Source organism: Bradyrhizobium australiense (assembly GCF_013114825.1).
Classification (GTDB): domain Bacteria; phylum Pseudomonadota; class Alphaproteobacteria; order Rhizobiales; family Xanthobacteraceae; genus Bradyrhizobium; species Bradyrhizobium australiense.
In genome coordinates this window covers 168,319-225,856 of the sequence record NZ_JAAVLX010000004.1, presented here as the reverse complement: position 1 = coordinate 225,856, position 57,538 = coordinate 168,319, and the positions used below count along the sequence as shown (strand labels likewise).

Here is a 57,538-nt window from a genome sequence, read left to right as displayed (position 1 = left end):
AGGAGACCGAGCGCACATGGCCGCTGCCGCCGCATTGCGGGCAGGGCTCGGTCGAGCTTTCCAGCACGCTGGCGCGGATGCGCTGGCGCGACATCTCCAAAAGACCGAAATGCGAGATGCGTCCGACCTGGATTCGCGCGCGGTCCTGCCGCAGGCAGTCGGAGAGCTTGCGCTCTACCGCCCGGTTGTTGCGCTTCTCATCCATGTCGATGAAGTCGATGACGATCAGGCCGGCGAGGTCACGCAGACGCAACTGCCGCGCCACTTCCTCCGCCGCCTCGAGATTGGTCTTGAGCGCGGTGTCCTCGATGTGATGTTCACGGGTCGAGCGGCCCGAATTGACGTCGATCGAGACAAGCGCCTCGGTCTGGTTGATGACGATGTAGCCGCCGGAACGTAGCTGCACGGTCGGCGAGAACATCGCGTCCAACTGGCTCTCGACGCCCATCCGCGAGAACAGCGGCTGGCCGTCGCGATATTGCTTCACCGCCCGCACGTTCGAGGGCATCAGCATCTTCATGAAGTCGCGCGCTTCCTGGTAGCCGGCCTCGCCGGCGACCTGGATCTCGTCGATTTCCTTGTTGTAAAGATCGCGCAGCGAGCGCTTGATCAGCGAGCCTTCCTCATAGACGAGGGTGGGGGCCTGCGACTTCAGCGTCATGTCGCGCACGGTTTCCCACATCCGGATCAGGTACTCGAAGTCGCGCTTGATTTCGGGCTTGGTCCGCGAGGCGCCGGCGGTGCGCAGGATGATCCCCATGCCCTCGGGCACGTCGAGGTCCTGCACCACTTCCTTCAGCCGCGAGCGATCCTGGGCCGAGGTGATCTTGCGGCTGATGCCGCCGCCGCGGGCAGTGTTGGGCATCAGGACGGCATAACGGCCGGCCAGGGAGAGGTAGGTCGTCAGCGCCGCGCCCTTGTTGCCGCGCTCTTCCTTGACGACCTGAACCAGCATCACCTGGCGGCGCTTGATGACTTCCTGAATCTTGTACTGGCGGCGCGGCCGGAACGGGCGCTCCGGAACTTCTTCCAGAACGTCATCGCCGCCGACGGATTCGACGACTTCCTCTTCGGCGTCCTCGCCATCGTCCTCATCGTCATGGCCGTCGTCGGCTTCCAGAGCCGCGGCGGGTTCATCGGGAGGGGGAGTATAATCACCGACGTGCTCGACGTGCGGCACGTCGTCGGCATGGGCGGCGTTTTCCTGCGCACGCTCTTCGTCATGAAGGTCGTCGTGGGCGTCCTCCGCCGGCATCTCGGCGGCCTCGACCGATGCAGGGGCAGGCGCATCGGATTGCTCTTCCGCGACCGGCGCCTCGCTCGCGGCATGGGCCTGTTCGTGTTCATCGTGATCATGCGCGGGGCGATCGCCATCATGCGTCCGCTCGTCACCATGCGTCTCACGGTCGTGCGCGTCATCTTCGTGCGGAGCAGCTTCGGCGCGACGTTCGGCGGCGTGCGCCGGCGCATCGCCGGCCTGCGCTGCCTCATGCTCGTGCAGATGTTCTTCACCACCGTTATAGGGCTGGGCGGCGTGCGAGGGATCCTCGTTGGCACCTTCGACCACGTCGCTCTGGACGCGGTCGCCATGGCCGCGGCGGCGTGCATTGCGGTGGCGCGAGCGGCGGCGATGGCTGGAGCGGTTCTCGCTCTCCTCCTCGGCCTCGCGATGGGCGCGCTCGTCGGCCTCGATCAGCGCCTGACGATCGGCGACCGGGATCTGGTAGTAATCCGGGTGGATTTCGCTGAAGGCCAGGAAACCATGGCGGTTGCCGCCATATTCGATGAACGCCGCTTGCAGCGACGGTTCTACGCGCGTGACCTTGGCGAGATAGATGTTACCGCGGAGCTGCTTGCGCTGGGCGGTCTCGAAATCAAATTCTTCGACGCGGTTGCCGCGGACCACAACGACCCGGGTCTCTTCCGGGTGGGTGGCGTCGATCAACATCTTGTTGGGCATTTTGGAACTCTTGACGGGGGCGGGCGCGGTGCATGGCGCGCGCAAATTGCGCGGCCCGGTGACGCGACGGTCCACCTGATTCGGGGGTGAGGGGAAGGCCAAAACGCACTTCTTGGCGCCGCGCCGAACGGGGGCCCACCAGAGCAATACGACGCGCGAAGCTTTCGCCTCGCGTCGGCGCGATCGTTCCGTGGATCTTGGTCGGCAACACAGTCTGGCGCATCAAGCGTCGGCCCGTCTGAACATGTTGGCGGAAAGGGATACCGCCTTATCTATCGCTGAAGGCCCGGTTCGGCGCCTAAGCGCCCGCCGGTCATCGCATATCGGACCGTTTGGGTCCGGATAATCAGTTTTGCCGTGTCTCAAACCGCCCCTGGAAAGAGTACCTGGGACCGGCCGCCGCTCGGGCTCGAAACCGCCGCTCCGTGTCAGCCGCGCGCGGCGCTGGCCGTGGAGGGATCGGGAAAGACGCAGGTTCCTCCGGGCTTCGGAGGTTCCGGCGCTGCACCGGGAGGCTGAACGCGACACAACCGGGAGTATTAGCCGTCAGCACCTCGTACATACGTGGATTGGGGGCTCCGTGCAAGGGAAGCGCAAGGGAACCCGCCGTCGAGCGTCGCAGCGCGGCAACACTACCCCTTTTTCACCGGTCAGGCGTTAAGGTCCAGTTAACCCTGTGGTTCTAATGCGGTAAGGGAAGGCTCCTCCGGAGGCACCGAATCGTTGGCGAGCCGCGCAAATCACCTTGTTTTGCTGGAATGCGGGCTATTGTGCACCGCAGCATGGCTGTGCGCCCAGATGATTAGCCCCTGCGCGGCCCAAGGAGTGGCTTCTCAACCGCCGGCTTCTGTCGCCGCCGTTCCTGGCCCGGCGGCCGTATCGAATTTCCCGATCGCCTCTGATGCCCGGTTGGCTGGCGATGCCAGGCAGACCCGTTTCATCCTCGATCTGGACAGGCCGGTTCAGTTTCGCGCCTTCGCGCTGGCGGACCCCTACCGCGTGGTGGTTGATCTTCCCCAGGTCAGTTTCACGCTTCCCGCCGGGGTCGGCATGGCGGGACGGGGGCTGGTCAAGGCGTTCCGCTACGGTCTCGTCATGCCGGGTGGATCACGGATCGTGTTCGACCTGACGGGGCCTGCCAAGATCGCCAAATCCTATGTACTGGAAGCGGCCAACGGCCAGCCGCCGCGGCTGGTGCTCGAATTCGAAGGGGTGGATCGCACTGCCTTTGTCCAGTCGCTGGCGCCGGAAAGCCGCCCCGAACTGCGGCCCGCGATCGCCGAGGCCAACGCCGCCCTCGCCGGGCTGGATTCGTCAACCGCGGCCCAGCCGCCGCAAGCGCCCGACAAGCGGCCGGTGATCGTGATCGATCCTGGTCATGGCGGCGTCGACAACGGCACTCAGGCCGGCGGCGGCGATTTCATGGAAAAGAACCTGGTGCTGAGTTTTGGCCTGGCGCTGCGCGACAGAATAGAAAAATCGGGCAAGTATCGCGTCGTCATGACCCGGACCGATGACAGCTTCATTCCGCTCGCCGACCGCGTGAAGATCGCACGCAACGAGGCCGCGGCGCTGTTCGTTTCGATCCATGCCGACGCCTTGCCACGTGGCGAGGGCGACGCCCAGGGTGCCACCATCTACACGCTTTCAGACAAGGCCTCCGATTCCGAGGCCCAACGGCTGGCAGATGCCGAAAACAAGTCTGATGCGATTGGCGGCGTCAATCTCACCGACGAGCCGACCGAAGTCGCCGACATCCTGATCGACCTCGTGCAGCGGGAGACCAAAACCTTTTCAAACCGGTTTGCGCGGATCCTGATGGGTGAAATGAAGAATACCGTGCGGATGCACAAGCATCCGTTGAAATCCGCTGGTTTCCGGGTCCTGAAGGCCCCGGACGTGCCGTCGGTGCTGGTCGAACTCGGTTATGTCTCGAACAAGGATGACCTTGAGCATCTGGTATCGGAAAACTGGCGGAACAGGACCGTCGGCTCGATGGCGCAGGCAATTGATGCTTTTCTGGCCAAACGGCTGGCAACTGCCGGACCGGCCAAGTGAAAAGTCCCGCGCGCGTGGCTTAAAGGTGGATTGAAAAGGGTGCCATCCGATAGACCAAGCCCTAGTTTGGCCACAGCGGCAACGGTATAGAAAACGGACGGCTGGTCTTCGGAATCGGTCATTATTGTCCGCCGGACCTTTTATTGTTCGACCGCGTAGCGGCAATCCGTCAAGGCGGGATTGCCGTGTCAGAATAGGCGCCGCGGATGACGGCGCACAGGGTTGGAACGGAACTTCGATAATGCGCTTGCTGGTCCGGTTTTTGGGTTTCCTGTTTGCCGCCGGCACCGTGGTGTTCCTGGTCGGCGTGGCCGGAGTCGCGGGCGCGATCTGGCATTTCTCCAAGGACTTGCCCGACTATTCGCAGCTTCAGGATTACGAGCCGCCAGTGATGACGCGCGTGCACGCGTCTGACGGCGCGCTGCTCGGCGAATATTCCAAGGAGCGCCGGCTCTATCTGCCGATCCAGGCGGTGCCAAAACTCGTGATCAACGCCTTCCTCGCGGCAGAGGACAAGAACTTCTACGAGCACGGCGGCATCGACTTCACCGGCATGGCGCGCGCAGCCGTGCTCTATGCGCAGAACTTCGGCTCCAACAGGCGTCCGCAGGGTGCATCGACGATCACTCAGCAGGTCGCGAAGAACTTCCTCCTGACCAACGAGGTCTCCTTCACCCGCAAGATCAAGGAAGCCTTGCTGGCGATGCGCATCGAGCGCGCCTATTCCAAGGACCGCATCCTCGAGCTCTATCTCAACGAAATCTATCTCGGTCTCGGCGCCTACGGCATCGCCGCGGCATCGCTGGTCTATTTCGACAAATCGGTGAACGAACTCACGATCGCGGAAGCCTCCTATCTGGCGGCGCTGCCGAAGGCGCCTGCAGCCCTGCATCCGGTGCGTAACCGCGATCGCGCCGTGGAGCGGCGCAATTACGTGGTCGATCGTCTGCTGGAAAACGGCTGGATCAAGCAGGCCGACGCCGACAAGGCCCGCAAGGAACAGCTCAACGTCACCAGCCGCGGTAACGGCGCGCATATCTTCGCCGGTGAATATTTTGCCGAGGAAGTCCGTCGCGATATTTTCGAGCGCTACGGCGAAAAGAAACTGTACGAAGGCGGCCTGTCGGTCCGCGCCACGCTCGACCCGAAAATGCAGGTGATGGCGCGCAAGACCATGGTCGCCGGTCTGGTCCGGTATGACGAGGCCCAGGGCTGGCGTGGGCCTGTGAGCAAGCTCGACATTTCGGGCGACTGGGGCGTTAAACTCGCCGACGTCAAGTCACTCGGCGACATATCGCCCTGGCGGATGGCCGTGGTGCTGGAAACATCCGACCAGTCGGCACGGATCGGTTTCCAGCCGGGCCGCGAACTCGGCGGCGCCGTCAGCAAGCAGCGGCAGACCGGCATCATCACGCTCGATGGCGTGCGCTGGGCGAAGGCTGCATCCGGGCCCGCCAAGGGCAGGACGCCGAGCTCCGTGGCACAGGTGCTGTCGCCGGGCGACGTGATCTATGCCGATCCGCTGTTCGACAAGGAAGGCAAGCCGGTCGAGGGCCAGTACCGGCTGCGCCAGTTGCCGGAAGTTTCCGGCGCGTTGGTCGCGATGGATCCGTGGACCGGCCGCGTGCTCGCGATGGTCGGCGGCTTCTCGTTCGACCAGAGCCAGTTCAACCGCGCGACCCAGGCCTACCGGCAGCCGGGCTCGTCGTTCAAACCGCTGGTCTATTCGGCGGCAATGGACAATGGCTATACGCCATCGACCGTCGTGGTCGACGCGCCCATTGAAATCGATCAGGGGCAAGGCGCTGGCGTGTGGCGACCGGAAAACTATTCGTCCGGCAAATACGGCGGACCGACCACGCTGCGTAATGCGCTTCGGCAATCGCTGAATACGGTGACGGTGCGGCTCGCGCAGGACATCGGCATGCCCTTGATCGGCGAATATGCGCGGCGGTTTGGCGTCTACGACGAACTGCCGAATTACCTGTCCTATGCGCTCGGCGCCGGCGAGACCACGGTCATGCGGATGGTGACGGCCTATTCGATGTTCGCCAATGGCGGCCGGCGCGTGAAGCCGACGCTGATCGACCGCATCCAGGACCGCTATGGCCACACCATCTTCAAGCATGACTCGCGCGAATGCCGCGGCTGCGACGCGTCCGGCGGCTGGAAAAACCAGGCCGAGCCGCAACTGGTGGACCGCCGTGAGCAGGTGCTGGACCCGATGACGGCCTACCAGATCACCTCGATGATGGAATATGTCGTGCAGGCCGGCACCGCGACGGTGGTCAAGGAAGTCGGCAAGCCGATCGCAGGCAAGACCGGCACCACCAATGATGAAAAGGACGCGTGGTTCATCGGCTTCTCGCCGGACCTCGTGGTCGGCATCTATGTCGGCTTCGACAAGCCGCGCAATCTCGGCCGCGGCATGACCGGCGGTCATCTCGCCGCGCCGATCGCCAAAGACTTCCTGAAGCTCGCGCTCGCCGACAAGCCGGCGATCCCGTTCAAGGTGCCTGCGGGCATCAAGCTGGTTCGCGTCGATGCCAAGAGCGGCATGCGCGCCGGTCCGGGCGAGGGCGGCCGCACCATCTTGGAAGCGTTCAAGCCGGGCACCGCGCCGCCGGATAATTACTCGGTCATCGGCGTAGCCGACATGGATGGCCGGGCGCCGCAGGGATATTCGCAAGGCTATCAGCCCGATGCGGGCAACATCATGCGGCCCGGCACCGGCGGACTTTACTAATCTGACAACCAGAACAATCTTAAGCTGCGTCTTGGATATCCGTTGATGTCGACCCGGCGGGTCCGAACGGTATTGCGGAAGAGCGAGATGCCCAATTTCGACCATTCGATCAGGGCATCAGAGAATCACATCAGACAGCGCGCCCTCGCCTAGAGGGTTTTCGCACCAGGACGAACGTCGGGAATTACGACGCAAGAGTTGGAATGGACCTTTGATCGTGCGCTTTCTGTTGCGGTTTTCCGGTTTCTTGTTCGCCGCCGGAAGCGTTGTGTTCCTGGTAGGCGTGGCTGGCGTCGCAGCCGCGATCTGGCATTTCTCGAGAGATCTGCCCGACTATTCGCAGCTTCAGGATTACGAGCCGCCCGTGATGACGCGCGTGCACGCGTCTGACGGCGCGCTGCTCGGCGAATATTCCAAGGAGCGCCGGCTCTATCTGCCGATTCAGGCGATGCCAAAACTCGTCACCAACGCCTTCCTCGCAGCGGAAGACAAGAACTTCTACGAGCACGGCGGCATCGACTTCACCGGCATGGCGCGCGCAGCCGTGCTGTATGCGCAGAATTTCGGCTCCAACAGGCGTCCGCAGGGCGCGTCGACGATCACCCAGCAGGTCGCGAAGAACTTCCTCCTGACCAACGAGGTCTCCTTCACCCGCAAGATCAAGGAAGCCTTGCTGGCGATGCGCATCGAGCGCGCCTATTCCAAGGACCGCATCCTCGAGCTCTATCTCAACGAAATCTATCTCGGTCTCGGCGCCTACGGCATCGCCGCGGCATCGCTGGTCTATTTCGACAAATCGGTGAACGAGCTAACGGTTGCGGAGGCTGCGTATCTTGCAGCGCTTCCGAAGGCACCGGGAACGCTGCATCCGGTGCGCAACCGCGACCGTTCAATCGAGCGGCGCAACTACGTGATCGACCGTCTGCTTGAAAACGGCTGGATCAAGCAGGCCGACGCCGACAAGGCCCGCAAGGAACCGCTGGTCGTGGCCAGCCGGTCCAACGCCGCGCACATCTTCGCCGGCGAATATTTCGCCGAGGAAGTCCGGCGCGACATCTTCGAGCGCTATGGCGAAAAGAAACTCTATGAAGGCGGCCTGTCGGTCCGCACCACGCTCGATCCGAAGCTGCAGGTGATGGCGCGCAAAACGATGGCCGCCGGTCTCGTGAACTTTGACGAGGCCCAGGGTTGGCGTGGGCCGGTGAGCAAGCTCGACATTTCCGGCGACTGGGGCGTGAAACTCGCCGACGTCAGGTCGCTCGGTGACATCTCGCCCTGGCGAATGGCCGTGGTGCTGGAAACATCCGACCAGTCGGCGCGGATCGGTTTCCAGCCCGGGCGCGAACTGGGGGGCGCCATCTCCAAGGACCGGCAAACCGGCCTCATCACACTGGACGGTGTAAAATGGGCGAGAGCGGCCTCCGGTTCGGCGCGCGGCAAGACTCAGGCCTCGGTCTCGCAAATTTTGTCGCCGGGTGACGTGATCTACGCCGATCCGCTGATCAAGGACGGCAACCCGGTCGAAGGCCAGTACCGTTTGCGGCAATTGCCTGAAGTGTCCGGCGCCATGGTCGCGATGGATCCGTGGACCGGCCGCGTGCTCGCGATGGTGGGCGGCTTCTCGTTCGACCAAAGCCAGTTCAATCGCGCGACCCAGGCTTATCGACAGCCGGGATCGACATTCAAGCCGCTGGTCTATTCGGCGGCGATGGACAATGGCTACACCCCGTCGACCATCATGATCGACGGGCCGATCGAAATCGATCAGGGGCAGGGTGCTGGCGTGTGGCGGCCGGAGAACTTTTCGGTGGGCAGTTACCGTGGCCCGATTACCTTGCGTGAAGCCCTCAAATGGTCGGTCAACACCGTGACGGTGCGGTTGGCGCAGGATGTCGGGATGCCCTTGATCGGCGAATATGCCAAACGCTTCGGCGTCTACGATGAATTGCCAAACTATCTTTCCTATGCGCTCGGCGCCGGTGAAACCACTGTGATGCGGATGGTCACGGCCTATTCGATGTTCGCCAACGGCGGCCGGCGGGTGAAGCCGACCCTGATCGACCGCATCCAGGACCGCTACGGACGTACGATTTTCAAGCATGATGCGCGTGAGTGTCGCGGCTGCGACGCGCCCGGCGGCTGGAAAAATCAGCCTGAGCCGCAACTAGTGGATCGCCGCGAACTCGTGCTCGATCCGATGACGGCTTACCAGATCACCTCGATGATGGAAGGGGTCGTGCAGGGCGGCACAGCTGCGGTGCTGCGAGAGGTGGGCAAGCCGATCGCCGGCAAAACCGGCACCACCTCTGACGGAAAAGATGTCTGGTTCATCGGCTTTTCGCCGGATCTCGTCGTCGGTCTTTACCTTGGCTATGACAAGCCCCGCAGTCTGGGCAGAGCCGCGCAAGGCGGCCATACCGCCGCTCCGATCGTCAGAGATTTCATGAAGCTCGCGCTCGCTGACAAGCCGGCGACCCCGTTCAAGATTCCCCCCGGAATCAGGCTGGTGCGCGTCGATGCCAAGAGCGGGATGCGACCCAACCCGGGCGAGGGCGGCCGCACCATCCTGGAAGCGTTCAAGCCGGGCACCGCGCCGCCAGATAATTACGCCGTCGTCGGCGTGGCCGACGATGGACGGGTGCCGCTGCAGCCGGGAATCCCGCCTGACGCGACCAATGTCATGCGTCCCGGCGGGCTCTATTAGCCCGCAGATATCAACAAAACCCGAGTTCATCGGCCTGAGCCGATTGCGCTTTGCGGCGTACGCCGCTACATCCGGCCCGTTGAACATCGATCCAGTAGCGGTTCCATCCGCGGACAGAAGAGACCATGCGCGCCGAAGTCGAACGCCTCGTAGAAGAGATCAAGCAGTCAGTCGGGCTGCTGAGGAGGCATCTTTGACGTCGAGAAATCGACGGCACGACTGGCCGAGCTGAACAAGCTCGCCGAAGACCCCAATCTCTGGAACGATCCCCAGAAGGCCCAGAAGCTGATGCAGGAGCGCACCTCGCTGGTGGATGCGCTCGAGGGCATCGGCAAGGTCGAGCGCGAGCTCGACGACAATGTCGAGATGATCGCGCTTGGCGAAGCGGAGAACGACGAAGGCGTGGTCGTCGAGGCCGAGAACGCGCTGAAGGCCCTGAAGAAGGAGGTCGCGCGCCGCGAGCTGGAGGCGCTGCTGTCGGGCGAGGCCGACCGCTTCGATTCCTATCTCGAAGTGCACGCCGGCGCCGGCGGCACCGAAAGCCAGGACTGGGCCGCGATGCTCTTGCGCATGTATACGCGCTGGGCAGAGAACCACGGTTTCAAGATCGAATATCTGGAAGAAACGCTTGGCGAAGAGGCCGGCCTCAAATCCGCCACCATCCAGATCAGCGGGCACAATGCCTATGGCTGGCTGAAGACCGAAGCCGGCGTGCACCGCCTGGTGCGGATCTCGCCGTTCGATTCCAACGCGCGCCGGCACACCTCGTTTTCGTCTGTGGCGATTTTTCCCGTCGTCGACGACAGCATTAAGATCGACATCAAGGAATCCGACGTGCGCACCGACACCATGCGCTCGGGCGGCGCCGGCGGCCAGCACGTCAACAAGACCGAATCCGCGGTGCGCCTGACGCATATTCCAACCGGCGTCGCCGTGGTCTGCCAGGCCGGCCGCTCGCAGCACAAGAACCGCGCGCAAGCCTGGGACATGCTGCGCGCGCGGCTCTACGAAATCGAATTGAAGAAGCGCGAGGAGCAGGCCGCCGCCGATCAGGCCGCCAAGACCGATATCGGCTGGGGCCACCAGATCCGCTCCTACGTGCTGCAGCCCTACCAGATGGTGAAAGACCTGCGCACCGGCGTGCAGACGTCGGACACATCAGGTGTGCTCGACGGCGATCTCGACGAGTTCATGGCGGCAACGCTGGCGCAGCGCGCGTTCGGCACCGCGCCCGGCCAGGTCGAGGATGTGGACTAGCGGATGACAAAGATCGGCTTCATCGGGCTTGGCCGCATGGGCCATGGAATGGCCGGCCGCTATCTCGATGCCGGCTTCACGGTTTCTGTTTGGAATCGCAGCAAGGCAAAAGCGGAAGACTTGACCGCACGCGGCGCGCGCTGGGCTGCGTCTCCGGCCGACGCTGCTGATGGCGCTGATGCCGTCGTCACCATGGTCGCCGACGATGAAGCGTCGCGCGCCGTCTGGCTCGGGAAGGATGGTGCCGCTGCAAGGATGAAAGCGGGCAGTCTTGCAATCGAATGTTCGACCGTATCGCACCAGCATGCGCTCGATATGGCGCGCGAACTGCGCGGCCGCGGGTTGGTCTATATCGACTGCCCCGTCACCGGCCTGCCGCAAGCGGCGGCTGCCGGAAAGCTGACTTTGCTCGTCGGCGCTGAACCTGCCGATCTCAATCGGTCAAAACCCTATCTCGCGCCGATCGGCGACGTCATCAGGCATTTCGGCGCCGTCGGCACGGGCACCGTCTACAAGCTGATCAACAATCTGATGGGCGCGGTGCAGATCGCGAGCCTCGCCGAAGGCATCGCGATGGCCGAGCAGGCCGGGCTCGACATGAATCTGGTGGTGGAAGCGATGGCGACGGGTGCGGTAGCGAGCCCGCAGGTGATCCGCCATTCAAAGCGCATGGTGGCGCGCGATTTCTCCGGCGCTTCGTTTACGTCCGCTCTCCGTCACAAGGATGCGGTCTACGCCGTGAAGCTGGCCGAAAGCCTGTTGGCCGGCGCTCCGCTGCTTGGACGCGCCGCGGTCGAGGCCTATGCCCAGGCGAAGGCTGAGATGCCCGACGATGATGAAGGCAGGATGATTGAGATGGTCTCGCGGCCGAAATAGCCGTTGCCGATCGTGTCCGGAAATCGGGTGGCACAGTCCAGCGTGGCTGAATAGAGCGGTTTGCCCCGAGATTGAGCCGCCATGACCGCCAATAACGCTTCCATCGACGCCCGCGATTGGTCGCTGCTGTGCTTGCTTTCGATTCTGTGGGGCGGGTCGTTCTTCTTCAATGGCGTGGTGCTGAAGGAATTGCCGCCGTTCACGGTGGTGTTCCTGCGCGTGGCGCTTGCGGCGGTCATGCTGCTGCCGCCGTTATGGCTCTACCGCATCCGTTTCCCGGATGGCCTGTCCGGCTGGCGACCGTTTTTCGCGATCGGGCTTCTCAACAACGTTATGCCCTTCTCGCTGATCGTGGTCGGGCAGACCTATATCCCGGGTGGGCTGGCCTCGATCCTGAACGCCACGACGCCGTTGTTCACGGTGATCGTGATGGCATTCGCCGGCGAGGAAGAGCTGTCCGCACGGCGGATCGCAGGCGTCATCGTGGGCTTGATCGGCGTGGTCATTCTTCACGGCGATGGTCTTGGTTTGGAGAGCGGGCAGGGCGTCGGCATCCTGCTCTGTCTGGCGGCGGCCTTCAGTTACGGACTGTCGGCGCTGCTGGCGCGACGTCTGCTGTCAGACTCCCCGCCGCTCGGCACCGCGACGTTTCAGATGCTGGCCTCGGCCGCGATGATGACCGTCGTCGCCGGGCTGGTCGAGCGTCCCTGGGAGTTGGCGATGCCGGGCATCACGACATGGCTCGCCGTGATCGGCCTTGCCGTCTTGTCGACCGCGCTCGCCTACATCGTGTTCTTTCAGATCCTGCGGCGGTCCGGCGCGACCAATGTCATGCTGGTGACGCTGCTGATCCCCGTCACCGCGATCCTGCTGGGCTATCTGGTGCTGGGCGAGAAAATCTCACCGCGTGAAATCGCAGGCGCGCTTGTGATCGGCAGTGCACTGCTCGTGATTGACGGTCGCGTGCTGCGGTACTTTCAGCGCTGAGTTAGCTGCGTTTGGATTTCCATTCAGCCAGCCAGCCGATAAACCTTCCGCTGTCGCGCTCGCCGCCGTGCCAGGCCGCGGTGACTGTGCCGTCGCCGGCCACCAGCACTACGACATCGAGCCCCTTGGAGCGGCGCAGCGTATCGATTGCCTGCTGCGGAGTCTGCGCAATCGGACCCGCGACATTGAAGGAGGTGTTGACGGACAGCTCGACACCGATGTGGCGGCCGAGCGCCTTCAGGTAGGCATAGGTGAGGGGATCGTCACCGGCGCGCACGATCTGGATGCGGCCGGTGCCGTCGGCGTGGATGACGGCCGGGATCTTTTCGCGGGCATGCGGCTTCGAATGCGCCGTCAGCACCATGTAATTGTAGACGTTGTAATCGGCATCCGCAGCGCCGGGCAGCAGTTCGAAATATTCGCGTGCTGCTTCCAGCGTCGCCATCGGCGCCAGCGGCCGAATGGCCTCGCGGTATTTGACACGCGCGTTGAGCAGTTCGCGCACCGCCGGGTCGCAGGGGTTGGCGAGGATCGAGCGATGGCCGAGCGCACGCGGACCGGTCTCAGCCGCCCCCTGATAGAGTGCAAGCACGCCGTTTTGGGCGACCATGAACGCCATCAGATCGGCGATCGCGTCACAGCCTTCAGGAGTCGAGATATCGCCGATCCGTTGCGAGGCAATGTCGTCGACCTCCACCGCGTGGACGATGTCGTGTTGCGACGCCGGCGTGCCGCAATAGAAGGCGTGCGTCATCGGCGCGCCGCGCGGCGCGCCGGCCAGCTGCGCGAACAGCCAGGCGGCGCCGATGGTAACGCCGGGATCACCGGGGACCGGCGGCACCCACAGACGCAGGCGCGCGTTGCGCTGCTGCGCGCTCGCGAACCACGCTTCGTTGAAATGTTCGAGCAGCCGCATATTGCCGACCGCGTTCAGCGCGACGCCGCCGGTCAGCACCAGCCGGTTGGCACCGGTCGTGCGCAACACATGGTCGACGACGTGGATCATGGCATCCTCGAACACCAGTTGCGTCGCGGCTGCCTTGTCGAGACGGTCTCTGGTATCTGGACGGTGGTGGATGTCCTCGACGCGCAGCACCGCATCCGGATTCCAGAGCTGGTCCGGCCTGAGCGGATCGCCGAGTATCTCCGTCAGCGCCTGCTTGTAAGGATGATCGAAGGGGTCGCAATACCAGTTGGCCAGCGCCCGATTGAGCCTGATATCGCCGTTCGCCCCAAAATGCAGAATGTCGCGCAGCCGCGCGTAATAAGGATTGCTGGCGCGGTTCATGTCGCCCCAGGCGGCAGCGCCCATGTAGCGGCCCTCGCTGGACAGCCAGGTCCAGCCGCCCTGCGTCGACGAGATCACGCTGTAGAACGCGCCGAGTGAATCGAACATGCTGTCGTTGCAGTAGAGCCGGCGCATCGCGCCGTTCTCGACCACATAGAACGAGATCGAGCCTTGATCGCCGGTGCCGTCGAGCACCGCAATCGCGGTCGGCTCGCCGTCGTCGGCGAACGGCGAGGCGGCGTAGGAAAACCAGGCATGGTTGTCGTGATGCGGCAGGCAGATCAGCGGCACGCGCTCGGCAAGCCCGAGCTGGCGGGCAAGGACCTTTGGCGTTCGCGTCATCTGGTCGAGCCGGCGGCCGTCGAAGCCGGCGGCCTCGGTGGTGCGCACCAGTTTTATGCTCTGCGGCAACTCCTCGAGCACCGAGCGCGCCAGCGTGCCGGCGAGCGTCGGGTAATCCCAGCTCGTGAGCCAGGCATCGATATCGCCGATGTCGCGGCCCATGCCGCGCAGCGTCGCCACCGCCGCGTCGATCGACAGCTTCGGATATTCAGTGGTGTGCTTGTTACCGGAAAAGCGCTCTTCCTCGTTGTTGACGATCAGCCGCGGCCCGTGCGTCTGCGTCACCTCGACCAGTGCGACGCCTGAATTATGCGTGCCCGGTGCGCCGAGGCCCGCGAGATAGACCGTTTCGCCCCGCGCGAGCTTGTCGCGCACATGCGCGATCCGCGCATGTGCGAATTCAGAGCCGAGCTGGTGGAATCCCGCAGCACCCATGGTTTTCGCCGCGAGCCATCGCGCGAAGCGGAATCCGCCGGCCGCGAGCCTGGGATGCCGCGGACCAATTCGTGTGTTCTGTTTCAACCCTGTCCAACCTCTGCGCCTTGCAAGCGCGTCAAGTAATGGCCACCCGCATCAATCACAATTGGCGCCAGGCAACAATGCTGTTTCGTCATACGGAATAAGCACATGCTTGCAAGCGTTGATGCGACTTGCGAGACTTGCCCGCAACAAAGACTGAAAAAAATATGGGAGAAAACGATGCCGGTTCGCATGCAGAACCTTATTGCCCTGACAGCGTTGGCTGTCGCCGCAACGGTCGCCACCACGGCCCATGCGCAGAAGAGATACGATCCCGGCGCCAGCGATACCGAAATCAAGATCGGCAACATCATGCCTTATAGCGGCCCGGCGTCGGCCTACGGCACGATCGGCAAGGCGCAGGCGGCCTATTTCAACAAGATTAACGCCGAGGGCGGGATCAACGGCCGCAAGATCAATTTCGTCAGCTATGACGACGCCTTCAGTCCGCCGAAGGCGGTCGAACAGGCGCGCAAGCTGGTCGAAAGCGACGAGGTGCTTTTGATCTTCCAGCCGCTTGGCACGCAGTCGAACTCCGCCATCCAGAAATACATGAATGCCAAGAAGGTCCCGCAGCTCTTCGTCGCCACCGGCGCAACCAAATGGGGCGACCCGCAGAATTTTCCGTGGACCATGGGCTGGCAACCGAACTACCAGAGCGAGGGCCGCATCTACGCCGCCTACATCCTGCAGAATTTCCCGAACGGCAAGATCGCGGCGCTCTGGCAGAATGACGATGCCGGCAAGGACCAGATGAAGGGATTGCGCGATGGCCTTGGCGACAAGGCCAATATGATCATCGCCGACAAGTCCTACGAGGTCTCCGATCCCACCATCGACTCGCAGATCGTCGCGCTGAAGGATTCCGGCGCCGACATCATGATGACCTGGGCGGCGCCGAAGGGCGCGGCGCAGGCGATCCGCAAGGTCGCGGAGCTCGGCTGGAAGCCGGTCTATTTCCTCGGCAATGTATCGACCTCGGTCGCGGCAGTCCTCAAGCCGGCCGGCCTTGATAATGCGAAAGGCATTATTTCAACGGCCTATCTGAAGGATCCGACCGATCCGTTGTGGAAGGACGATCCGGGCATCAAGACCTGGCTCGCCTTCATGGACAAATATTTCCCTGACGGAGACAAGACCAACGCCAACAATATCTACGGCTATGCGACGGCGCAGACCATGGTTCAGGTGCTGAAGCAATGCGGCGACAATCTCACCCGCGAGAACGTCATGAAACAGGCCGCGAACCTGAAAGATTTCACCAGCGACGTGCTACTGCCCGGCATCAAGATCAACACGGCGGCCAACGACTTCTTTCCGATCGAACAGATGCAGTTGATGAAGTTCAACGGCGAGGCGTGGGAGGTGTTCGGCGACATCATCACCGGCGAGGTTGGGCATTAGTTTTACTGCGTCATAGCCCAAACCCCGGGGGCCTGTCATCGGTCCGCGCTACGCGCGGACCCGTTGGCGCTCCTCACCATGAGGGGCTTAGGACGCGGTAAAGATGATGAAGTAAGCCTGAACCAGGCGTGGTGCCTCTCCTCGACCGTCACTATCCCGGAACATCCGGCTCCACGAGTAACGCGAGCTGGGCGAGCGACTGTTGCCAGCCGAGATAGCAGGCTTCGACCGGAATCACCGTCGGCAAGTTTGTCTGCTCGATGTTGATCTCGGTTCCGACTGAAACCGCTTTCAGGGTCACGGTGACCTCGATAACGCCAGGCAAATTGGGGTCGTCAAAACGATCAGTGTAGCGGATACGCTCGTTGGGAACGATCTCCAGATATTCTCCCCCGAACGAATGTCCCGTGTTCGTGGTGAAATTCGTGAACGACATCCTGAACGTGCCGCCAACTTTCGCTTCTAAATGATGGGCCTTGCAGGTGAAGCCGTAGGGCGGCAGCCACTTGGCCATGGCATCCGCATCGAGGAAGGCGCGAAAAACCTTCTCGGGCTTAGTGGCGAGGACACGATGCAAACGAACGGTATTGCCTTGGGACATGGCGTTATTTTCTCCATTGCTGAGCGGAGTATATCGCAGGATTTGCTTGGGTTAGCTCAGTCTCTGCCACAAGGACGCCTGACCTCGATGCGAGCCGACACGGCGCCGAAAAAAATTTCACCGCCGCGGGCGCGACGGTTCCGTTTTCAGTTGGCGGTAGAACGGGCGAGGGTGGAATTAAGGAAGTATTGCCGCGCGATCAACAAGCGAGCACACCAGTTCTGACGGCGCGATGCTAACCTGAGCTCAGCCTCACGCCCGCGCGCAGGAATTTCTGCGGGTCAACAGCATCGCCGTCGATCCGCGTTTCATAGTGCAGATGCGGACCCGTGGAGCGGCCGGTCGAGCCGACCGCGCCGATCACCTGGCCGATCTTGACGACGTCGCCGATCCGGACGTGAATTTCCGACAGATGGCCATAACGAGTCGACAGCCCGTTGCCGTGGTCGACCTCGACCATGCGGCCATAGCCGCCCATCCACCCCGACGATACGACCTTGCCGTTCGCGGTGACGCGCACCGGATCGCCGGTGGCGGCACGGAAATCGAGACCGGTGTGCATGGCGGGGCGACCGAGGAAGGGATCGCTGCGAACGCCGAAACCCGAGGTGAATTCGACCTCGCCGACGACAGGCTTGCGATAGGGCACCAGGGAAAGAGTCGCATTCAGGCGCTGCATCTGGGCGCGGGTGAGATTGATGCGGTAGAGTTGACGTTCGAACGCACCGGCGTCCGCCGGCAGCTTCACCGGCACGAACGGGCCACCGATGGCCGAGCGGGGTATTGCGGCTTCGAGCTGCGCCATATTGAGTCCGAGATCAGTGAACACGCCGCGCATGCGGCGCAGGCGCGATTCCATGCTGTCCTCGACCGAGCTCAAGGCCGCCATCTGCCGCCGCTCGACCGTATCCAGCGAGGTCTGCAGGCGGACCAGGACATTATCGATACCCTGAACTTTGGCGAACTGATTTGACTGCGGCTTGGCGACGACGGGCGCGCGCGATTCCAGCCGAGCCTCGCGATCCGGCGGCGCGACGAAGATCACGGTGTCGCTGATCGGGGAGGGTTTTAGGGTTCCGGAAGCGGGCGTCTCGCCGCGCGCCGGAGGCCGAATCGAACCGGTCGCCGCGGTATCCGGAATCGCGCCAAGCGCGGTGGCGCGCGATTCGAGCGCGGTCTGGCGGCGCATGATCTGGTCGAGCTTTTGGTCGAACTGTTCCTGATCGAGCAACTGACGGCTGGTCGTGCGATCGACCTTGGTGCGCAGCTCCGCGATGCGATCTTCATAGGCGTATTGCATCTCGGCCTGCCGGGCGATCAGCCGGGTCAGGACGTCGTCGCGAAACGCGAAATAAGTGGCAGTCGCCGCCGACCAGATGCCAAGCAGTACGATCGTGCCGACGACGATCCAGAACACGACCGGGCCGAGCCTGACCTGCTTGCCGGCATGGACGATGGTGTAGCCGTTACCGTCGAGCGCTGCGGCTTTTGCCGGATGGGGTGCCGGACGGCGGGGCGGCGTCCGTCCATGATCGTGGGGATGGTGGTGATCGGAATAATGACCGGAACGGTACGACATCGGCACTCCCGCGCCGGTCGGAAATCAGCTCCGTTCGGCTCAATTTGCCTGCCGATTTGACCCGTTCATGGTTAATTTTTGGGAAATGGAACCTGCCGATCATATGCCGCGGACGGCGGCCAGCACCTCGTCGGCATGGCCATCGACCCGCACATTGCGCCAGGTTTTGGCGATCCGCCCATCGCTGCCGATCAGAACCGTCGTTCGAATGATCCCCATGAAGGTCCTGCCATACATCGATTTTTCGCCCCAGGCGCCATAGGCCTCGAGCATTTCATGTTGCTCATCCGAGATCAGAGGAACCGAAAGCTGGTGCTTGTTCCGGAAGGATTCCTGGGCCTTTACGGTATCGGCCGAGATCCCGAGCACCACCGCTCCGGCATCACTAAACGCGCTGCTGAGCCGCGTGAAGTCGATCGCTTCCCGGGTGCAACCGGGCGTATCGGCGCGGGGGTAGAAAAACAGCACCAGTTTCTTGCCTGCATAGTCCGCCAACGAGACACTGCCGCCGCCATCGCGCGGCAGGTTGAAGGCGGGCGCCATTGCGCCTTCGACAAGGCCGGTTCCGGCAACCGGCTTGGGCGTCTCAGATAGCTTGGATTTTATTAACTGTTTCGATGTCGGCTTGTGCGAGGCTTTGGCTGAAGCGGTCTTAGCCTTCTTAGCCGGTTTCCCGGCGGCTGCCTTGGTGGCGGTTTTGGCGGCCTTGCTGGCTGGCTTGGCGGCAGGCTTTTTGGCCGGGGCCGGCGCGGCGCGGCGGGCGGTCTTGCTGGCTGTCTTGGCCGCGGCCGGCTTTGCGGCGGAAGTCTTGCGGTTCTTGGAGGATGGCATGGAGGATTTCTTGCGCGTTTTCTTGGACATACGCCTTCCTTTCGTCGCTTTCCGCAGATCAACCATTGGGGTATTGCGGGTTTCGCCTTTGATCGTCGGATTCGCTCCGGCTGCTGGGCAAGTTTGATGACCCCGGAGTATGGTTACAAGGAATTCGACGCTACCCCCGTCCGCTCGTCGATGGGACCGCCCAATCAATCCTTGGGCCCGACCACGAGTAACAGTATTAATCGAGGATTGGCAGCGATGCCGACACAGGAGCGCTCGATATCGATCGAAGAGCGTGCCCTTGGCGGCGATCAACCTCAGCGCCGGCACCGAGAGGCAATGGCTAGGAATACTTCGCCCAAGGGGTCGAATCCGCGTGCCGAGGCCCAGCAATGGGATGACGCGCCGGGCTGGGAGCAAGAGGAGGCCGCCGGCTACCGCGCGCGGCGCCTGTTATCGCGTTCCAATTCCAGATTTCGCCGTGTCGGTGACAAGTTCTCAGCGTTGCAGCAATGGATAACCGGCGAGCGCTGGGTCAAACGCGTGGCGATCGTGATTGCCGTGCTGGCGGTGATCTTCACCGGTTGTTTCGGCGGTCTATGGTGGCGGCTCGGCGCCGGGCCCATCAATCTCGACGTCGCGACACCGTGGCTGGCGGCCGCGATTGAAGACAATATCGGCCATGGCAATACGGTCGAGGTCGGCGGTACGCAGATCGAGCGGGCCGGACGGATTCGAATCGCGGTGCGCATCCGCGACATCGTGGTCCGCGACCGTGACCAGGTCGTCGTCGCCACCGCGCCGAAGGCCGAGGTGAAACTGTCAGGCACAGCGCTCCTGCTGGGACGGCTGCGCGCCGAAAGTCTCAATCTGGTCGATGCCGAACTCGCGGTTCGAATCACGCCGGACGGCCAGGTGACGGTGTCTGCCGGCGACACCGCCAAGCCGCTGGCAACCGGCGTTGCCTCCAAGCGCGATGCCGGCATGATTCCGACATTCCCCCGCCAGCCGGCCGCAGCACCGCAAGGTGCTGGTGCGACGGCCCCCGATACCGCCCAGAACGGATTGCTGGCCGGCCTCGACTGGCTCGACAGTCTCAGCCTGACCGGCCTCGATGGGCAGAACCTGAACGAGATCGGCCTCAAGAACGGCAATCTCATCGTCGACGATCAGCAGCGCGGCAACAAATGGGCGTTCGAGAATATCAGCCTCAGCATGCGCCGGCCGAGCAGCGGCGGGGTTGCGGTGAGCCTTGGCGAGGAAGGCGCGCGTCCCTGGTCGCTCAAGGTCGTGGTCGGACCGCAGCAGAACGGCGTGCGCTCGGTCGATCTTCGTGCCGACAAGGTGCCCGCCGCCAACATCCTGCTGGCAATGCGGGTCAAGGACCTGACCTACAGTGCCGAGCTGCCGCTTTCCGGCGAGTTGAAAGGCGAACTGGGCCGCGACGGCCTGCCGACCTATTTCCGCGGCAAGATCATCGCCGGCGCCGGAAACCTCATCGACAGCGACACGCCCGACTATCCGATGCCGATCGATTCGGCGGAGATGAGTGTCGAATGGGATGCCGGACGGCGCGTGCTGGTCGCGCCGTTCAAGATCATTTCCGGCGCGAATCGGATCACGCTGCTCGGCCATCTCGAACCGCCGAACGGCGCCACCACCGAATGGCAGGCCGGCCTTAGCGGCGGCACGATCCTTTTGGCCGGCACCGACAACGAGCCGCCGCTGATCTTCAACCGGATCGCGATCGGAATGAAGTTCGATACCGACCGCAAGCGTGTGCTGCTCACCCAGGCCGATATCAGCAACGGCGAGATCGGCGTCGCGGGCACCGGCAGTATTGATTATTCGGGTGACGCGCGTCTCCAGCTTGGTTTTGCAGGTACGCCGATGTCGGCATCCGCGCTGAAACGGATGTGGCCGATCCTGATCGTGCCCGAAGTGCGCGAATGGGTGATCGAGCGGATCGAGCGCGGCACGCTCCAGCGCATCGAGGTCGGCGTCAATTCGCCGGTGCGCAATCTGTCACGCAAGGGACCGCCGATTCCGGACGATGGTCTGGCCGTCAACATCGTGGCCTCGGGAGTCACCGCGCGTCCGGTCGATGACATGCCAGCGGTCCGTGATGCGGATTTGAAAGCGCGGGTTACCGGGCGAACGGCAACGGTGACGATCGGGCAGGGCATTGCCGATACCCCCGCTGGCCGCAAGATCAACATTTCCGATTTCACCTTCGAGGTGCCGGACATGGCGCCGAAGCCGTCACCGTCGCGGGTGAAGTTCAGGGTGGATTGTCCGGTGCCGGCCGCGGCCGAGATTCTGGCCTCCGATCGCATCAGCGATCTCTCCGGCACGCTGGTTGATCCGAACACGAGCAAGGGAAACGTTGCCGCCACCATCACGCTCGGCATGCCGGTCAAGGGCTCGATGACGAAGGCCGATACCACCTACACGGTGATTGCCGATCTGGCTGGGTTTGCTGCCGACAAGCTCGTGATGAACCAGAAACTGGAATCCAACACGCTCAAGGTGCTCGCCAACAACGCGGGCTACCAAGTTAAGGGCGACGTCAAGATCAACGGCCAGCCGGCCTCGCTGGACTATCGCAAGCCGAGCGAGGGCGACGCCGATATCAGGCTGCAGGCGACACTGGATGATGCTAGCCGCGCGCGGCTCGGGCTCGATCTCGGACCTGCCGTGAGCGGCTCCATCCCGATCAAGGTGATCGGCAAGATCGGCGACAACGACAGCCGCGTCGGCATCGAGGCCGATCTGACCTCGCTGCGTCTCGACAACATCCTGCCGGGCTGGGTCAAGGTGCCGGGCAAGTCGGGCAAGGCGACATTCAATGTCGTGAAGAAGGAGCAATCAACGCTGTTCCAGGACATTGTGGTCGAAGGCGGCGGCGTTTCGATCAAGGGATCGCTCGAAGTCGACCAGAACGGCGACCTGTTGAACGCGAACTTTCCAACCTACGCGCCGTCGGACGGCGACAAGACGACGTTGAAGGCCGAGCGCGGCGCCGACGGCATCGTGAAGGTGACGATGCGCGGCGACGTGTTCGATGGCCGCGGCTTCCTCAAATCGGCGATCTCGGGCAAGGAGGCCGACCCCAAGAGCAAGACAAGGAACATCGACTTCGATGTCGACCTCAAGCTGGGCGCGGTCGCGGGCTTCAACGGCGAGGCATTGCGTAGCGTCGATAGCAAGTTCTCCCGCCGCAACGGCATCGTGAGAAACTTTACGCTCTCCGGCAAGATTGGTCGCGACACGCCGGTGATGGCCGATTTGCGCGGCCGCGCACAGGGTCAGGGCCGCGACATCATTGTGCTGCAGACCAATGACGCTGGCGCATTCTTCCGCTTCACGGACATGTATTCAAAGGTAATCGGCGGTCAGCTTGAACTCTTCCTGGAGCCACCGACGGTTGAGCCCAGCGCCAAAGAGGGCCTGATCAACGTCCGCCAATTCTCCATCAAAGGTGAGGCCTCGCTCGACCGTGTGGCCGCAGGTGGTTCTACAGGCACTCAAAGCGGCGTTTCCTTTACCGCATTGCGAGCCGAGTTCACCCGGCATAGCGGACAGCTCACGATCCGCGATGGCGTCGTGAAAGGACCGATGGTCGGCGCGACCATCGAAGGCAGCATCGATACCGTCGCCAATCAGGTTCGCATGAGCGGCACCTTCGTTCCGATGTATGGATTGAACAACATGTTCGGCCAGATTCCCGTGCTCGGCCTGTTCCTCGGTGGCGGCAGTAATGAGGGCCTTATCGGCGTGACCTACGAGGTGGTCGGCACGCCGGGCCAGCCCGTGCTGCGCGTTAATCCGATTTCGGCAGTGATGCCCGGCGTGCTGCGAAAGATCTTCGAATTCAATACCGGCAAGCAGAACAACAACCCGATCGAACTGCCGCCGAATAATTAGCCAGACACCGCCGCAGACTGTCTCTCGGCAGAAATCACTGCTCTGGTCTGCTTGCCAGACACGAATCCAACAGGACATGGTTGGCGTCGCGTCGCCGGTATCCGCCTCTCACGATAATTCTGTCGCCAACCGCCACGCCGTTGGATTGGTAGGTGACGCACATGATCCTGATATCCGGCGGTGAGCAGAGCACGAGATACCACAAGACCTGATCCGTCTGCACCGCCGTGAGTCTGCCGGCCACGGAGAGATCGATCCGGTACTCGAGTTCGGGAATACCATCCGCCATTGGTCTGATATCTCTGCAATCGGCTGGCGTTCGCGCAGGCTGTTCTGCTTCGGAAAATGCCGGCCTGCCGGCAAATATATCCTCCGACCCGATTGATGGGGCCAAACTCGGCACTGCAGTGTAGAGGACGATTGTCGCTACGGATAATCCGGCAGTTGCTGGGTGCATTCGGCACCTAGCCAATTGCCATCGCCGAGACCGCCCGCGCGACCGAAGCCAGAGTGGCGTTTTGCTGCGCGGCAGAAACGGTGGCGCCAGTCAGATAGGCCGTGATCACGATGGGCGCCTTGCCGGGTGGCCAGGTCACGGCGATGTCATTAGCAGTGCCGCGGGCACCAGTGCCGGTCTTGTCGCCGACGCGCCAATCTTTCGCAACGCCTGCACGCAGTCGCGTGTCGCCGGTTTTGTTAGCGATCAACCATGCCGTCAGTTGCTCGCGCGATTGAGCCGACAGTGCCGTAGTCCCAACGATAAGGGCCTGCAAATTGGACGCCATCGCATTCGGTGTCGTGGTATCGCGGGCATCGTCGGGCAAAGCCTCATTGAGCGAGGGCTCATCCCGGTCTAACCGCGTGACCTGGTCGCCGAGGCTCCGTGCGAAGGCAGTCAGTGCCGGAGGTCCGCCGATGCTGGCGAGCAGCAGATTGCCGGCCGTGTTGTCGCTCAACGTCACCGCCGCTTCGCAAATCTCGGCGAGCGTCATGCCGTCGCTACCGGCATGCTTTTCCGTTACGGGGGAGTACGTGACGAGTGCGGAGGCGTCGAAGGTAATGCGCCGCGTCAACTGTTCCTTGCCGGCGTCTACGCGCGCAAGAATAGCCGCGGCTGCCAGTGCCTTGAAGGTGCTGCACATCGGGAAACGTTCGTCACCCCGGTGGATATGACGAGTGTCCGTTGCCGTGTCCAGCACACAAACACCGAGCCGCCCGCCGCTCTCGCTCTCCAAACGCCTGATCTCGTCGATCAGTCGCTGATGTGCGGTCGATGCGCGTATCGCTTGCCGGCCGCTCAAAGCAGTCGCGATTAGCGCCGTGCCCAATCCTAACTGAAACTGTCTCCTGGTGATCATTACGAATCTCTCCATGCTTGTGGCCGACAAGGTGCCGACCGGTCCTTGTCTTGACAAACGAACAGTTCTGCGGGCAGGCATAAGAAAAACTAAGGACGAACGATGCGCCGCCCGATGAAGCTTTCACACCTTCCGCTCAATGCGCTGCGGGCCTTTGAAGCGACGGCGCGTCACCTGAGTTTCACCCGAGCTGGGCTAGAGCTTCGCGTCACGCAGGCCGCCGTCAGCCAGCACGTGAAAGGGCTGGAGGACCGGCTTGGCGTACAGTTGTTTCGCCGGCTGCCGCGGGGTGTCGCGCTCACCGACGAAGGACAATTGCTGCTGCCGAGCATTGTCGAGGCCTTCGGTCGGCTCACCGAAACGCTCAATCGTTTTGAGGACGGTCGCTACCAGGACGTCATTACGGTCGGCGTGGTCGGTACCTTCGCTTCGGGATGGTTGCTGCCGCGGCTCGACGTTTTCAGGAAGGCATATCCGCGGATCGATTTGCGCCTGTTCACCAACAACAACCGCATCGACATCGCGGGTGAAGGCCTCGATTACGCGATCAGGTTTGGCGATGGCCTCTGGCATGGCACTGAGGCAACCCACTTGATGGGGGCGCCATTTACCCCGTTCTGTGCGCCCGCATTGGCTCGCAGGCTGAACCGGCCGGCGGATCTCAAACGCGAGGTGCTGCTGCGTTCCTACCGACAGGACGAATGGTCGCGCTGGTTTACCGCGGCGGGACTGCAGAGCCCGGTTCTCAAGGGCATGGTGTTCGATTCATCCATCACGATCGCCAGCGCAGCAGCGCGCGGTTTCGGCGTTGCGTTATTGCCGGCGGCGTTGTTTGACGACGAGGTCCGGCAACGGCGGCTCGTACGTCCCTTTAGGATCGAAGTGGCGCTCGGCGATTATTGGATTACGTCGCTGCACTCCCGAAAAGCATCGCCTGCGATGCTGTCATTCAAGAGTTGGCTGCTTGAAACGATCGCGGCCAAAAGCAGGAGCCCCGCAAATCGGGCCGAGGTTTAGCTATCGCCGCAATGCCGGCACGATCAGGAACGGGATCATCCCGAGCACCACGGCCACCAGCGCGAACGCGATCACGGGATTGTAGCTGTGGTTCCAATCATGGATCAGGCCGCCGGCCCAGGCGCCTAGCCCCGAGCCAAGGCCGCTGCCAATCGAAATCGTGCCGTAGATGGTGCCGACCCGTTCGCCGCGAAAGATCTTCATTGCGGTCGCCGTGATCAGCGGCCCGCGGGAGCCAATCATGCTGCCGAAGGTCACGACGAAGGCGCCGAGCAGCCAGAAGTTCGGATAGAACTGCAGCAGCCAGAGCAAGATAATGCCGACGATCGAGATGGCGTAGCTGAGCAGCACCGACGGCCTTCGTCCGATCATGGCATCGAGCTGGGTCACGCCCAGCATGCCGAACAGCAGCACGACGCCGGAAAAGCCCCAGGCGGTTGCAGCCTGGAGCGGCGGGAAGCCGGCATCGATCAGATAGGCGACGATCTGCGCCGCAAGCGCATACATCCCCACGGCCGTAAAGAAGAAGGTCGAAAACAGCGCCCAGAACGCGTGGTGACGCATCGCGCTTGCAAGCGTCCAGCCGCCGTCGACGAAATCGGGATCGGCCTTTTTGGCGATGTGCGGTGAGCCCGTGGAGAACAGCCGCCATGGCAGCAGCAACAACGGCAGCAGCAGGCATAGCGCAATGATACCGAACGTCTGGTAGGCGCCGCGCCAGCCGATGTGATCGATCAGAAGCTGCGATCCCGGCAGCAGTACCAGCACGCCTGCGCCGGCCGCGGAATAGACTACCGCCATCGCGGTGGGCAATCGCGGGCCGAACCAGCGGCCGAGCAGAATCGAATTAGGTACGTTGCCGATGAAGGCGATGCCGATCCCGACGGAAACGCCGACGCTCATCTGGAACTGCCACAGCGCCTGCGCCCGCGACGCCACCAGAAACGCGCCGCCGAGCAGCAGCAGTCCCAGCGAATAGACGATGCGCGGGCCATAGCGGTCGAACAGCCGGCCGACCACTGGCGCCATCAGTCCGCCGGCCAGCCAGGTCAGCGAATAGACTGAGACGACTTCCGCGCGATCCCAGCCGAAATTCTCCGAGATCGGTTTGAGGAAAACCGTAAAGCTCTCGCCGAGGCCGCGGCCGAGCAGCGCCAGCGTAAAGCACAGCGCCAGCACGTTGAGCGCAATTCGCCCCGGCTTGAGCGGCCTCGCTAACGCGTCTCCCTCTGGCGTCTTGTTATCCATGGGACGCAGGGAGCGCGTTTCCGCTGATCCCCGCAAGCCTCAAAAGCGAATGCGCCTATGCAGGACCAATCAGGCCGGCTTGAGCAGGACGTGCTTTTTCTTCCCCATGGAAAGTTTGATGACGCCTTCCGGCGTGAGATTGGACGGCGTGAGCACCATTTTCTCGTCGGTCACGGCGGCGTCGTTGACGCGCAAGCCACCGCCCTTGATCTGACGCCGCGCCTCGCCATTCGAGGTCACGAGGCCCGCTCTCACGAACAGTCCCAGCACGGCGGCGCCGGCTTCGAGCTCGCCGCGCGTAACTTCCACAGTCGGCAGGTTCTCCGCAATCGCGCCTTGCTCGAAGGTTTGCCGGGCGGTTTCGGCGGCGGTGTTTGCGGCGTCCCGGCCATGCAGCAGCGCGGTCGCCTCCGTCGCCAACACCTTCTTGGCTTCGTTGATTTCGCCGCCCTGCAATGCCGCGAGTTTCTGAATCTCTCTCATCGGCAAGGTCGTGAACAACTTTAGAAATTTCACGACGTCGGCGTCCTCAACGTTGCGCCAGTATTGCCAGAAATCGTAAGGCGAGAACTGGTCGGCGTTGAGCCACACCGCGCCCTGCGCGGTCTTGCCCATCTTGGCGCCCGACGCGGTCGTGAGCAGCGGCGTGGTCAATGCGAACAGTTGCGGCGTGCCCATGCGGCGGCCGAGATCGACGCCGTTGACGATGTTGCCCCATTGATCGGAGCCGCCCATCTGCAACCGGCAGCCGGTGCGCCGCGCCAGCTCGACGAAGTCATAGGCCTGGCACACCATGTAGTTGAACTCGATGAAGCTCATCTCCTGCTCGCGCTCGAGCCGGAGCCTGACCGAATCCATCGTCAGCATGCGGTTGACGGAGAAATGCCGGCCGATCTCGCGCAGCATCTCGATATAGTTCAGCTTCGTCAGCCATTCGGCATTATCGAGCATGATGGCATCGCTCGGGCCGTCGCCGTAGCGTAGCACCTTCGCAAACACGCCGCGGATCGAGGCCTTGTTGGCCTCGATTTCCTCGATGGTGCGGATGGCGCGCGTTTCGTCCTTGCCGGAGGGGTCACCGACCATGGTGGTGCCGCCGCCCATCAGGGTGATCGGCTTGTTTCCGCTCTGCTGCAGCCAGTGCAGCATCATCATGGTGAGGTAATTGCCGATATGGAGCGAGGGCGCCGTGCAGTCGTAGCCGACATAGGCCGTGGCTTGGCCCTTGGCGGCCAGCGCGTCGAGGCCCTCGAAATCGGAGCATTGGTGGATGAAGCCGCGCTCCTGTAAAACATTCAGGAAATCTGATTTAAATGCGGTCATGGGCGGGCTGCTTTGATCATTCTATTTTCACTGTAATTGTAACTGTTTGCGGGAACCATGGCGGAACAGGCTGCCGCGGGACCGGGCGCTGTGGCATTATAAGATGTGCGTGTTTGGCACAAGCTGGTCGTCGTCGGCGGGACGTATCGAGCAGGGCGTTTCAAAGGCACCATCGACTATGATGTTGACGGCATTAGGTTTGATGAGCGGCACCTCGCTCGACGGGGTGGATGTCGCTTTGATCGAAACCGACGGCCGCCGGGTCAACGCGCTCGGACCGTCCGGATACCGGCCCTATACCGATACGGAGCGCGGCCTGTTGCGCCAGGCGCTGTATGAGGCCGCCGACCTGCCGGATCGCGCGGCGCGACCCGGCTGCCTGCGCGAAGCCGAGCGGGTCGTCACCTCAGCGCACGCCGAGGCGGTGGCTGCCTTTACCGCGCAACACCGGATGCGCTTCGACGACATCGACATCGTCGGCTTTCACGGCCAGACCGTGCTGCACCGGCCCGAGAAAAAGTTGACGGTCCAGATCGGCGACGCGCTGACGCTCGCCAGGATGATCCACATTCCGGTTATGTACGATTTCCGCGCTGCAGATGTCGAAGCCGGCGGGCAGGGCGCGCCCTTTGTGCCGGTCTATCACCGCGCGCTCGCCCAATCGCTGGACTGGGAGGGGCCGACTGTCGTGGTCAACATCGGCGGGGTCGCCAATATCACCTATATCGACGGCGACACGTTGATCGCCTGCGATACCGGTCCGGGCAACGCGCTGCTCGACGACCACATGTTCCGCCGCATGAACCAGCGCTTCGATACCGAGGGCCGCACCGCCGCGCTGGGCAAGGTCGACCCGGCCTGGATCAACCGTGCATTGGAGATGCCGTTCTTCTCAATGCCTCCGCCGAAATCGCTCGATCGCAACGATTTTGCGGGGCTAAAGCTCGGCGATATGGCGCCCGAGGATGGCGCGGCCACGCTGACCGCCTTTACCGTCGCCGCAATTGCCCGGGTGGTGCCCTTGCTGCCGAAGGAACCGAAGAACTGGATCGTGGCCGGTGGCGGCGCCCGCAACTTGACCATGCTGCGCATGCTGCGTGAGTGTCTGGCACCCGCGACCGTCCGGGCGGCTGACACCCTGGGCTGGGCATCCGACGCCATCGAGGCGCAGGCATTTGGATTTCTGGCTGCGCGCGGCCTGAAAGGCCTGCCGCTGAGCTACCCCGCCACAACCGGGGTGCCGCTCCCGATGACCGGCGGCATCATCGCGCGACCGTGACGCGGTTCAAGATATGTTGATGCAATTGCATCGACCTTGACGACTACATGCAGGTGCATTTACTTTACATGCAGATGCATGGAGCGAAGGCCGGCCGGCCTTCGCGTTTGAGAGGTCGTCATGGCGCAGAAGCTCACTTTAATCAGTCACAAGCTTTGTCCCTATGTGCAGCGCGCCGTGATCGCGCTCACCGAGAAGGGCGTTCCGTTCGAGCGGGTCGACATCGATCTCGCCAACAAGCCGGACTGGTTTTTGAAGATATCGCCCCTCGGCAAGGTGCCGGTACTGGTCGTGACCGGCAAAGACGGCAAGGAGGTCGCGCTGTTCGAAAGCAACGTGATTTGCGAATACATCGAGGAAACCCAGGGCGGCGCCAAGCTGCATCTGCAGGAAGCGCTCCAGCGCGCGCAGCACCGGGCCTGGATGGAGTTCGGGTCCACCATTCTGAGCGAGCTCTGGGGTCTGGAGACGACGGGTGATCCCGCGGTGTTCGAAAGCAAGCGGCAGGCCGTCGCCGCAAAGTTTTCGCGCGTCGAGGAGGCGCTGGGCACGGGGCCGTTCTTTGCCGGCGAAAACTTCAGTCTGGTGGACGCGGTGTTCGCGCCGATCTTCCGTTACTTCGACGTGTTCGATCAACTGACCGATCTCTCGGTCTTCGCCGATACGCCGAAGGTCCGTGCATGGCGAGGGGTGCTGGCGAAGCGGCCGAGCGTGCGCACGGCGGTGGGGTCCGACTATCCGCAATTGCTGCACGCGTTCCTGGTGCGCCATAACGCCCACATGCTGAAGCTGGCGGCGTGAGGCAGCCATGTCCCCGCAGGTCGCCTGGGTCGCGCTCGTTACCGCCGGGCTCCTCGATGTCGGCTGGGCGATCGCGATGAAATATGCCGACGGCTACACGCGCTTCGGCTGGAGCATCGCCTCGTTCGCGTTGCTGGCCGCATTCGTCTTTCTGCTTGGGCGGGCGCTGCAGGTGCTGGAAATTGGCGTGGCTTACACGGTGTGGACCGGGATCGGCGCCGCCGGCACGCTGATGATGGGCGTGCTGCTGTTCGGCGAGACGCTGAGCGCGCCGAAGATCGCAGGCATCATGCTGGTGCTGGCCGGGATCGCAGCGCTGAAGTTTGCTCCAGCATGAAATCGTAGCTCGGATGGAGCGCAGCGCAATCCGGGAATGTCACCACTCTTGCAGCAGTCCCCGGATTTCGCTGCGCTCCATCCGGGCTACGCATCTTGGTTAACATCAGCGGACGTTGGCGAGCCGCATGTCGAGATAGCCGGTCACCGTCTCCATCAGCGGCTCCAGCTTGCCGTCGAAGAAGTGGTTGGCGCCGGGGATGATCTGCTGATCGATCACGATGCCTTTTTGTGTCTTCAGCTTCTCGACCAGCGTGTTGACGTCCTTCGGCGGCACCACCGCATCCTTCTCGCCATGCACGATCAGGCCTGATGACGGGCAGGGCGCCAGGAAGGAGAAGTCGTAGAGATTGGCGGGCGGCGCGATCGAAATAAAACCTTCGACTTCGGGTCGGCGCATCAAGAGCTGCATGCCGATCCAGGCGCCGAACGAAAAGCCTGCGACCCAGCAGGCGCGCGCTTCGGGATTGATGGTCTGCGCCCAGTCGAGCGCGGACGCCGCGTCCGACAATTCGCCGGTGCCGTGGTCGAACGAGCCCTGGCTGCGGCCGACGCCGCGGAAATTGAATCGCAGGACCGAGAAGCCGCGATGCGCAAACGCGTAGTAGCACTGGTAGACGATCTGATGATTCATTGTGCCGTGAAACTGCGGGTGCGGATGCAGGATCATCGCGATCGGCGCATTCTTCTGCTTGGCCGGATGGTAACGGCCTTCGAGTCGGCCCGCGGGGCCGGTGAAAATTACTTCAGGCATTGATGATCCCTAAGCAACGGACGTGATCCGGCGGAAAAGAATGTGATCATGCGTCGTTGGACGATGCGGGAACGGCGCTCCCGTGAACTGGTTGCGGCCTTCTAGCATGAGGCGAGGGGCAAAAAGCAAGCACCTTGAACATCTGGAAGGCTGTTCAAGGCGTTAGCCTATGATTGTACGAGACGGCAGGATCCACAATTGCCATAAGGCGTGTTGCGACGACACCAGGCCCAACCTCGCGGATGCAGGTAATATCATACAGCAATGCCCGATCGGATCTATCTCGACTGGAATGCGACGACGCCGCTTCGCCCCGAAGCGAGGCAGGCGATGGCGGCCGCTTGGGATTTGGCCGGCAATCCCTCGTCGGTGCATACCGAAGGGCGTCAGGCGCGCCGGCTCGTCGAGGATGCACGGGCCGCGATCGCGGCGGCCGTCGGCGCCCGTCCGCAGGATGTGGTGTTTGCTTCCGGCGGCACCGAAGCCAATGCAATGGCGCTGGCGCCGGGATTGCGCCGGGGCACGGGCTCGCCGGTCCAGCGGCTGGTGGTCTCAGCCATCGAGCACACGTCGGTGCTGTCGGGAGGCCGGTTTCCGGCGGAGACGATCGCGGCCATTAAGGTCTCCGGTGCCGGCTTGGTCGACCCCGCCCATCTGCGTGCGTTGCTTACTGAAGGGCCGCCGGCGCTGGTTTCGGTGATGCTGGCCAACAACGAGACCGGCGCCATTCAACCGGTCGGTGAAGTCGCTGACATCGTGCATGAAGCAGGCGGGCTGCTGCATGTCGATGCGATCCAGGCATTCGGAAAAATACCCTTCGATATCAACTCGATACGGGCAGATCTAATCACCCTGTCTGGGCACAAGATCGGCGGCCCCAAGGGTGTTGGTGCGCTGGTCCTGGCCGAGGAGGTGCAGGGGCTGGAGCCGCTGCTCCGCGGCGGCGGCCAGGAGTTGGGCCGCAGGGCGGGAACCGAGAATGTCGCCGGTATCGCCGCCTTTGGCGCAGCCATCAAGGTGGCGATGGCCGAGCTGCCGGCTAATGCCGCCCGGCAGCAGGCCTTGCGTGAGCGCCTTGAGAAGGGGCTGAACCAAACACCTGAAATAATTGTGTTTTCAGTGGATGCGCCGCGCCTGCCCAATACCACGCTGTTTACCGTTCGCGGGCTTCGAGCCGAGACGGCGGTGATTGGCTTCGATCTCGGCGGTATTGCGGTATCGTCGGGCTCCGCCTGCTCCTCTGGCAAGGTGCAGCCGTCCCACGTTCTGGCCGCCATGGGGTTCAGCAGGGAATTGGCGCAGGGAGCGGTGCGGCTCAGTCTGGGCTGGTCTACCACGGAGACAGACATTGATTTGGCCCTTGAGGCTTGGCGAAAGCTTGCCGATGCCTTACTTAGAGGGCGACGAAACACGGCTTGAAACGTTCTAAGTCCGTTTCGCCGGAAATGCTTCGTCACTGATTTTGAATTGTTCCACCGCGGTCCTTGAAACCGCGAGCGGAGGATGGAATGCCAGCCGTACAAGAGACGGTCGAGCGCGTACGGCGCATCGACGTCGACCAATATCGATATGGGTTCGAGACGCTGATCGAGTCCGACAAGGCCCCCAAGGGGCTGTCGGAAGACACCGTCCGCTTCATCTCCGCCAAAAAGAGCGAGCCGGCCTGGATGCTGGAATGGCGTCTGGAGGCCTATCGCCGCTGGTTGACCATGACCGAGCCGACCTGGGCGCGCGTCAACTATCCCAAGATCGACTACCAGGACATCCACTATTACGCGGCGCCGAAGCCGAAGAAGACGTTGTCGTCGATCGACGAAATCGATCCCGAAATCCTCAAGACCTACGAGAAGCTTGGCATCCCCTTGCGCGAAGTCGCCATTCTCGAGGGCGTTGAGCCCCCGCCCGGCGGCGAGCCGTCGGCTAACCGCAAGATCGCGGTCGACGCGGTGTTCGACTCGGTTTCGGTGGCGACCACCTTCCAGAAGGAGCTGAAGACCGCCGGCGTGATCTTCATGCCGATCTCGGAGGCGATCCGCGAACATCCCGAGCTGGTGAAGCAGTATCTCGGCTCGGTCGTGCCGACCTCGGACAATTACTTCGCGACGCTGAACTCGGCGGTATTCTCCGACGGTTCATTCGTCTACGTGCCGCCGGGCGTGCGCTGCCCGATGGAATTGTCGACGTACTTCCGCATCAACGAACGCAATACCGGCCAGTTCGAGCGCACGCTGATCATCGCCGACAAGGGATCTTACGTCAGCTATCTCGAAGGCTGTACCGCACCACAGCGCGACGAGAACCAGCTTCATGCCGCCGTGGTCGAACTCGTGGCGCTTGACGACGCCGAGATCAAATATTCGACGGTGCAGAACTGGTATCCCGGCAATTCCGAAGGCGTCGGCGGCATCTACAATTTCGTCACCAAGCGCGGCGACTGCCGCGGCGACCATTCGAAGATTTCCTGGACCCAGGTGGAAACCGGTTCGGCGATCACCTGGAAGTATCCGAGCTGCATCCTGCGCGGCGACAATTCGCGCGGCGAATTCTACTCGATCGCGATTTCGAACGGTCACCAGCAGGTCGACTCTGGCACCAAGATGATCCATCTCGGCAAGAACACGTCGAGCCGGATCATCTCCAAGGGCATCGCGGCCGGCGTGTCGCAGAACACCTATCGCGGCCTCGTCACCGCCCACCGCAAGGCGACCGGCGCGCGCAACTACACGGCGTGCGACTCGCTTTTGATCGGCGACAAATGCGGCGCGCACACAGTGCCGTACGTCGAAGCGAAGAACTCGTCGGCAACCTTCGAGCACGAAGCGACGACGTCGAAAATTTCCGAGGACGTGCTGTTCTATTGCGTCCAGCGCGGCCTGTCGCAGGAAGAAGCCGTCGGCCTCGTAGTCAATGGCTTCGTCAAGGACGTGCTGCAGCAACTGCCGATGGAGTTCGCGGTTGAGGCGCAGAAGCTGATCTCGATCTCGCTGGAGGGCAGCGTCGGATGATCGCAACTGATATCAGCGAGATGCGCGCGCTGTTGCCGATCTTGAACGAGATCGATGAAGCCAGTTTGTCGCGGCTCGACAACTCAGAGTGGTTCCGGCCAAGCGCCGCGCAGGCACGCCGCCTTGCGGCCGCCGCCGACAGGATGGGTGTTTTTCTGATGGCCTATCGGGCGAACTGCCGCGCGGCTGTCGGCGACGGACTTTGCAATTTGATCGCAGCGGCGGAACTCGATGCGGTCAAGCTTGACGAGATCGCAAGTCTGGAAAGCGCGTGCCCGGACGCCGCGATTGTCGCCTATGAGCGCCCGATCCGGCAGCGCCACTAAACGAATTTCCACAAGGGAAAGTTATGCCATTACTCGAAGTTAAAGACCTGAAGGTTCGCGTCGAGGATCGCGAGATTCTCCACGGACTGACGCTGACTGTGAACCCGGGCGAGGTGCACGCGATCATGGGGCCGAACGGCTCCGGCAAATCCACGCTCTCGCACGTCATTGCTGGCAAGCCCGGTTACGAAGTCACCGATGGTGAAATCCTGTTCAGGGGCGAAGACCTCCTGGAAATGGAGCCGGACGAGCGCGCCGCCAAGGGCGTGTTCCTGGCGTTCCAGTACCCGGTCGAAATCCCCGGCGTCGCCACCATGAATTTCCTGCGCACCGCGCTGAATGCGCAGCGCAAGGCGCGTGGCGAGAGCGAGTTCTCCACGCCCGACTTTCTCAAGAAGGTGCGCGAAGTCGCAAAATCGCTCAACATCCCGCAGGACATGCTCAAGCGCGGCGTCAATGTCGGCTTCTCCGGCGGCGAGAAGAAGCGCAACGAGATTTTGCAGATGGCGCTGTTCGAGCCGGCCGTCTGCATCCTCGATGAAATGGATTCCGGCCTGGACATCGACGCGCTGCGTATCGCCGCCGACGGCGTCAACGCGCTGCGTTCGCCCGACCGTGCCATGGTGGTTATCACGCACTACCAGCGGCTACTCAACTACATCGTGCCTGACTTCGTGCACGTGATGTCGAAAGGCCGGGTCGTCAAAAGCGGCGGCAAGGATCTGGCGCTGGAGCTCGAGGCTTCCGGCTATACCCAGTTCGAAGACGCGGCCTGACGGGAAGCGGATTTGTGATGAATGTAGTTCTGGCAAAAAACGAGACCGGCCGCGCGCTGAGCGAGAGCTTTGCGGTGGTGCGCGATCGGCTGCCGGGCGGCGGCAAGATCGCCGAAGCGCGGAATACCGCCTTCGAGGTCTATGATCGTGTGGGTTTGCCGCATCGCCGGCTCGAGGACTGGAAATACACCGATTTGCGCGCGCTGATGCGCGAGGTGCTACCGCTGGCGGCCGAACCAGATGCGGCGGCACTGAAGCAGGCTGCAGCCGCCGTGAAGCTGCAGGCGATCAAGGGCGCCCGCCGGCTGGTACTGGTGGACGGCGTGTTCGCGCCGAAGCTTTCCGAACTGGAGGGACTGGAGAAGGGCGTTACCGTCCGCACCCTGCGCGCCGTGCTGGAGACCGGCGATGCCGCGCTGCAGACCCAGTTATTCACGCCCGACAATGCCAATCCGATGGTCGCGCTCAACAGCGCGATGATGACCGATGGCGTCGTGATCGAGATCGCCAATGGCGTCGTGCTGAAGCAGCCGCTGCAGATCATTCATGTTGCTGGTGGCGCCACGCCGGCTGCGATATTCACCCGTTCCCTGCTGCGTCTCGGCGAGGATGCCGGCGCGACGCTGGTCGAAAGCTATATCGCGGCCGATGGCGTGAAGGCCTATCAAACGCATGACTCCCTGATCGTCGCAATCGGCGATAATTCGCGGCTCGACCATGTTCGATTGATCGAGGATGGCCGTGATGCGTTCAACATATCCTCTGCCGCGGTGACGCTAGGCGCACATGCGCATTTCAACACTTTTGGTATGACCTCAGGCGCGGCCGTCAGCCGCTACCAGGCGACCATCGCGTTTGCTGGCGAGGGCTCCCGGGTCGAAACCAACGGCGTCAATCTGCTCAACGGCCGCCAGCACGCCGACACCACGCTGTTCATGGATCACGCGGTGCCGCATTGCGCCAGCCGCGAGGTTTTCCGGGCCGTGGTCGACGACCGCGGCCATTCGGTGTTCCAGGGCCGCATCGTCGTGCGCCCGGACGCGCAGAAGACCGACGCCAAGATGATGACGCGGGCGCTGCTGTTGTCCGACGACGCCGAGGCCGACAACAAGCCGGAACTCGAAATCTTCGCCGACGACGTCACCTGCGGCCATGGCGCCACCACCGGCGCGCTCGACGAGAGCCTGCTGTTCTATCTGCGTGCCCGCGGCCTTTCCGAAAAGGAAGCCCAAGCGCTGCTGATCCAGGCGTTTGTTGGAGAGGCGATCGAATCCATCGTCAACGACGACCTGCGCGAACTCGCAATTGCCGCCGCGCAGCGTTGGCTGGAGGCACGAGGATGACGCAGCACCCGGCGGTCAAGAATGGCGCCTATGACGTCGCCCGCGTGCGCGAGGATTTTCCCGCGCTGGCGATGAAGGTCTACGGCAAACCGTTGGTCTATCTGGACAACGCGGCCTCCGCGCAGAAGCCGATGGCCGTGCTCGACCGCATGACCAAGGCTTACACAACCGAATACGCCAACGTGCATCGCGGCCTGCATTACCTCGCCAATGCCGCTACCGAGGCTTACGAGGGTGCCCGTGCCACGGTGGCGAAATTCATCAATGCAGGGCGTAGTGAAGAAATTATCTTCACCCGCAATGTTACCGAGGCCATCAATTTGGTGGCATCGTCCTGGGGCGAGCCCAACATCAAACAGGGCGACGAGATCGTGCTCTCGATCATGGAGCACCACTCCAATATTGTGCCCTGGCATTTTTTGCGCGAGCGCCATGGCGCCGTGATCAAATGGGCGCCGGTCGACGACGACGGCAATTTCCTGATCGAGGAATTCGAGAAGCTGCTGACGCCGCGCACCAAGCTCGTCGCCATCACCCAGATGTCCAACGCGCTTGGCACCTTCGTCCCGGTCAAGGAAGTCGTGAGGCTCGCCCATGACCGCGGCATTCCGGTGCTGGTCGACGGCGCGCAAGGCGCTGTGCACTTGCCGATCGACGTGCAGGACCTCGATTGCGATTTCTATGCCTTCACCGGCCACAAGATCTATGGTCCGACTGGGATTGGCGCGCTCTACGCCAAGCATCAGCACCTGGTCGCGATGCGGCCCTATAATGGCGGCGGCGAGATGATCCGCGAGGTGGCAAAGGACTGGGTCACCTATGGCGACCCGCCGCACAAGTTCGAGGCCGGAACGCCGCCGATCGTCGAGGCGATCGGGCTGGGCGCCGCGATCGACTACGTCACGTCGATCGGCAAGGAGCGGGTCGCCGCCCACGAGCATGATCTCTTGAATTACGCCCAGGAGCGACTGCGCGAAATCAATTCGCTGCGCCTGATCGGCACCGCGCGCGGCAAGGGGCCGGTGATCTCCTTCGAGATGAAGGGAGCGCACGCCCACGACGTCGCGACCGTGATCGACCGGCAGGGGATCGCCGTGCGCGCCGGCACCCATTGCGTGATGCCGCTTTTAGAGCGGTTCAATGTCACAGCCACCTGCCGCGCGTCGTTTGGAATGTATAATACCCGTGAAGAAGTCGACCATCTGGCACAGGCGCTGATCAAGGCGCGGGATTTGTTCGCATGAGTGACACGGCCGAAGTCAAGTCAGCCAATATGCAAACCAACTCGGCGCTGCCGCCGGACGAGACCGAGCGGCTGGGGACCGAAATCGTCGCCGCGCTGAAGACGGTGTTCGACCCGGAGATTCCGGCCGATATCTATGAGCTTGGCCTGATCTACAAGGTCGATCTCAAGGACGACCGTGCCGTCGACGTGACAATGACGCTGACCACGCCGAACTGTCCGGCGGCCGGCGAACTGCCGACCATGGTCGAGAACGCGATCGCCAGCGTTCCCGGCGTCGGCGTCGTCAATGTGAACCTGGTGTGGGATCCGGCCTGGACGCCGGATCGTATGTCCGACGAGGCGCGCCTCGTCCTCAACATGTGGTGAAGGAATCCGTTGCCGAAACTGTCCGGCGTCATCGAAACTGCGCTGTACGTCGATGACCTCGACCGCGCCCGCACGTTCTACGAGGAGGTTTTGGGTCTGGAAGCGCTGACGGCGGATTCGCGGTTCGTTGCTTTCGACGTGAGTGGAAGAAGCGTGCTGCTGCTGTTTCGCCGCGGCTCGGCACCCGAGACGATCCAACTCCCCGGGGGCACCATTCCGCCGCATGACGGCAGCGGCCCCGTCCATATGGCCTTTGCCATCCCGGCGCCCGAACTGCCGGGGTGGGAAGAGGCACTCGGCAAGCACAATGTCGCGATCGAAGGCAGGACGGATTGGCCGCGCGGCGGGAAGAGCATCTACTTCCGCGACCCGGACAACCATTTGCTGGAACTGGCGACGCCGGGAATTTGGAAGATTTACTAGCGGGCGTGCGGAGCGTTTCGAGGGGTTCTGATCGAGTTCATGACGAGAGACCTTCACAGTGGGAATTTCGTTGTTATTTTAATGGCATGATAGCTCGTCGCCGCCGTGCGACGCCGGAGATCGACTGCAATGGATACCACCGTCCAATCCAAGCAGAAGCCGCGGCCGCGCCCGCAGGTGATGAAGCTGACCGAGGCCGCCGCCGCGCGGATCACGGAGCTGACCAAACGCGCCGATTCCGAAATCGTCGGCCTGCGCGTCGGCATCAAAAATGGCGGCTGCGCCGGGCAATCCTATACGGTGGAATACGCCCATGAGATCCGCCCGACCGACGAAGTGGTCGAGGACCGGGGCGTCAAGATCCTGGTCGATCCCAAGGCGGTCCTGTTCCTGCTCGGCACCGAAATGGACTACAAGGCCGACAAGCTCCAGGCCCAGTTCATCTTCAACAACCCTAACCAGATTTCCGCCTGCGGCTGCGGCGAGTCGGTTCAACTGACGCCGGCGAAGGGTTGACCGCGGGCTTTTCCGGCTCTGCGTCGCTATTCTTCCCTTTCCTGGGCTCCGTAAGCTTGCATATTCTCGACTGAAGGTCGGAGAGCAGCGCGACGAGGGCATCGTCCATGGACGTGCCGCTTTCCGGCGTAAGCACCGTAATCCCCCATCGCGCGAGCAGGGCTTCCTGCACCGGATTGGGCGAGGGCATGAACACGAACGAGCGCGGGCGATCCTCCTTGCGGCCCGACCTTTCCCAGATCTCCCAGATGCGGTGCAACAGCAGGCGGATGTTTGGATCGGACATACTGTAGCCAATGAACAGGATCGGCCGCCCAAGCGCGTCGGCGCGGAATTTGATATCGAGCGGTGAATCGAACGACAGCCGATTGAAGAAGTCGGTCTCGGTCAGCACCAGCGAACTGTCATCGTCGAAGTCACCGTGATACTTGATGATCTGCGTCACGCCCTCGGGAGCGTCCGCGATTTCCTTTGCATTGGTTATTTTCGCATAGGGCTTTTTGTGAGCCTCGAACGCAGTTTCTAGGTTGCGATCGTAATTGGTGGTGTAGATCGTCGGGAAGTCGAGGTCCACGATCAGCTTGTGAAGTTGCGATGTCGAGACCCGATCGCATGCGACCTTCCAGTTTCGGTCCAGCCAGCTACGTAGCGGACCGATGCTGCCCTGCTTCAGCCGATAGAATTCCGCGAGCATCTGATAGCCTTCGTTCATCCCCTCGACGACATCGCGATCGAGCTCGAGCTCATCGAGCAAATGATCGATCAGCGTTTGCCATGATGGCAGCCCGACAGACATCGAAACACCGGCCCCGACGAACAGGACGGCGCGACGTCCCTGGATCGCCTCGGCCAGAATGTCTCTTGGCGCTGACACTGGGGCTTTCACGGCACCTCCCGAGCGGTTCATTCCGTTTCAATGGATTTCCGAATATTCCGTTCCAATTGGTTGTGCGCTATCAATAACCACGGCTGACCTGACCGCGATTGTTGGACTGCAGATGGACCGCGATTTCTTGATCGACCTGTTCGCCGATTTCGGCCCGGTCACCATCCGCCGGATGTTTTCCGGTTTTGGCATTTCCGCTGACGGCACCAACTTCGCGCTGGCGCTGCGGGCCGGGCTGTATTTCCGGGCTGATGACCAGACCATCCCGCAATTCGAGGCAGAGGGCTCGCAGCCGTTTCAGTATCAAACTCGGGCGAAGACGGTGACCGTGAACTCGTACTGGCAGTTGCCGGCGCGCCTGTTCGATGATTCCGAGGAACTGGCTGACTGGGCGAGGGCGGCGCTGGCCGCGGCCCAACGCGCGGCGCTTCGTAAGCGGCCCAAGGCGCGCAAGGCGGCGAAGCGGAAGGTTACCGGGGCGACTGCAACCGTGCCGGCTAAGGGTCGCAAGCCGGCGACAAGGAAGGGCGCGACCAAGGCGCGAAAGGCGCCGCGCAGATAGCCTTGCGATTCGAGTCTAGATCAGGCGACTTGACTGCGGGTCTCGTCGGCGTATTCGGGGTCGGCTTCGCAGACCACGCGGTTGCGGCCGTTGCGCTTGGCCGCGTAGAGGCAAGCGTCGGCGCGCTCGATCAATGAATCCGTGTCATCGTCCGGTTTTAGCATGGAAACGCCGACGGATATGGTGACGCGTCCGAGAATTTCGCCGGTCGATTTCTTCTTCAATTCCTTGGCCATGACGGCGCGGCGGATGTGGTCGGCGACCATCAGCGCCTGGCGCAGCGCGGTGTTGGGCAGCACCACCGCGAATTCCTCGCCGCCGTAGCGGGCGGTGATGTCCTGGCCCTTGATAGTCTGCTTCAGCGAGATCGCCACCAGCCGCAGCACCTGATCGCCGGTGAGATGGCCGTAGGAATCGTTGAACGACTTGAAATGGTCGATGTCGAACATCATCAGCGACAGCGGTTCGCCGCTCGCTTGCGCCGCTTCCACCGCCATCTCGATCGAGCGGTCGAAATATTTGCGATTACCCAGTCCGGTCAGCGGATCGGTCAGGCTCTCGGCGCGGATCGCCTCGAGGCTGTGCTGCAGATTGCTGATCTCGGTCTTGGATAGCGCCAGGCGGTTCTCCAATGCCTTGTTGGTCTCGCGCATCTCGCGCGTCGATTTCACCAGCCCGTCGACAATCGCCTTGATCTCATCGCGACTCTTGGCATTCCTGAGCTTCTCGTTGGCGCCGCTCAGCTCGGATTCGTAGTTCTCCGACATGCCAAGTCCCTCGGTGATAAGGGCCATTACGTCGTCGATTTCGCCGATCACGCGCGCGCCGACCTTGTCGATACGATCGGAGGTCTTGATGTGGGAGAGATAGGTTTCGTAGATCTGTTCGAGATCGGACTCGCTGAGCTTGCCGTTGCGTGCCAGTGTCTCGTTGATGATCTTGTTGAGTGCGGCATTGTATCCGGTCGCGTAGACGTACCAGATTTCATAGTTGCGCGGGACGGCGGTCTGCCGGAGGGATCTGATCTGGCCCAACGCTACCTCGGCAAACGCTATCGTGCGTTCGTGTTCGTCCAGCAGCTTGACCACTGATCCGTCCCCAATATCGAGCAGCGCCGCTCGTTGCCTTGCAGCAATGATTAAATTATCGCCGCAAGTTAACGGAGGAGGATGAACGGCCGGTAAATGCTTCCGGCCGTCGGGATCGACGCTTATCAGACGCGGGCGCGAACGGGCCGCAACAGGAATGCAGGAAGGTGCGAGTGATCGGCGGGCTCCGATTCGACCTCGCGGTGGGCGCGCCGCGGCTCGGGTCGCCCGATCGAGGGCACGCGTGAAGGCTGAGCGGGCGCGGGCGGCGCGAAGGCCGCTGCCTCCGGCTGCGGCCTGGCGCTGCGGCCCGTGCCCTTGGCATGCCGCGGTTCGCGATCAGCGCTCTTGTCGCTACGCGTATCAATGGCTTTGGCGTGTCGCGGCTCGCGTTCGCGCCGCGGCTTGCGGCTGCCGCGCGAGCCTTCCCGGGCGCCCTCGCGCGAGCGATGTTCGCGCGGCTGATCGGTGTCGCCGGACGGATCCGTGTGAACGGCGTAATCGCCTTCGGCGGCGGGAATGGTTTGTCCGATCAGCCGTTCGATCGCAGCGATCGACTTGTTGTCTAGCGGGCTGACGATCGAGATCGCGGTGCCGGCGCGTCCGGCGCGCCCCGTTCGGCCGATACGATGCACGTAATCGTCGGCATGATGCGGCACGTCGAAATTGAAGACGTGGGTGACGGCGGGAATATCGAGGCCGCGGGCGGCGACATCGGAGGCAACCAGCAACGGGATTTCACCCTTGCGGAATTGATCCAGCGCCGCGGTGCGGGCCGATTGATCCATGTCGCCATGCAGGGCGCCAACGCTGAAGCCGTGCTTCTGCAGCGACTTGTAAACAACGGCGACTTCGCGCTTGCGATTGCAGAAGATAAGCGCGTTGTTGAGGTCCTTGGCGTCGCGCAACAGGCGGCGAAGGATTTCGCGCTTCTCGTGCGGCTCGCGGCCGCCGCGGACCTGGAATTGAGACACGCCCGTCGCCGTGGTCGCCGGCTTCGAGACTTCGATTCTTTCGGGGTTGTGCAGAAAGGCTTCGCTGATCCGGCTGATTTCCGGCGGCATCGTCGCGGTGAAGAACAGCGTCTGGCGCGTGAACGGCACCAGCTTGCAGATGCGTTCGATGTCGGGGATGAAACCCATATCCAGCATGCGGTCGGCTTCGTCGATGACGAGGAGTTCGACGCCGGTGAGCAGAAGGCCGCCGCGTTCGGTGTGGTCGAGCAGGCGACCAGGGGTTGCGATCAAGACGTCGACGCCGCGGGTCAGCTTGGAGTCCTGGTCGCCAAAGGAGACGCCGCCGATCAGGAGTGCGACGTTGAGTTTCTGGCCCGCGCCGTATTTGTCGAAATTCTCTTTGACCTGCGCGGCGAGTTCGCGGGTCGGTTCGAGGATCAGGGTGCGGGGCATTCGAGCCCGGGCACGGCCCTTTTCCAGTAGCGTGAGCATGGGCAGGACGAAGGCAGCGGTTTTGCCGGTGCCGGTCTGGGCGATGCCGAGAACGTCGCGGCGGGCCAAAACGTGCGGAATTGCCTGTTCCTGGATGGGTGTAGGGGTGGTGTAGCCGGTGGCCGCAACTGCGGCGAGAACCTTGTCGGAAAGACCGAGATGGGAAAAAGACATTGAGCCTCTAGTCGACACCGCCGTTCGGAATCGAGGGTAAAAAGGCTGTCGCGTTTTGCCCCGAAACGGCGCGCTTTTGAAAAGCTGGGGGCTCTGACTTACGCAGACGAGCGGCTAACCTAGGGAATCGCGTTTCGATCCAAGGCCGCGTTGAGCGCGAACATAGGGTCGAAATGGCCAAAGTCAATCTAGGAACCTGCATTGAAGCCCAAAAAGCTTAATGTTTTCGCACAAATAACGGCAAAAACCGTCACTTGGCCGTCAAACCGGACCGCGGGATTCGCAATCAATCGAACCGTTTGAACCGTGGGCAATGGCATGCCGACTATGGCATGAAGCGGTTTGCACGTTCCAACAGGACCATTCGTGCGTGTGGGGAATTCGATGACCTCCTGGCTTTCAAGAATCCTGGCCGCGACGGCCGTTGTGGCGGCCTGCATCACATTCGCCGCGCCCGCCCAGGCGGAAAAGCGCGTTGCGCTCGTGGTCGGCAACAACGACTACCGGAACGTGCCCAAGCTGCAGAAGGCGGTCAACGACGCCCGCACCATGGGCGATACGCTCAAGCAGCTCGGCTTCACGGTGATGGTGGCGGAAAACCAGAACCGGCAGGCGTTCAGTCAGACGTTGCTCGCCTTCGACAAGGCGGTTGACGCCGGCGACACCGCGTTCTTCTTCTATGCCGGCCACGGTTTTGAAATCGCGGGTCAGAATTTCCTGCTGCCGACCGACGTGCCGGCGGCGACCGAAGGGCAGGAAGAGCTGGTGCGCGACGCCTCGATCCTGGCCGACCGCATCATCGAGCGGATGCAGAACCGAAAGGTGCGCACCGCCATCCTGGTGTTCGACGCCTGCCGCAACAATCCGTTCGAGCGCGCCGGTACGCGTGCGGTTGCCGGCGGCGGCGGTCTCGCGCCGATGACGCAACTGCCGGAAGGCGTGTTCTCGATCTTCTCGGCCGGGCCGCGGCAGACCGCGCTCGACCGGCTCTCCAATGACGACGCCAATCCCAATTCGGTGTTCACGCGAACCTTCGCCAAGGAGCTGACGCAGCCGGGCGCGAATCTCGTCCAGGTCGCGCAGCGGACACGGCGCCTGGTCAGCGAACTCGCGGAAACCGTTCGTCACAAGCAGATCCCGGTTTACTTCGACCAGATGGTCGACGACGTTTTTCTGAATGGTTTGACGAAGGCACAGCCCGAGGCGGCGAAGCCCGCCGAGCCGCTGCAAAAGCTTGCGGCCTTGCCGCCGCTGCAGCGCCTGCAGCCGCAGAACGATTCCGTCAACGCGCCGATCGCGATGTTCTCGCGCCACAATGGCGGCTGGACGGTGGTGTTCTCGATCGCCGACCCGACCCTCGGCATTTCCTGGCGGATCGGGGACAGCGGCGATTTCCGCGAGACCGGCTTCATGGATACGCTCGATCCGCGGACCCGAAAGCGGATGCCCAACCCGTCGATCGAACTGCCGGCCGATGCACCGGCGGCCGTCATCCAGGTGCGCTATGTCGACACCAATGGCGAGTTGCAGGGGCCGTTCCCGATCAGGTTCGATCCGGAAGCAGCCCTGATCCGCGACCAGCGCAAGATCCTCGACATGACGGCGACGAGCTGGTTGTCGTTCCGCGAGTATAACGGGCTTCTGGTCTATTATACGCACCTGATGTCGTACCGCTGCGCGATCCGCGAAGTGCGAGTCGGAATCGACAGCGGGGTGCCCGACAAGGTGCTGAAAATGCCGCCTTGCGACCCTCGCGATCCCAGCGTCATACCGCACGACGCGCAGCCGTATCTGAAGCTCGCGCCGGCGACCAGATCGGTTTCCGTGGAATTGACCTATCGTGACGGCAGCGTTTCCGAAATCAAGAGTTTTCGGCGGTAGCGTTTTTCAGTGCCGTCAGATCCCCGCGCATGCGGGGCATCCAGCATGCCGCGGCCTTTCCACGTCATTGCGAGGAGCGAAGCGACGAAGCAATCCATGCATGAGGTGACGATGGATCGCTTCGCTGCGCTCGCAATACGGCGAGGCCCGAAGCGCCACAAGCTGTGATCCCCGCGAAAGCGGGGATCCAGTACGCCGCGGCTTATCGGTTCAATCACTGCTGTCTCTGGAATACTGGGTCACCCGCCTTCGCGGGTGACGCCAAGTGAGTATGGGTTCGCGACCTCGCGACGCGCTGCGTCGGAGGTATTGCCGATGCCTGGCAGATGATCGATGCTGCCTCGAGCCAGATAAATCGGCGACAGGAGCGAGCGATGAAAGTACGTTGCTGCATCGTCGGCGGCGGGCCGGCCGGAATGATGCTGGGATATCTGCTGGGCCGCGCCGGCATCGAGGTCGTGGTGCTGGAGAAGCACGCCGACTTCTTTCGCGATTTTCGCGGCGATACCGTGCATCCCTCGACGCTGCAGGTGATGGACGAACTCGGGCTGATCGACGGATTCCTGAAACTGCCGCACCAGCGCTTGCAGAAGATGCAAGGCATGTTCGGCGGGGAAACGGTGCGGATCGCCGATCTGAGCAGGCTTCACGTCAAATACCCTTTCATCGCCTTCATGCCGCAGTGGGATTTTCTCAACTTCCTGCGCGAAAGCGGCAAGCGCTTCGCCTCGCTCAAGGTGATGATGTCGACGGAAGCGATCGATCTCATTCGAGACGGCGAGCGCGTCAGCGGCGTGAAAGCGAAGATGCCGGACGGCATCATCGACATCGAGGCCGATCTGACCGTTGCCTGCGACGGACGCCATTCGCTGGTGCGCGAACGCGCTGGCCTCGAGGTCGAGGAAATCGGCGCGCCGATGGACGTCTTGTGGTTTCGCGCCGGCAAGCAGGAAGGCGAAAGCGAAAACCTGTTTGCGCGAATCGATCCCGGCAAGATGATGGTGACCTTCGACCGCGGCGATTATTGGCAATGCGCGTTCGTCATTCCCAAGGGCCAGCATGACGCGGTGAGGGCGAGGGGGCTGACCGCGCTGCTCGACGACGTCGCACGCATGGCGCCGATCCTGAAACCGGGACTTTCCGAGGTGAAGAGCTGGGACGACGTCAAGCTGTTGACCGTTGCGGTCAACCGGCTGAAGCGCTGGACGCGGCCGGGGCTGTTGTGCATCGGCGACGCCGCACATGCGATGTCGCCGATCGGCGGCGTCGGCGTCAACCTCGCGGTTCAGGACGCGGTGGCGACGGCGAACCTGCTGGCGTCCAGGCTGGCGAGCGGCTGCCCGTCGGAAGATGAACTCGACGCGGTGCGCCGGCGGCGCGCGTTTCCGGTGCGGATGACGCAGCGGATGCAGGTCGTCGTGCAGAACAACATCGTGAATGCCGCGCTGAAGCCGGGCAACGAGCCCCTGAAGGTGCCGTTCGTCATGCGGCTGGTCACCGCAGTGCCCTGGCTCCAAGGCATTACGGCGCGGTTGGTGGGCTTAGGCGTGCGGCCGGAGCATGTGCAGTCGCCGGACCGAGCCTAGCGGATGATGCCGTGCAGAAGGCGTGCTTGCGAGCAGAACACAACAAAAAGCCCCGGACGATGCCGGGGCTTTAAACTGTCGAGGGCTATCAGGTAGCCGGATCAGTACTTGGCGACGACCGGACCGCCGAAGCGATAGCTGATACCGCCGCGCACGGTGTGATACACGGGATGGTCTTCGTAGGTGAATCCGGGGAACGAGAAGGTAGAGCGGTCTCGGTAGCTGCCGAAATCAGTGTAGCGATACTCAAGACGGGCCGACCAATTCGGCGTGAAGCCATACTCCCAGCCCGCTCCCACGGTCCAGCCGGTGCGGGTAGAGGAGATGCTTTCAAACAGGGTGTTCGCGCGGACATAGGTGTGTTCGATATCCGCGAAGGCCGCGCCACCCGTTACGTAGAGCAGCGAGTTGTTGAAGGCCACACCGAGGCGGCCACGGATAGAGGCCTGAGCATCCAGCCGATAGTCCGTGCCGTTGAGGTTTGCCAGGCGATATCCGCCCTTAATGTCGGCACCTTCAACGTCGCCTTCGAGACCGAAGACGAACTGACCGAACTGCCAGTTGTAGCCAGCGTGAATGCCGCCAACAACACCATCGGTGTTGTAGTTCTGATTGAAGCCCGTAGGCAGGCCCGTAGCGGTGAAGAACTCGGTGGTACGATTGTCACCCCAAGCATAACCGACTTGCCCACCAATGTAGAAGCCGGTCCAGTTATAGACAGCGGCAACGGGAACCGGAGCCTTGGTGTACGGCCGAGCGGCCAGATCCGCGGCAGAGGCGCTGACGGTCCCGACGACCAAGGCAGCAGCGGCGATAGCGAACTTTTTCATTATTTTCCCCAATCCAGACACGAGTAATGCATGCTATCCTACATATCTCAGGAGTCCCACCAAGGCTGTCACCTCCACGCCACAGTCGTGGAACTTCCAACACCATTACACCAATAGATTGCCGAAGGACGGCCGCGATTCAGCTCTGAAGAGGCAAAACAGGGGGATTTCGACCGATTTGGTCGCCAAGACCGCATTTGGAACCATCCTTCGATCCGGTTGCATTTGCGCTAGTGTTAAGCGGAACCCAACGAGCAGCCCGCTTACGCCATAACTAAATACCTGCCATGGCGAGAATCATCGGGCGGTGCGACCTATCGGCCGCAGCGCGAGACGTAGTTATTCCGGGTGAAGTGCAATTGTGCCGCAGTGATTAATCGCCTGTCGGTGTCCGAACGCGGTTCCCGCCTTCACGTGGTAAGGTTCCGACACTCAGTGGTACCATGGCTGAACCGGGGAGCCGGCTGGGTTCGGGCCTCTCTGCCAACGAGAGCCCCGGCATCGTCCGGGGCTTTTCATTTGCTGGATCTTCCGGGACGGCGCTTCAGCCCATAACCGAATATCCGCCATCGACCGGGATCGCCGTGCCGGTCAGGAAATCCGAGGCGGGCGAGGCGAGAAACACCGCAACGCCGGCAAAATCATCGATCGCACCCCAGCGCGCTGCGGGCGTGCGAGCCAATACACGCTCGTGCAGGCCGTCGATCTCGTGGCGGGCGCGCTTGGTGAGATCGGTATCGATCCAGCCCGGCAGCACCGCGTTGGCCTGGATGTTGTCGGCGGCCCAGGCGCAGGCGCAGGAACGCGTGAACTGCACGATGCCGCCCTTGCTCGCGGCATAGGCCGGCGTGAAGCTGGCGCCGAAGATCGACATCATTGAGCCGATGTTGATGATCTTGCCGCCGCCGGCCGCCTTCATCGCCGGATAGACCGCTTGCGAGCACAGGAAGGCGCTGGTGAGGTTGGTCTGGATCACGCTGTTCCACTCGGCGATGTCGAGCACATGCGGCGGTTTGCGAATGTTGATGCCGGCATTGTTGACGAGGATATCGATGCGGCCGAGTTCCCTGACGACGCGCTCGGCCATGGCGGCAACCGCCGCCTTGTCGGTGACATCTGTCGGAACCGCGATCGCCTTGGCGCCGCCTTGCGTAAGTTCCGCGACCGCGTCGGCCGACTTCGCTTCGTTGCGGCCGACGATTGCAACCGCAGCACCGGCTTGCGCGAGGCCGCGGGCCATACCGAGCCCGATGCCGCCATTGCCGCCGGTGACGATGGCTACCTTGCCGGTGAGGTCGAAGAGTTTTGTTGCCATGGTTGTTGTCCAGTTTCTGTAGGATGGGTGGAGCGCAGCGATACCCATCATCAATCACGACGCAGAAAATCGATGGGTATCGCTGCCCGCTCCACCCATCCTACGAATCCACGAATCTAACGGTTGCCTAGCCAGATCAGGATCAGACCGATGGCGCAGAGCACCGCGCCATATCCGGCCCATGACAGCTGATTGACCATGAAGCTGGATGGCGGCCAACGAATCGCGCCGGTGCCTTGGCCGATCCACAATAGCCCGATCGCAAGCGCCAGAAAGCCGATGATTGAAAGGGATCTGGCCATTGATTCCCTCCTGTTGCCGCTTTGGTTCGTTCGACGCCCGCACGGCTTGTGATGGGCTGCCGCTCGAAACCATTACCACCGTCGCCACAACACCGATCGAATGCAATGGCAGCCGGCTTCGCAAGGCTGGAAGTCGCTCCGAGGGCTTACTGCAGGCGGGCTACCGCGAGGGCCATCTCTTGAGGGCCGTCAGGGGCGCAGAACGATCGTCCTTGCGCTCACGCTTGCCGCGGCAGGGGCCGAAAGCAGCCCGGGAAGCGCCGGCATCCGGCCAACAAAAAAGCCCCGGACGATGCCGGGGCTTTTGAGCTGCTGATTAACAGAGTTCAGTATTTGGCGGCGATCGGAGCGCCGCCCCAGTTGAAGCGGTAGACCAGCGAGGTGCTGATGGTCTGCACCCAGGGCTTGAAGGTGACGGCCGTACCCGTCGGGCCTACGAAGGGAGCGGCTCCCGGACCAAGCGTCTCCGGCAGCGTAGCGCGCTCGTAAAATGCTGAGCGGTACTCGGTCTTCATGAACCAACCAGGCGCGGTGATTCCGAAAATATCCAGGTTGTTCTCGACACCACCGCCGATGAACCAGCCGTTGCGCTGGAAGGAGCCCGTGGTGGCAAACGTCGGACCGCCGCCGGGAGCCAGGGTAGAGAGGCTCGAGCCCGACCATTCCGAACCGGAATAACCGCCGTTGACGTAGGAGAGCACGTTCGGGGCCACGAGATAGCCGAGTCTCACGCCGGCTGCATAGCTGGTGCGAAGCTTTTCGCGGCCTTCGATACCAAAGAACGGATCGCTCAGCGAGCCACGGATGTCGCCGAACTGTCCGTCACCAAAGATACCAGCCACCCACCGGCCACCGAACTGCCAGTCGTAACCGATACCCACCGTTCCAAACCAGCCGCTGCCGCCCAAGCGTTGATCGCGGGTCAGCGCAGTGCCAGCGGGCCCAAAGGCGCCGAAGGGTCCTGCCACACCGGTGCTCTGGACGTTGCTGTCCGCGTTCCACAATCCGCCGCCGCCACCGCCGAAGATGTAGAACCCGGTCCAGTTATAGGCTGCGGCGACGGGAGCTGGCGCCTTGGTGTAGGGGCGGGCCCCGAGGTCGGCCGCCGAGGCCGATCCGGTGAATGCCGCAACCGCTGTCAGAGCGAGCAGTACCTTTTTCATTTTCAAGTCCCTTACCCTTAAGTGCGCTACCGCTCTAACGGGGGTGCGCGAGCGCCGATTCCCAAAATCCAGTAGCGTGACTATACGCAGTTCCGGCCAAAATGCTGTTGCGGCGGAAGCACACTGGACCGAAAAGGAAACGACCGGCAAAAGTCCGAAAAAGGGCAGATTCCGGCAATGACCGGCCAAAAAGGCCGGAAATCGCCCAAAAATCGCCTGCTCTGATGAAGTCAGACGTCCAGCAGCTCGTCGCTGGCGAATTCCGCCTTGTCGGAGATGAAGGCGAACCTGGCCTCGGCCTTGGTTCCCATCAGCCGTTCGACAGAATCGGCTGTGCCTTCGCGGTCATCGGCCAGAAGCACCACGCGGAGCAGCGTGCGCTTGGCCGGGTCCATGGTGGTTTCCTTGAGCTGCGCCGGCATCATCTCGCCCAAGCCCTTGAAACGGTTGACCTCGACCTTGGCGTTGGCGTTGAACTCGCTCTTCAACAGCACGTCCTTGTGTGCATCGTCGCGGGCATAGACCGACTTGCTGCCATGGGTCAGCTTGTAGAGCGGCGGCACTGCCAGATAGAGGTGCCCTTCATCGATCAGCCGCGGCGTCTGCCGGTAGAAGAAGGTGATCAGAAGCGACGCGATATGGGCGCCGTCGACGTCGGCGTCGGTCATGATGATGATGCGCGAATAGCGCAGATCCTCTTCGCGATAATGCGCACCGGTGCCGCAACCGATCGCTTGCATGAGATCGGCGAGCTGCGCGTTCTGCGTCAGCTTGTCCTTGCCGGCGGACGCGACGTTGAGGATTTTTCCGCGCAGGGGCAGCACGGCCTGGGTCTTGCGGTCACGCGCCTGCTTGGCGCTGCCGCCGGCCGAGTCGCCCTCGACGATGAAGAGCTCGGAGCCTTCGGTCGCGGTGTTGGTGCAATCGGCGAGCTTGCCGGGCAGGCGCAGCTTCTTCACCGCGGTCTTGCGCGAGGTTTCCTTTTCGGCGCGGCGGCGCAGCCGCTCGTCGGCGCGCTCGATGACGAAATCCAGTAGCTTGTTGGCCTGCAGCGGATTGCCCGACAGCCAGTGATCGAACGGATCTTTGATCGCCTGTTCGACGATCCTCTGCGCCTCTGCAGTGGCGAGACGGTCCTTGGTCTGGCCCTGGAATTCCGGCTCGCGCACGAACACGCTGAGCATCACGGCAGCACCCACCATCACGTCTTCCGACGTGACGGGCGCGGCTCGCTTACCCTGGCCGATGCGCTCGGCGTGGTCCTTCAGGCCGCGCAGCATCGCGCTGCGCAGGCCCGATTCATGGGTGCCGCCGTCGGGCGTCGGCACGGTGTTGCAGTAGGAGGAGAGGAAGCCGTCGGCATCCGCGGTCCACGCCACCGCCCATTCGCAGGCGCCATGGGCTCCGTTGCGCCCGGATTTGCCGGAGAAGATATCCGGGTGCACCAGCGTGTCGGCGTGAATCGCCGCGCCGAGATAATCCTTCAGCCCGCCCGGGAAGTGGAAACTGTCCTCGGCGGGCACGTCCTCGATGCCCTTCAACAGCGCCGGATCGCAGCGCCAGCGAATCTCGACGCCGCCGAACAGATAGGCCTTTGAGCGCGTCATCTTGAACAGGCGCTGCGGTTTGAACGCGGCCTTGGCGCCGAAAATGTCGGTGTCCGGCTTGAAGCGGATGCGGGTGCCGCGGCGGTTGTTGATTTTGCCGAGGTCTTCGAGCTTGCCCTTGGGGTGGCCGCGCTCAAAACTCATCCGGTAGAGCTTCTGGCTGCGCGCGACTTCGACCTCGAGCCGCGAGGAGAGGGCGTTGACGACCGAGACACCGACGCCATGCAGGCCGCCCGAGGTCTCATAAACCTTGGAGTCGAACTTGCCGCCGGAATGCAGCGTGCACATGATCACTTCGAGTGCCGACTTCTTCGGAAACTTCGGATGCGGATCGACCGGGATGCCGCGGCCGTTGTCGGTAACGGTCAGAAATCCGTCGGCGCTCAGTTCCACCTCGATGAACGAGGCGTGACCCGCCAGGGCCTCGTCCATGGCGTTGTCGATGACTTCGGCGAACAGATGATGCAGCGCCTTTTCGTCGGTGCCGCCGATATACATGCCAGGGCGCCGGCGCACCGGTTCCAATCCCTCCAGCACCTCGATGTCGGCCGCGGTATAGCCGGCCTCGGCACTGCTGGCCCGCGGTGCCGCCTTGGGCGCGGCGCGGCCCTTCGGTTCCGCACCGAAGAGGTCGTCGGCGGATTTGGGTTTAGTAGCTGATTTCAATGACTTGGACATGGCTCTTTAGGTTTTGCGCGCGATCTCGCGAGCGAATCGGTCATTCTGACTATGCCACGGATGGGCTCAAAAGGTGACGGGTCGGGCAGGAAGTTCGTGGCTCTGTCAGGCAGTGCCCCCGCCTCTTAACAATGTCTGAACGCCGGCGCGGGCGTGCCCTTGCATTCGCTTTGGGGTTGTTCGAATGTTCCGACGGGCGGGGGATTGATTGAATGACTATCAGACTATTGCTGGCCGTCGCAATTGCGGCGCCATGTCTTGGCTGTGCCTCGGTGACACGGGGAACGACAGAGAACATTTCCATTTCGAGCACGCCGGCGGGCGCGACAGCCGAGATTAGCGGTCTCGATATTCCAACGGCTTGTGTGACGCCATGCGTTGTTCAGGCCAAGCGCAACGCTGACATCACCGTAACGGTCAGCAAGGAAGGATATGAGCCGCAGATTATCCCGCTGACCAAAGAGATTCCCGGAACCGGCGCGGCAGGCTTCGCCGGCAATGTTCTTCTCGGTGGCCTTGTCGGAATGGGCGTCGATGCTGCGACCGGCGCGGCGATGGATCACAAGCCAAATCCGGTCATTGTGACCCTGCAACCCGTCGCATCGGCAGCCCCCCGGGCGGCCAAGCCGCGGCCCCAAAAACGACCGCCGCCTCCGCAGAGCTGATCGGGATTCGGAAAACCGGGAACGGCACCGGCGAAACGACCCCATGGAGCGGTGAAACTGCCTTTGATCACATCCCGTGCCAGCCTTTGTGACTTGAAGTCACGCAGGCGGCTGGCTTAGCTGTCACAGGCCTTGAATCAGACGAAAGTTCAACGGCGTAAGCGGGGCGGGGAAGGCACTCGAGAATGCAAGACTTTGCGCGCGCCTTGGCTGATTTCGTGCGCGACAATCAGGCGTGGGCCGCTCCGATCGTCCTGGTGCTGGCATTCGGCGAATCGCTTGCCTTTGTCTCGCTGCTGGTGCCGGCCTGGGGGGCGCTGGTCGCGATCGGCGCGCTGATCGGCGTCAGCGGCATCAGCTTTTGGCCGGTCTGGCTCGCCGGCGGCCTCGGCGCAGCGCTCGGCGACTGGGTCTCTTACTGGTTCGGCTATCGCTACAAGGAGCATGTCGCCGAGATGTGGCCTTTGTCGCGCTATCCCGAGATCCTGCCGCGCGGCGAGGCGTTCGTGAAAAAATGGGGCGTGCCCTCGATCTTCATCGGCCGGTTCTTCGGGCCGCTGCGCGCCTCGGTGCCGCTCGCCGCCGGGATATTCGAGATGTCTTACTGGCCGTTCCAGATCGCCAACTTCGTCTCGGCCCTGGTCTGGTCGGCCGCCCTGCTGCTGGTCGGCGACGTCATGGGGAAGCTCGCCGAATGGCTGTGGCGGGTGGCGTAGGGGCAGGCTGGAATAAGCTGATGATGTGGGTGTTAGCCCCCAAAAGATGGGTTCAACCGGAGCCATCTTCGCGTTGCCGTCGTTTCACTGTCGTCCCGTTAACGTAAGGGCGCTAGTAGAGCCAGCGGCAACCAAAGCCGGGGCACGCCAAGCGGAAGAATTCCACCGCATTCAATTCCCTCCATCGCATCCATCGTCTCACTGGGAGAGATCACCATGGAACTGACACGTCGTCACGCACTCGCCGGAGCCGCGGCGCTCGCTGCCGCACCGCTCTTGCCGCAAGCACCCGCCACAGCCGCAGCGCCGGTGGCGGTCAAGCAGGCGCCGAGTTTCTATCGCTACAAGGTGGGTGATGCCCAAGTGACGGCGATCTCCGACGGCGTCAACAATTTCGCGCTGCCTGACACGTTCGTGCTCAACGTCAAAAAGGACGAAGTCAACGCGGCGCTCGAAAAGGCCTTCATGCCGAAGGACAAGATGTCGATCCAGTTCGCGCCGCTGGTCATCAATACCGGTGGCAAGCTCCTGGTGGTCGATACCGGCAACGGCGCCGCGGCCTTTGCATCAAGCAAGGGCAATGTCGGCCAGTTTGGCGCCAACATGGTTGCCGCGGGCTTCGACCCCAAGGCGGTCGACATCGTCGTGATCTCGCACTTCCACGGTGATCACATCAACGGCCTGTTGAATGCGGACAACACGCCGGCCTTTCCCAGTGCCGAGGTGCTGGTGCCGGCGGCGGAATGGAAATACTTCATGGACGATGGCGAGATGAGCCGGGCGCCGGAAGGGCGGATGCAGACTGTGTTCAAGAATGCCCGCCGCGTGTTCGAGGCGGGGCTCAACAAGAAGGTCACGCCCTATGAGTGGGGCAAGGAAATAGCACCCGGGCTGACGGCGGTGGAAACCATCGGCCATACGCCGGGCCACACTTCCTATGTTCTCGCCTCCGGCTCCGACAAGGTATTCATCCAGTCCGACGTCACCAATCTGCCGGCGCTGTTCGTCTCGAATCCCGGCTGGCACCTGATGTTCGACCAGGATCCGGCATTGGCGGAAAAGACCCGCCGCCGGGTCTACGACATGCTGGTTGCCGACAAGATGCGGGTCCAGGGCTTCCACTATCCGTTCCCGGCCAATGGTTTTGTCGAAAAGGACGGCAACGGCTACCGGCTGATCCCGGCGCCGTGGAATCCGGTGATCTGAGGCGTCGTCGTCATTCCGGGGCGCGCGTAGCGCGAACCCGGAATCCAGAGGTATATGGCACAAGATTCCGGGTTGGCGCGCTTTGCGCGCGCCCCGGAATGACGAGTTCATAGCTTGACGCCAGCCGGGCGCGGCCTTATAGCCGCGCCCATGTCAATCGCCGCGACCATCTTCATCGCTCGCCGCCGCCGCATTATCGCGGTATGGGCGGACGTTTGCGTCTAGGATTGTCGCCCCTGCCGCCGGATCCGGTCCCGCGGCTTCTCCCTTTCCCAGAAATCGCGGTCTGAACTGGCGGCTCCTACGTCAAGCAGGAGTTTGAGATGTATACGCCACCACCGTTCAAGTCCGATCGCGCCGCGAGCCTCGCGTTTGCGGAAGCGCGCGGCTTTGGCCTGGCCTGCGCGTGGGACGGCAATAAGCCGGTCGCCTCATCGCTGCCGTTCTATCTGACGTCGGCCAATGACGGCACACCGCGCGCGGCGTTTCACGTCGCGCGTCAAAATCCGCTGGTAAAGCTCGCCGACGACACGAGCCCGTGGCTATTGGCCGTCAATGGCGTCGACGCCTATGTGTCGCCGGACTGGTACGTCTCGCCGGATCAGGTGCCGACCTGGCTCTATCAGGCGGTGCATCTGACCGGACCCGTGCGGACGATGTCGGACGATGAGCTCGCCGCGCAAATCGAGACGCTGAGCGCGAAGTTCGAGGATCGGCTGTTGCCGAAAAAGCCGTGGCTGTCGTCGAAGATGACGGCCGGGCGGCTACAGGCGATGAAGAAGGCGATCGTGGGACTCGAAATGACAGTCGAAGAGGTTGAGGGCAGTTTCAAGCTGAACCAGCACAAGTCGGAAGCCGACTACACCGCGCTGGCCGAGGCGCTCGCCGCGCAAGAGGGCGCCGACGCGCGCGAAATCGCAGCCCTGATGCGCGCGGCACGACCGCTGGCATTCGCGGCGGTTACGGTACAACACAAGCAAACGACGACGCCTGAAGAAAGGAACGCGTGATGAGCTCGAAAAAGAAGATCGGCATTCTCGGCGCCTCCGGTTACACCGGGGCCGACGCGGTGCGCCTGCTGGCGCGGCATCCGAATGCCGAGATCACCGCGCTCACCGCCAACACCCACGCCGGCAAGTCGATGAGCGACGTGTTTCCGCATTTCTTCATGCTGGACCTGCCGAAGCTCGTGGAATGGGAGAAGGTCGATTGGACCAGCCTCGACGCGGTATTCTGCGGCCTACCGCACGGCACCACGCAGGAGATCATCGCCGCCGTCCTCGGGGCCAACCCCAGGATCAAGGTGCTCGACATGTCCGCCGATTTCCGGCTGCGCGACAAGCACACCTATGCGCAATGGTACGGCCATGAGCACCGGGCGCTCGAACTGCAGAGCGAAGCCGTCTACGGCCTCACCGAATTCTACCGCGAGAAGATCGCAGCCGCGCGGCTCGTCGCCTGTCCCGGCTGCTACCCGACCGCGGCGCTGCTCGCGCTGGTGCCGCTCGCCAAGGCAAAACTGATCGACATCGATGATATCGTCATCGACGCCAAGTCAGGTGTCACCGGCGCCGGGCGCGGCTTGAAGCAGAACACGCTGTTCAGCGAGGCGGGCGAGGGGCTGTCGCCCTATTCGGTCGGTACCCACCGGCACGCGCCCGAGATCGAGCAGGAGATCGGCGTTGCCGCGGGTGCGGCGGTGACGGTGAACTTCACGCCGCATCTGATTCCGATGGCGCGCGGCGAACTCTGCACGTCCTATGTCAAACTCAACGGCGCGACGCCGGACGATTTGCGGGGCGCGCTGGCGAAGGCCTACGCCAACGAGCCGTTTGTGCATGTCGTCAAGGAGGGCGTGCTGCCGCAGACCCAGAACGTGCGCGGCTCGAACTATGTGCAGATCGGCGTCATCGCCGACCGCATCAAGAACCGGGCGATCGTGATTTCCACGCTCGACAACCTGGTGAAGGGCTCGGCCGGACAGGCGATCCAGAACATGAACCTGATGTTCGGGCTGCCCGAGACAGCCGGGCTGGAGCAGATCGCGCTGTTTCCGTGATGTGAGGTGCTGCGGTGGATGAGCAAACCTTGCAATTCTACCGCAGTAACGCGCAAGCCTATGCCTGGCGCGAGATCACCTCGCGCCAGGCGAGGCTGACGGCATTTCTGGCGCTGCTGCCGCCGGGCGCAACCATTCTCGAACTCGGATGTGGCGCCGGCGGTGACACAGCGGAAATGCTGGCGCGC

The 57,538-nt window shown here is 62.7% G+C and carries 48 protein-coding genes (2 of these 48 running past the window's edge); 30 read left to right on the top strand and 18 right to left on the bottom strand.

The annotated features are described in order from the left end of the window. Positions 1 to 1,960, bottom strand: the 5' portion of a protein-coding gene (locus HCN58_RS13060) for an Rne/Rng family ribonuclease (RefSeq protein WP_171579779.1). 1,124 nt of this gene lie to the left of the window's left edge; only the first 1,960 of its 3,084 coding nucleotides appear in the window; it begins with the start codon at positions 1,958 to 1,960; the stop codon falls past the left edge of the window. Positions 1,961 to 2,683: 723 nt separating this feature from the next. On the opposite strand from HCN58_RS13060, the gene HCN58_RS13055 reads away from it, so the two are divergent. The 6 genes from HCN58_RS13055 (at position 2,684) to HCN58_RS13030 (ending at position 12,588) form a co-directional block, all read left to right on the top strand. Beyond that, a complete protein-coding gene (locus HCN58_RS13055) occupies positions 2,684 to 4,018 on the top strand; it encodes an N-acetylmuramoyl-L-alanine amidase (protein ID WP_171579778.1) in 1,335 nt (444 codons plus the stop codon). 241 nt (positions 4,019 to 4,259) lie between these two features. Beyond that, positions 4,260 to 6,764 (top strand): penicillin-binding protein 1A, encoded by a 2,505-nt coding sequence (locus tag HCN58_RS13050; RefSeq protein ID WP_171579777.1) that lies wholly within the window; start codon positions 4,260 to 4,262, stop codon positions 6,762 to 6,764. A gap of 217 nt (positions 6,765 to 6,981) precedes the next feature. Continuing rightward, positions 6,982 to 9,468, top strand: a complete 2,487-nt coding sequence (locus HCN58_RS13045; RefSeq protein WP_171580361.1) for a penicillin-binding protein 1A — start codon at positions 6,982 to 6,984, stop codon at positions 9,466 to 9,468. 125 nt (positions 9,469 to 9,593) lie between these two features. Then, a protein-coding gene (gene prfB, locus HCN58_RS13040; RefSeq protein ID WP_156438336.1) for a peptide chain release factor 2 occupies positions 9,594 to 10,725 on the top strand; the annotation gives its coding sequence in 2 pieces (ribosomal slippage) (positions 9,594 to 9,662 and positions 9,664 to 10,725; 1,131 coding nt in all). A gap of 3 nt (positions 10,726 to 10,728) precedes the next feature. After that, complete coding sequence (locus HCN58_RS13035) at positions 10,729 to 11,601, top strand: NAD(P)-dependent oxidoreductase (RefSeq protein WP_171579776.1); 873 nt, start codon at positions 10,729 to 10,731, stop codon at positions 11,599 to 11,601. Between the two features lie 81 nt (positions 11,602 to 11,682). After that, positions 11,683 to 12,588: a DMT family transporter gene (locus tag HCN58_RS13030; protein ID WP_171579775.1), complete on the top strand. Its 906-nt coding sequence runs from the start codon at positions 11,683 to 11,685 to the stop codon at positions 12,586 to 12,588. A gap of 1 nt (position 12,589) precedes the next feature. On the opposite strand, the gene HCN58_RS13025 is transcribed toward HCN58_RS13030, so the two are convergent. Beyond that, a complete protein-coding gene (locus HCN58_RS13025; protein WP_171579774.1) occupies positions 12,590 to 14,653 on the bottom strand; it encodes a carbamoyltransferase C-terminal domain-containing protein in 2,064 nt (687 codons plus the stop codon). A gap of 264 nt (positions 14,654 to 14,917) precedes the next feature. Between HCN58_RS13025 and HCN58_RS13020 the strand changes: the two genes are divergently transcribed. Further along, a complete protein-coding gene (locus HCN58_RS13020) occupies positions 14,918 to 16,141 on the top strand; it encodes an ABC transporter substrate-binding protein (RefSeq protein ID WP_171579773.1) in 1,224 nt (407 codons plus the stop codon). A 151-nt stretch (positions 16,142 to 16,292) separates the two neighbouring features. Here the strand turns inward: HCN58_RS13020 and HCN58_RS13015 are convergent, their stop codons facing one another. From HCN58_RS13015 to HCN58_RS13005, 3 genes are all read right to left on the bottom strand, one after another. Beyond that, the gene (locus tag HCN58_RS13015) at positions 16,293 to 16,742 is read right to left on the bottom strand and encodes an SRPBCC family protein (RefSeq protein ID WP_171579772.1); all 450 of its coding nucleotides are present in this window, start codon (positions 16,740 to 16,742) and stop codon (positions 16,293 to 16,295) included. 235 nt (positions 16,743 to 16,977) lie between these two features. Then, positions 16,978 to 18,321, bottom strand: coding sequence for a M23 family metallopeptidase (locus tag HCN58_RS13010; protein ID WP_171579771.1), 1,344 nt, complete (start codon positions 18,319 to 18,321; stop codon positions 16,978 to 16,980). A gap of 99 nt (positions 18,322 to 18,420) precedes the next feature. Next, positions 18,421 to 19,182, bottom strand: a complete 762-nt coding sequence (locus HCN58_RS13005) for a peroxiredoxin (protein WP_171580360.1) — start codon at positions 19,180 to 19,182, stop codon at positions 18,421 to 18,423. 216 nt (positions 19,183 to 19,398) lie between these two features. On the opposite strand from HCN58_RS13005, the gene HCN58_RS13000 reads away from it, so the two are divergent. Then, entirely contained in the window at positions 19,399 to 23,067 is a 3,669-nt protein-coding gene (locus HCN58_RS13000) for a YhdP family protein (protein WP_171579770.1), read from the top strand. Positions 23,068 to 23,101: 34 nt separating this feature from the next. Here HCN58_RS13000 and HCN58_RS12995 read toward each other — a convergent pair whose 3' ends face one another. Beyond that, a complete protein-coding gene (locus HCN58_RS12995; RefSeq protein WP_171579769.1) occupies positions 23,102 to 23,356 on the bottom strand; it encodes a hypothetical protein in 255 nt (84 codons plus the stop codon). A 175-nt stretch (positions 23,357 to 23,531) separates the two neighbouring features. Further along, positions 23,532 to 24,425, bottom strand: coding sequence for a class A beta-lactamase (gene bla / locus HCN58_RS12990; protein ID WP_171580359.1), 894 nt, complete (start codon positions 24,423 to 24,425; stop codon positions 23,532 to 23,534). A gap of 114 nt (positions 24,426 to 24,539) precedes the next feature. Here bla and HCN58_RS12985 point away from each other — a divergent pair, with 114 nt between their 5' ends. Further along, positions 24,540 to 25,442: a LysR family transcriptional regulator gene (locus HCN58_RS12985; RefSeq protein WP_171579768.1), complete on the top strand. Its 903-nt coding sequence runs from the start codon at positions 24,540 to 24,542 to the stop codon at positions 25,440 to 25,442. Here the strand turns inward: HCN58_RS12985 and HCN58_RS12980 are convergent, their stop codons facing one another. Further along, the gene (locus HCN58_RS12980) at positions 25,443 to 26,690 is read right to left on the bottom strand and encodes an MFS transporter (protein ID WP_171579767.1); all 1,248 of its coding nucleotides are present in this window, start codon (positions 26,688 to 26,690) and stop codon (positions 25,443 to 25,445) included. Between the two features lie 69 nt (positions 26,691 to 26,759). After that, a complete protein-coding gene (gene tyrS, locus HCN58_RS12975) occupies positions 26,760 to 28,013 on the bottom strand; it encodes a tyrosine--tRNA ligase (RefSeq protein WP_171579766.1) in 1,254 nt (417 codons plus the stop codon). A gap of 178 nt (positions 28,014 to 28,191) precedes the next feature. Here tyrS and HCN58_RS12970 point away from each other — a divergent pair, with 178 nt between their 5' ends. From HCN58_RS12970 to HCN58_RS12960, 3 genes are all read left to right on the top strand, one after another. Then, positions 28,192 to 29,292 (top strand): anhydro-N-acetylmuramic acid kinase, encoded by a 1,101-nt coding sequence (locus HCN58_RS12970; RefSeq protein WP_171580358.1) that lies wholly within the window; start codon positions 28,192 to 28,194, stop codon positions 29,290 to 29,292. 120 nt (positions 29,293 to 29,412) lie between these two features. Further along, on the top strand, positions 29,413 to 30,093 hold the full coding sequence (locus HCN58_RS12965) for a glutathione S-transferase family protein (RefSeq protein WP_171579765.1): 681 nt from the start codon (positions 29,413 to 29,415) through the stop codon (positions 30,091 to 30,093). A 7-nt stretch (positions 30,094 to 30,100) separates the two neighbouring features. Continuing rightward, positions 30,101 to 30,430 carry a DMT family transporter gene (locus tag HCN58_RS12960; protein ID WP_171579764.1) on the top strand — a complete coding sequence of 110 codons (330 nt, stop codon included), beginning with the start codon at positions 30,101 to 30,103 and terminating at the stop codon, positions 30,428 to 30,430. Positions 30,431 to 30,535: 105 nt separating this feature from the next. Here HCN58_RS12960 and HCN58_RS12955 read toward each other — a convergent pair whose 3' ends face one another. Next, positions 30,536 to 31,183 carry an alpha/beta hydrolase gene (locus HCN58_RS12955; protein ID WP_025589847.1) on the bottom strand — a complete coding sequence of 216 codons (648 nt, stop codon included), beginning with the start codon at positions 31,181 to 31,183 and terminating at the stop codon, positions 30,536 to 30,538. 264 nt (positions 31,184 to 31,447) lie between these two features. On the opposite strand from HCN58_RS12955, the gene HCN58_RS12950 reads away from it, so the two are divergent. The 9 genes from HCN58_RS12950 to HCN58_RS12910 all read left to right on the top strand — a co-directional run bounded on the left by HCN58_RS12950 (position 31,448) and on the right by HCN58_RS12910 (position 39,184). Continuing rightward, positions 31,448 to 32,602, top strand: coding sequence for a cysteine desulfurase family protein (locus HCN58_RS12950; protein WP_171579763.1), 1,155 nt, complete (start codon positions 31,448 to 31,450; stop codon positions 32,600 to 32,602). 89 nt (positions 32,603 to 32,691) lie between these two features. After that, positions 32,692 to 34,188, top strand: a complete 1,497-nt coding sequence (gene sufB, locus HCN58_RS12945) for a Fe-S cluster assembly protein SufB (RefSeq protein ID WP_171579762.1) — start codon at positions 32,692 to 32,694, stop codon at positions 34,186 to 34,188. Beyond that, positions 34,185 to 34,514: a hypothetical protein gene (locus HCN58_RS12940; protein ID WP_171579761.1), complete on the top strand. Its 330-nt coding sequence runs from the start codon at positions 34,185 to 34,187 to the stop codon at positions 34,512 to 34,514. The genes sufB and HCN58_RS12940 overlap by 4 nt, the downstream gene beginning before the upstream one ends. Before the next feature lie 23 nt (positions 34,515 to 34,537). Next, the gene (sufC, locus tag HCN58_RS12935) at positions 34,538 to 35,290 is read left to right on the top strand and encodes a Fe-S cluster assembly ATPase SufC (protein WP_171579760.1); all 753 of its coding nucleotides are present in this window, start codon (positions 34,538 to 34,540) and stop codon (positions 35,288 to 35,290) included. A 17-nt stretch (positions 35,291 to 35,307) separates the two neighbouring features. Then, positions 35,308 to 36,633: a Fe-S cluster assembly protein SufD gene (gene sufD / locus HCN58_RS12930; RefSeq protein WP_171579759.1), complete on the top strand. Its 1,326-nt coding sequence runs from the start codon at positions 35,308 to 35,310 to the stop codon at positions 36,631 to 36,633. Next, a complete protein-coding gene (locus HCN58_RS12925) occupies positions 36,630 to 37,877 on the top strand; it encodes a cysteine desulfurase (protein WP_171579758.1) in 1,248 nt (415 codons plus the stop codon). Before sufD ends, HCN58_RS12925 begins: the two co-directional genes overlap by 4 nt. Then, positions 37,874 to 38,245: an SUF system Fe-S cluster assembly protein gene (locus tag HCN58_RS12920; protein WP_171579757.1), complete on the top strand. Its 372-nt coding sequence runs from the start codon at positions 37,874 to 37,876 to the stop codon at positions 38,243 to 38,245. The genes HCN58_RS12925 and HCN58_RS12920 overlap by 4 nt, the downstream gene beginning before the upstream one ends. Positions 38,246 to 38,254: 9 nt before the next feature. Beyond that, positions 38,255 to 38,668, top strand: a complete 414-nt coding sequence (locus tag HCN58_RS12915) for a VOC family protein (RefSeq protein WP_171579756.1) — start codon at positions 38,255 to 38,257, stop codon at positions 38,666 to 38,668. A 129-nt stretch (positions 38,669 to 38,797) separates the two neighbouring features. Further along, the gene (locus HCN58_RS12910) at positions 38,798 to 39,184 is read left to right on the top strand and encodes a HesB/IscA family protein (RefSeq protein WP_171579755.1); all 387 of its coding nucleotides are present in this window, start codon (positions 38,798 to 38,800) and stop codon (positions 39,182 to 39,184) included. On the opposite strand, the gene HCN58_RS12905 is transcribed toward HCN58_RS12910, so the two are convergent. Next, positions 39,123 to 40,091, bottom strand: a complete 969-nt coding sequence (locus HCN58_RS12905) for an SIR2 family NAD-dependent protein deacylase (protein ID WP_171579754.1) — start codon at positions 40,089 to 40,091, stop codon at positions 39,123 to 39,125. The genes HCN58_RS12910 and HCN58_RS12905 overlap by 62 nt on opposite strands. A 91-nt stretch (positions 40,092 to 40,182) precedes the next feature. Here HCN58_RS12905 and HCN58_RS12900 point away from each other — a divergent pair, with 91 nt between their 5' ends. Beyond that, on the top strand, positions 40,183 to 40,632 hold the full coding sequence (locus HCN58_RS12900) for a TfoX/Sxy family protein (protein WP_171579753.1): 450 nt from the start codon (positions 40,183 to 40,185) through the stop codon (positions 40,630 to 40,632). A gap of 20 nt (positions 40,633 to 40,652) precedes the next feature. On the opposite strand, the gene HCN58_RS12895 is transcribed toward HCN58_RS12900, so the two are convergent. Together HCN58_RS12895 and HCN58_RS12890 are read right to left on the bottom strand one after the other, a co-directional pair. Beyond that, positions 40,653 to 41,720, bottom strand: coding sequence for a GGDEF domain-containing protein (locus HCN58_RS12895; protein ID WP_171579752.1), 1,068 nt, complete (start codon positions 41,718 to 41,720; stop codon positions 40,653 to 40,655). Between the two features lie 125 nt (positions 41,721 to 41,845). After that, positions 41,846 to 43,342, bottom strand: a complete 1,497-nt coding sequence (locus tag HCN58_RS12890) for a DEAD/DEAH box helicase (protein WP_171579751.1) — start codon at positions 43,340 to 43,342, stop codon at positions 41,846 to 41,848. 384 nt (positions 43,343 to 43,726) lie between these two features. Between HCN58_RS12890 and HCN58_RS12885 the strand changes: the two genes are divergently transcribed. Both HCN58_RS12885 and HCN58_RS12880 read left to right on the top strand, forming a co-directional pair. Then, the gene (locus HCN58_RS12885) at positions 43,727 to 45,223 is read left to right on the top strand and encodes a caspase family protein (RefSeq protein ID WP_171579750.1); all 1,497 of its coding nucleotides are present in this window, start codon (positions 43,727 to 43,729) and stop codon (positions 45,221 to 45,223) included. Positions 45,224 to 45,597: 374 nt separating this feature from the next. Further along, positions 45,598 to 46,809, top strand: a complete 1,212-nt coding sequence (locus tag HCN58_RS12880; RefSeq protein ID WP_235983596.1) for an FAD-dependent oxidoreductase — start codon at positions 45,598 to 45,600, stop codon at positions 46,807 to 46,809. Between the two features lie 101 nt (positions 46,810 to 46,910). On the opposite strand, the gene HCN58_RS12875 is transcribed toward HCN58_RS12880, so the two are convergent. The 5 genes from HCN58_RS12875 to parE form a co-directional block, all read right to left on the bottom strand. Beyond that, positions 46,911 to 47,639 carry an outer membrane protein gene (locus tag HCN58_RS12875; protein ID WP_171579748.1) on the bottom strand — a complete coding sequence of 243 codons (729 nt, stop codon included), beginning with the start codon at positions 47,637 to 47,639 and terminating at the stop codon, positions 46,911 to 46,913. A gap of 544 nt (positions 47,640 to 48,183) precedes the next feature. Then, positions 48,184 to 48,954, bottom strand: a complete 771-nt coding sequence (locus HCN58_RS12870) for an SDR family NAD(P)-dependent oxidoreductase (protein WP_171579747.1) — start codon at positions 48,952 to 48,954, stop codon at positions 48,184 to 48,186. Positions 48,955 to 49,070: 116 nt separating this feature from the next. After that, on the bottom strand, positions 49,071 to 49,256 hold the full coding sequence (locus HCN58_RS12865) for a hypothetical protein (protein ID WP_171579746.1): 186 nt from the start codon (positions 49,254 to 49,256) through the stop codon (positions 49,071 to 49,073). Positions 49,257 to 49,582: 326 nt separating this feature from the next. Continuing rightward, positions 49,583 to 50,419, bottom strand: a complete 837-nt coding sequence (locus HCN58_RS12860; protein WP_171579745.1) for an outer membrane protein — start codon at positions 50,417 to 50,419, stop codon at positions 49,583 to 49,585. A gap of 230 nt (positions 50,420 to 50,649) precedes the next feature. Then, entirely contained in the window at positions 50,650 to 52,704 is a 2,055-nt protein-coding gene (gene parE / locus HCN58_RS12855) for a DNA topoisomerase IV subunit B (protein WP_171579744.1), read from the bottom strand. A gap of 212 nt (positions 52,705 to 52,916) precedes the next feature. Between parE and HCN58_RS12850 the strand changes: the two genes are divergently transcribed. The 6 genes from HCN58_RS12850 to HCN58_RS12825 form a co-directional block, all read left to right on the top strand. Beyond that, complete coding sequence (locus HCN58_RS12850) at positions 52,917 to 53,369, top strand: PEGA domain-containing protein (RefSeq protein WP_171579743.1); 453 nt, start codon at positions 52,917 to 52,919, stop codon at positions 53,367 to 53,369. 185 nt (positions 53,370 to 53,554) lie between these two features. Next, positions 53,555 to 54,085 carry a DedA family protein gene (locus HCN58_RS12845; RefSeq protein ID WP_171579742.1) on the top strand — a complete coding sequence of 177 codons (531 nt, stop codon included), beginning with the start codon at positions 53,555 to 53,557 and terminating at the stop codon, positions 54,083 to 54,085. Positions 54,086 to 54,301: 216 nt separating this feature from the next. Continuing rightward, entirely contained in the window at positions 54,302 to 55,291 is a 990-nt protein-coding gene (locus HCN58_RS12840) for an MBL fold metallo-hydrolase (RefSeq protein ID WP_171579741.1), read from the top strand. A 323-nt stretch (positions 55,292 to 55,614) separates the two neighbouring features. Continuing rightward, positions 55,615 to 56,301, top strand: coding sequence for an FMN-binding negative transcriptional regulator (locus HCN58_RS12835; protein WP_171579740.1), 687 nt, complete (start codon positions 55,615 to 55,617; stop codon positions 56,299 to 56,301). Beyond that, positions 56,301 to 57,350 carry an N-acetyl-gamma-glutamyl-phosphate reductase gene (gene argC, locus HCN58_RS12830; RefSeq protein WP_171579739.1) on the top strand — a complete coding sequence of 350 codons (1,050 nt, stop codon included), beginning with the start codon at positions 56,301 to 56,303 and terminating at the stop codon, positions 57,348 to 57,350. The genes HCN58_RS12835 and argC overlap by 1 nt, the downstream gene beginning before the upstream one ends. 14 nt (positions 57,351 to 57,364) lie before the next feature. Further along, on the top strand, positions 57,365 to 57,538 hold the start of the coding sequence (locus HCN58_RS12825; protein ID WP_171579738.1) for a class I SAM-dependent methyltransferase. The gene runs 420 nt beyond the window's last position; only the first 174 of its 594 coding nucleotides appear in the window; its start codon is at positions 57,365 to 57,367; its stop codon lies off the right edge, out of view.

What these genes read in the sequence shown, in the direction of transcription:
- parE (WP_171579744.1), bottom strand. Translation starts at nt 52,704, where the DNA reads ATGTCCAAGTCATTGAAATCAGCTACTAAACCCAAATCCGCCGACGAC.
- HCN58_RS13015 (WP_171579772.1), bottom strand. Translation starts at nt 16,742, where the DNA reads ATGTCCCAAGGCAATACCGTTCGTTTGCATCGTGTCCTCGCCACTAAG.
- HCN58_RS12865 (WP_171579746.1), bottom strand. Translation starts at nt 49,256, where the DNA reads ATGGCCAGATCCCTTTCAATCATCGGCTTTCTGGCGCTTGCGATCGGG.
- HCN58_RS13030 (WP_171579775.1), top strand. Translation starts at nt 11,683, where the DNA reads ATGACCGCCAATAACGCTTCCATCGACGCCCGCGATTGGTCGCTGCTG.
- HCN58_RS12985 (WP_171579768.1), top strand. Translation starts at nt 24,540, where the DNA reads ATGAAGCTTTCACACCTTCCGCTCAATGCGCTGCGGGCCTTTGAAGCG.
- HCN58_RS12980 (WP_171579767.1), bottom strand. Translation starts at nt 26,690, where the DNA reads ATGGATAACAAGACGCCAGAGGGAGACGCGTTAGCGAGGCCGCTCAAG.
- HCN58_RS12955 (WP_025589847.1), bottom strand. Translation starts at nt 31,183, where the DNA reads ATGCCTGAAGTAATTTTCACCGGCCCCGCGGGCCGACTCGAAGGCCGT.
- HCN58_RS12920 (WP_171579757.1), top strand. Translation starts at nt 37,874, where the DNA reads ATGAGTGACACGGCCGAAGTCAAGTCAGCCAATATGCAAACCAACTCG.
- HCN58_RS13000 (WP_171579770.1), top strand. Translation starts at nt 19,399, where the DNA reads ATGCCGACACAGGAGCGCTCGATATCGATCGAAGAGCGTGCCCTTGGC.
- sufB (WP_171579762.1), top strand. Translation starts at nt 32,692, where the DNA reads ATGCCAGCCGTACAAGAGACGGTCGAGCGCGTACGGCGCATCGACGTC.
- sufC (WP_171579760.1), top strand. Translation starts at nt 34,538, where the DNA reads ATGCCATTACTCGAAGTTAAAGACCTGAAGGTTCGCGTCGAGGATCGC.
- HCN58_RS12845 (WP_171579742.1), top strand. Translation starts at nt 53,555, where the DNA reads ATGCAAGACTTTGCGCGCGCCTTGGCTGATTTCGTGCGCGACAATCAG.
- bla (WP_171580359.1), bottom strand. Translation starts at nt 24,425, where the DNA reads ATGATCACCAGGAGACAGTTTCAGTTAGGATTGGGCACGGCGCTAATC.
- HCN58_RS12880 (WP_235983596.1), top strand. Translation starts at nt 45,598, where the DNA reads ATGAAAGTACGTTGCTGCATCGTCGGCGGCGGGCCGGCCGGAATGATG.
- HCN58_RS12905 (WP_171579754.1), bottom strand. Translation starts at nt 40,091, where the DNA reads ATGAACCGCTCGGGAGGTGCCGTGAAAGCCCCAGTGTCAGCGCCAAGA.
- HCN58_RS13005 (WP_171580360.1), bottom strand. Translation starts at nt 19,182, where the DNA reads ATGTCCAAGAAAACGCGCAAGAAATCCTCCATGCCATCCTCCAAGAAC.
- HCN58_RS12995 (WP_171579769.1), bottom strand. Translation starts at nt 23,356, where the DNA reads ATGGCGGATGGTATTCCCGAACTCGAGTACCGGATCGATCTCTCCGTG.
- HCN58_RS12860 (WP_171579745.1), bottom strand. Translation starts at nt 50,419, where the DNA reads ATGAAAAAGGTACTGCTCGCTCTGACAGCGGTTGCGGCATTCACCGGA.
- HCN58_RS13020 (WP_171579773.1), top strand. Translation starts at nt 14,918, where the DNA reads ATGCCGGTTCGCATGCAGAACCTTATTGCCCTGACAGCGTTGGCTGTC.
- HCN58_RS13010 (WP_171579771.1), bottom strand. Translation starts at nt 18,321, where the DNA reads ATGTCGTACCGTTCCGGTCATTATTCCGATCACCACCATCCCCACGAT.
- HCN58_RS12910 (WP_171579755.1), top strand. Translation starts at nt 38,798, where the DNA reads ATGGATACCACCGTCCAATCCAAGCAGAAGCCGCGGCCGCGCCCGCAG.
- HCN58_RS12850 (WP_171579743.1), top strand. Translation starts at nt 52,917, where the DNA reads ATGACTATCAGACTATTGCTGGCCGTCGCAATTGCGGCGCCATGTCTT.
- sufD (WP_171579759.1), top strand. Translation starts at nt 35,308, where the DNA reads ATGAATGTAGTTCTGGCAAAAAACGAGACCGGCCGCGCGCTGAGCGAG.
- HCN58_RS13050 (WP_171579777.1), top strand. Translation starts at nt 4,260, where the DNA reads ATGCGCTTGCTGGTCCGGTTTTTGGGTTTCCTGTTTGCCGCCGGCACC.
- HCN58_RS12970 (WP_171580358.1), top strand. Translation starts at nt 28,192, where the DNA reads ATGATGTTGACGGCATTAGGTTTGATGAGCGGCACCTCGCTCGACGGG.
- tyrS (WP_171579766.1), bottom strand. Translation starts at nt 28,013, where the DNA reads ATGACCGCATTTAAATCAGATTTCCTGAATGTTTTACAGGAGCGCGGC.
- HCN58_RS12950 (WP_171579763.1), top strand. Translation starts at nt 31,448, where the DNA reads ATGCCCGATCGGATCTATCTCGACTGGAATGCGACGACGCCGCTTCGC.
- HCN58_RS12925 (WP_171579758.1), top strand. Translation starts at nt 36,630, where the DNA reads ATGACGCAGCACCCGGCGGTCAAGAATGGCGCCTATGACGTCGCCCGC.
- HCN58_RS12835 (WP_171579740.1), top strand. Translation starts at nt 55,615, where the DNA reads ATGTATACGCCACCACCGTTCAAGTCCGATCGCGCCGCGAGCCTCGCG.
- HCN58_RS12890 (WP_171579751.1), bottom strand. Translation starts at nt 43,342, where the DNA reads ATGTCTTTTTCCCATCTCGGTCTTTCCGACAAGGTTCTCGCCGCAGTT.
- HCN58_RS12900 (WP_171579753.1), top strand. Translation starts at nt 40,183, where the DNA reads ATGGACCGCGATTTCTTGATCGACCTGTTCGCCGATTTCGGCCCGGTC.
- HCN58_RS12885 (WP_171579750.1), top strand. Translation starts at nt 43,727, where the DNA reads ATGACCTCCTGGCTTTCAAGAATCCTGGCCGCGACGGCCGTTGTGGCG.
- HCN58_RS12960 (WP_171579764.1), top strand. Translation starts at nt 30,101, where the DNA reads ATGTCCCCGCAGGTCGCCTGGGTCGCGCTCGTTACCGCCGGGCTCCTC.
- HCN58_RS12940 (WP_171579761.1), top strand. Translation starts at nt 34,185, where the DNA reads ATGATCGCAACTGATATCAGCGAGATGCGCGCGCTGTTGCCGATCTTG.
- HCN58_RS12840 (WP_171579741.1), top strand. Translation starts at nt 54,302, where the DNA reads ATGGAACTGACACGTCGTCACGCACTCGCCGGAGCCGCGGCGCTCGCT.
- HCN58_RS13035 (WP_171579776.1), top strand. Translation starts at nt 10,729, where the DNA reads ATGACAAAGATCGGCTTCATCGGGCTTGGCCGCATGGGCCATGGAATG.
- HCN58_RS12870 (WP_171579747.1), bottom strand. Translation starts at nt 48,954, where the DNA reads ATGGCAACAAAACTCTTCGACCTCACCGGCAAGGTAGCCATCGTCACC.
- HCN58_RS12965 (WP_171579765.1), top strand. Translation starts at nt 29,413, where the DNA reads ATGGCGCAGAAGCTCACTTTAATCAGTCACAAGCTTTGTCCCTATGTG.
- argC (WP_171579739.1), top strand. Translation starts at nt 56,301, where the DNA reads ATGAGCTCGAAAAAGAAGATCGGCATTCTCGGCGCCTCCGGTTACACC.
- HCN58_RS13025 (WP_171579774.1), bottom strand. Translation starts at nt 14,653, where the DNA reads ATGGGTGCTGCGGGATTCCACCAGCTCGGCTCTGAATTCGCACATGCG.
- HCN58_RS12875 (WP_171579748.1), bottom strand. Translation starts at nt 47,639, where the DNA reads ATGAAAAAGTTCGCTATCGCCGCTGCTGCCTTGGTCGTCGGGACCGTC.